Annotated in this window: 51 protein-coding genes (2 of these 51 running past the window's edge); 11 read left to right on the plus strand and 40 right to left on the minus strand. The window is 58.3% G+C overall.

Annotated elements, in window-relative coordinates; translation table 11 throughout:
• The 5 genes in view from HDE75_RS20075 to HDE75_RS20095 are tightly spaced (at most 57 nt apart) and all read right to left on the minus strand, a layout consistent with a single transcriptional unit that may run on beyond the window.
• On the minus strand, positions 1 to 352 hold the 5' end (the start) of the coding sequence (locus tag HDE75_RS20075; RefSeq protein WP_183679505.1) for a PPK2 family polyphosphate kinase. 491 nt of this gene lie to the left of the window's left edge; the window shows 352 of its 843 coding nt (coding positions 1–352); it begins with the start codon at positions 350 to 352; its stop codon lies beyond the left edge, outside the window.
• Positions 349 to 771 carry a CoA-binding protein gene (locus HDE75_RS20080; protein WP_183679503.1) on the minus strand — a complete coding sequence of 141 codons (423 nt, stop codon included), beginning with the start codon at positions 769 to 771 and terminating at the stop codon, positions 349 to 351. The genes HDE75_RS20075 and HDE75_RS20080 overlap by 4 nt, the downstream gene beginning before the upstream one ends.
• Before the next feature lie 45 nt (positions 772 to 816).
• On the minus strand, positions 817 to 1,464 hold the full coding sequence (locus HDE75_RS20085; protein WP_183679501.1) for a bifunctional 2-keto-4-hydroxyglutarate aldolase/2-keto-3-deoxy-6-phosphogluconate aldolase: 648 nt from the start codon (positions 1,462 to 1,464) through the stop codon (positions 817 to 819).
• A 57-nt stretch (positions 1,465 to 1,521) separates the two neighbouring features.
• Entirely contained in the window at positions 1,522 to 3,246 is a 1,725-nt protein-coding gene (araD, locus tag HDE75_RS20090) for an L-arabinonate dehydratase (RefSeq protein WP_183679499.1), read from the minus strand.
• On the minus strand, positions 3,243 to 4,265 hold the full coding sequence (locus HDE75_RS20095) for a 2-dehydro-3-deoxygalactonokinase (RefSeq protein ID WP_183679497.1): 1,023 nt from the start codon (positions 4,263 to 4,265) through the stop codon (positions 3,243 to 3,245). Before HDE75_RS20095 ends, araD begins: the two co-directional genes overlap by 4 nt.
• Before the next feature lie 178 nt (positions 4,266 to 4,443).
• Here HDE75_RS20095 and HDE75_RS20100 point away from each other — a divergent pair, with 178 nt between their 5' ends.
• Positions 4,444 to 5,385 (plus strand): LysR family transcriptional regulator, encoded by a 942-nt coding sequence (locus HDE75_RS20100; protein ID WP_183679495.1) that lies wholly within the window; start codon positions 4,444 to 4,446, stop codon positions 5,383 to 5,385.
• Between the two features lie 4 nt (positions 5,386 to 5,389).
• On the opposite strand, the gene HDE75_RS20105 is transcribed toward HDE75_RS20100, so the two are convergent.
• Genes HDE75_RS20105 through HDE75_RS20115 form a run of 3 tightly spaced genes read right to left on the minus strand, consistent with a single transcriptional unit; the run spans position 5,390 to position 8,960 of the window.
• Positions 5,390 to 6,157: an SDR family NAD(P)-dependent oxidoreductase gene (locus tag HDE75_RS20105; protein WP_183679493.1), complete on the minus strand. Its 768-nt coding sequence runs from the start codon at positions 6,155 to 6,157 to the stop codon at positions 5,390 to 5,392.
• A 59-nt stretch (positions 6,158 to 6,216) separates the two neighbouring features.
• Positions 6,217 to 7,209, minus strand: a complete 993-nt coding sequence (araD1, locus tag HDE75_RS20110) for an AraD1 family protein (protein ID WP_183679491.1) — start codon at positions 7,207 to 7,209, stop codon at positions 6,217 to 6,219.
• 11 nt (positions 7,210 to 7,220) lie between these two features.
• Positions 7,221 to 8,960, minus strand: coding sequence for an IlvD/Edd family dehydratase (locus tag HDE75_RS20115; RefSeq protein WP_183679489.1), 1,740 nt, complete (start codon positions 8,958 to 8,960; stop codon positions 7,221 to 7,223).
• 424 nt (positions 8,961 to 9,384) lie between these two features.
• On the opposite strand from HDE75_RS20115, the gene chvE reads away from it, so the two are divergent.
• The 3 genes from chvE (at position 9,385) to mmsB (ending at position 13,340) form a co-directional block, all read left to right on the plus strand.
• On the plus strand, positions 9,385 to 10,407 hold the full coding sequence (chvE, locus tag HDE75_RS20120) for a multiple monosaccharide ABC transporter substrate-binding protein (protein WP_409254928.1): 1,023 nt from the start codon (positions 9,385 to 9,387) through the stop codon (positions 10,405 to 10,407).
• A 184-nt stretch (positions 10,408 to 10,591) separates the two neighbouring features.
• A complete protein-coding gene (gene mmsA / locus HDE75_RS20125) occupies positions 10,592 to 12,136 on the plus strand; it encodes a multiple monosaccharide ABC transporter ATP-binding protein (RefSeq protein ID WP_183679485.1) in 1,545 nt (514 codons plus the stop codon).
• Complete coding sequence (gene mmsB / locus HDE75_RS20130; RefSeq protein WP_183679483.1) at positions 12,126 to 13,340, plus strand: multiple monosaccharide ABC transporter permease; 1,215 nt, start codon at positions 12,126 to 12,128, stop codon at positions 13,338 to 13,340. The genes mmsA and mmsB overlap by 11 nt, the downstream gene beginning before the upstream one ends.
• A 112-nt stretch (positions 13,341 to 13,452) precedes the next feature.
• Here mmsB and HDE75_RS20135 read toward each other — a convergent pair whose 3' ends face one another.
• From HDE75_RS20135 to HDE75_RS20180, 10 genes are all read right to left on the minus strand, one after another.
• Positions 13,453 to 14,355, minus strand: coding sequence for an SMP-30/gluconolactonase/LRE family protein (locus HDE75_RS20135; protein WP_221291950.1), 903 nt, complete (start codon positions 14,353 to 14,355; stop codon positions 13,453 to 13,455).
• Complete coding sequence (locus tag HDE75_RS20140; protein WP_183679481.1) at positions 14,355 to 15,119, minus strand: aldose epimerase family protein; 765 nt, start codon at positions 15,117 to 15,119, stop codon at positions 14,355 to 14,357. The genes HDE75_RS20135 and HDE75_RS20140 overlap by 1 nt, the downstream gene beginning before the upstream one ends.
• An 11-nt stretch (positions 15,120 to 15,130) precedes the next feature.
• Positions 15,131 to 16,330, minus strand: a complete 1,200-nt coding sequence (locus HDE75_RS20145) for a XylR family transcriptional regulator (protein ID WP_183679479.1) — start codon at positions 16,328 to 16,330, stop codon at positions 15,131 to 15,133.
• 30 nt (positions 16,331 to 16,360) lie between these two features.
• Positions 16,361 to 17,503, minus strand: a complete 1,143-nt coding sequence (locus tag HDE75_RS20150) for a sugar ABC transporter permease (RefSeq protein ID WP_183679477.1) — start codon at positions 17,501 to 17,503, stop codon at positions 16,361 to 16,363.
• Positions 17,500 to 19,071, minus strand: coding sequence for a D-xylose ABC transporter ATP-binding protein (xylG, locus tag HDE75_RS20155; RefSeq protein ID WP_183679475.1), 1,572 nt, complete (start codon positions 19,069 to 19,071; stop codon positions 17,500 to 17,502). The genes HDE75_RS20150 and xylG overlap by 4 nt, the downstream gene beginning before the upstream one ends.
• Before the next feature lie 62 nt (positions 19,072 to 19,133).
• The gene (gene xylF / locus HDE75_RS20160; RefSeq protein ID WP_221291951.1) at positions 19,134 to 20,135 is read right to left on the minus strand and encodes a D-xylose ABC transporter substrate-binding protein; all 1,002 of its coding nucleotides are present in this window, start codon (positions 20,133 to 20,135) and stop codon (positions 19,134 to 19,136) included.
• Positions 20,136 to 20,199: 64 nt separating this feature from the next.
• On the minus strand, positions 20,200 to 21,984 hold the full coding sequence (locus HDE75_RS20165; protein WP_183679473.1) for an IlvD/Edd family dehydratase: 1,785 nt from the start codon (positions 21,982 to 21,984) through the stop codon (positions 20,200 to 20,202).
• Positions 21,981 to 22,748, minus strand: a complete 768-nt coding sequence (locus HDE75_RS20170) for an SDR family NAD(P)-dependent oxidoreductase (RefSeq protein ID WP_183679471.1) — start codon at positions 22,746 to 22,748, stop codon at positions 21,981 to 21,983. The genes HDE75_RS20165 and HDE75_RS20170 overlap by 4 nt, the downstream gene beginning before the upstream one ends.
• A gap of 29 nt (positions 22,749 to 22,777) precedes the next feature.
• Entirely contained in the window at positions 22,778 to 23,938 is a 1,161-nt protein-coding gene (locus HDE75_RS20175) for a fumarylacetoacetate hydrolase family protein (protein WP_183679469.1), read from the minus strand.
• Positions 23,939 to 24,118: 180 nt separating this feature from the next.
• Positions 24,119 to 25,666, minus strand: coding sequence for an aldehyde dehydrogenase (NADP(+)) (locus HDE75_RS20180; RefSeq protein WP_409254925.1), 1,548 nt, complete (start codon positions 25,664 to 25,666; stop codon positions 24,119 to 24,121).
• 216 nt (positions 25,667 to 25,882) lie between these two features.
• Here HDE75_RS20180 and HDE75_RS20185 point away from each other — a divergent pair, with 216 nt between their 5' ends.
• A complete protein-coding gene (locus HDE75_RS20185; protein ID WP_183679467.1) occupies positions 25,883 to 26,437 on the plus strand; it encodes a hypothetical protein in 555 nt (184 codons plus the stop codon).
• Between the two features lie 70 nt (positions 26,438 to 26,507).
• On the opposite strand, the gene HDE75_RS20190 is transcribed toward HDE75_RS20185, so the two are convergent.
• The 13 genes from HDE75_RS20190 to mnmG form a co-directional block, all read right to left on the minus strand.
• A complete protein-coding gene (locus tag HDE75_RS20190) occupies positions 26,508 to 26,927 on the minus strand; it encodes a F0F1 ATP synthase subunit epsilon (protein WP_183679465.1) in 420 nt (139 codons plus the stop codon).
• A 63-nt stretch (positions 26,928 to 26,990) separates the two neighbouring features.
• Complete coding sequence (gene atpD / locus HDE75_RS20195; RefSeq protein WP_034752705.1) at positions 26,991 to 28,391, minus strand: F0F1 ATP synthase subunit beta; 1,401 nt, start codon at positions 28,389 to 28,391, stop codon at positions 26,991 to 26,993.
• Between the two features lie 29 nt (positions 28,392 to 28,420).
• Positions 28,421 to 29,296 (minus strand): F0F1 ATP synthase subunit gamma, encoded by an 876-nt coding sequence (gene atpG / locus HDE75_RS20200; protein WP_183679463.1) that lies wholly within the window; start codon positions 29,294 to 29,296, stop codon positions 28,421 to 28,423.
• A 62-nt stretch (positions 29,297 to 29,358) separates the two neighbouring features.
• Positions 29,359 to 30,900, minus strand: coding sequence for a F0F1 ATP synthase subunit alpha (gene atpA / locus HDE75_RS20205; RefSeq protein WP_034752701.1), 1,542 nt, complete (start codon positions 30,898 to 30,900; stop codon positions 29,359 to 29,361).
• Between the two features lie 102 nt (positions 30,901 to 31,002).
• Positions 31,003 to 31,548, minus strand: coding sequence for a F0F1 ATP synthase subunit delta (locus HDE75_RS20210; protein ID WP_183679461.1), 546 nt, complete (start codon positions 31,546 to 31,548; stop codon positions 31,003 to 31,005).
• Between the two features lie 2 nt (positions 31,549 to 31,550).
• The gene (locus tag HDE75_RS20215; RefSeq protein WP_034752697.1) at positions 31,551 to 32,021 is read right to left on the minus strand and encodes a F0F1 ATP synthase subunit B; all 471 of its coding nucleotides are present in this window, start codon (positions 32,019 to 32,021) and stop codon (positions 31,551 to 31,553) included.
• Between the two features lie 43 nt (positions 32,022 to 32,064).
• The gene (atpE, locus tag HDE75_RS20220; RefSeq protein WP_183679459.1) at positions 32,065 to 32,343 is read right to left on the minus strand and encodes a F0F1 ATP synthase subunit C; all 279 of its coding nucleotides are present in this window, start codon (positions 32,341 to 32,343) and stop codon (positions 32,065 to 32,067) included.
• A 59-nt stretch (positions 32,344 to 32,402) separates the two neighbouring features.
• Entirely contained in the window at positions 32,403 to 33,212 is an 810-nt protein-coding gene (gene atpB, locus HDE75_RS20225) for a F0F1 ATP synthase subunit A (RefSeq protein WP_183679457.1), read from the minus strand.
• A 48-nt stretch (positions 33,213 to 33,260) separates the two neighbouring features.
• Positions 33,261 to 33,629, minus strand: a complete 369-nt coding sequence (locus tag HDE75_RS20230) for an ATP synthase subunit I (RefSeq protein WP_183679455.1) — start codon at positions 33,627 to 33,629, stop codon at positions 33,261 to 33,263.
• A 315-nt stretch (positions 33,630 to 33,944) separates the two neighbouring features.
• Entirely contained in the window at positions 33,945 to 34,832 is an 888-nt protein-coding gene (locus HDE75_RS20235) for a ParB/RepB/Spo0J family partition protein (RefSeq protein WP_183679453.1), read from the minus strand.
• Positions 34,833 to 34,901: 69 nt separating this feature from the next.
• The gene (locus HDE75_RS20240; RefSeq protein WP_183679451.1) at positions 34,902 to 35,672 is read right to left on the minus strand and encodes a ParA family protein; all 771 of its coding nucleotides are present in this window, start codon (positions 35,670 to 35,672) and stop codon (positions 34,902 to 34,904) included.
• 184 nt (positions 35,673 to 35,856) lie between these two features.
• Positions 35,857 to 36,504, minus strand: coding sequence for a 16S rRNA (guanine(527)-N(7))-methyltransferase RsmG (rsmG, locus tag HDE75_RS20245; RefSeq protein WP_183679449.1), 648 nt, complete (start codon positions 36,502 to 36,504; stop codon positions 35,857 to 35,859).
• Complete coding sequence (gene mnmG, locus HDE75_RS20250) at positions 36,501 to 38,438, minus strand: tRNA uridine-5-carboxymethylaminomethyl(34) synthesis enzyme MnmG (protein ID WP_183679447.1); 1,938 nt, start codon at positions 38,436 to 38,438, stop codon at positions 36,501 to 36,503. Before mnmG ends, rsmG begins: the two co-directional genes overlap by 4 nt.
• Before the next feature lie 309 nt (positions 38,439 to 38,747).
• Here mnmG and HDE75_RS20255 point away from each other — a divergent pair, with 309 nt between their 5' ends.
• The 3 genes from HDE75_RS20255 (at position 38,748) to HDE75_RS20265 (ending at position 40,313) form a co-directional block, all read left to right on the plus strand.
• Positions 38,748 to 39,068 carry a DMT family transporter gene (locus HDE75_RS20255; protein WP_183679445.1) on the plus strand — a complete coding sequence of 107 codons (321 nt, stop codon included), beginning with the start codon at positions 38,748 to 38,750 and terminating at the stop codon, positions 39,066 to 39,068.
• 10 nt (positions 39,069 to 39,078) lie between these two features.
• Positions 39,079 to 39,438 (plus strand): NADH-quinone oxidoreductase subunit A, encoded by a 360-nt coding sequence (locus HDE75_RS20260; RefSeq protein ID WP_183679443.1) that lies wholly within the window; start codon positions 39,079 to 39,081, stop codon positions 39,436 to 39,438.
• Between the two features lie 83 nt (positions 39,439 to 39,521).
• On the plus strand, positions 39,522 to 40,313 hold the full coding sequence (locus HDE75_RS20265) for an EAL domain-containing protein (protein WP_183679441.1): 792 nt from the start codon (positions 39,522 to 39,524) through the stop codon (positions 40,311 to 40,313).
• Positions 40,314 to 40,358: 45 nt separating this feature from the next.
• Here HDE75_RS20265 and HDE75_RS20270 read toward each other — a convergent pair whose 3' ends face one another.
• The 7 genes from HDE75_RS20270 to HDE75_RS20300 all read right to left on the minus strand — a co-directional run bounded on the left by HDE75_RS20270 (position 40,359) and on the right by HDE75_RS20300 (position 49,030).
• On the minus strand, positions 40,359 to 42,407 hold the full coding sequence (locus tag HDE75_RS20270) for a 3-hydroxybutyrate oligomer hydrolase family protein (RefSeq protein WP_183679439.1): 2,049 nt from the start codon (positions 42,405 to 42,407) through the stop codon (positions 40,359 to 40,361).
• A gap of 88 nt (positions 42,408 to 42,495) precedes the next feature.
• Positions 42,496 to 43,476: a branched-chain amino acid ABC transporter permease gene (locus tag HDE75_RS20275; protein WP_183679437.1), complete on the minus strand. Its 981-nt coding sequence runs from the start codon at positions 43,474 to 43,476 to the stop codon at positions 42,496 to 42,498.
• A gap of 31 nt (positions 43,477 to 43,507) precedes the next feature.
• On the minus strand, positions 43,508 to 44,392 hold the full coding sequence (locus HDE75_RS20280) for a branched-chain amino acid ABC transporter permease (protein ID WP_183679435.1): 885 nt from the start codon (positions 44,390 to 44,392) through the stop codon (positions 43,508 to 43,510).
• Positions 44,393 to 44,496: 104 nt separating this feature from the next.
• The gene (locus HDE75_RS20285) at positions 44,497 to 45,705 is read right to left on the minus strand and encodes an ABC transporter substrate-binding protein (RefSeq protein WP_183679433.1); all 1,209 of its coding nucleotides are present in this window, start codon (positions 45,703 to 45,705) and stop codon (positions 44,497 to 44,499) included.
• 79 nt (positions 45,706 to 45,784) lie between these two features.
• Entirely contained in the window at positions 45,785 to 46,507 is a 723-nt protein-coding gene (locus HDE75_RS20290; RefSeq protein WP_183679431.1) for an ABC transporter ATP-binding protein, read from the minus strand.
• A complete protein-coding gene (locus HDE75_RS20295) occupies positions 46,507 to 47,277 on the minus strand; it encodes an ABC transporter ATP-binding protein (protein WP_183679429.1) in 771 nt (256 codons plus the stop codon). Before HDE75_RS20295 ends, HDE75_RS20290 begins: the two co-directional genes overlap by 1 nt.
• Before the next feature lie 127 nt (positions 47,278 to 47,404).
• Positions 47,405 to 49,030 (minus strand): GMC family oxidoreductase, encoded by a 1,626-nt coding sequence (locus tag HDE75_RS20300; protein ID WP_183679427.1) that lies wholly within the window; start codon positions 49,028 to 49,030, stop codon positions 47,405 to 47,407.
• 1,532 nt (positions 49,031 to 50,562) lie between these two features.
• On the opposite strand from HDE75_RS20300, the gene HDE75_RS20305 reads away from it, so the two are divergent.
• Positions 50,563 to 51,327: a 5'-methylthioadenosine/adenosylhomocysteine nucleosidase gene (locus HDE75_RS20305; protein WP_183679425.1), complete on the plus strand. Its 765-nt coding sequence runs from the start codon at positions 50,563 to 50,565 to the stop codon at positions 51,325 to 51,327.
• A gap of 62 nt (positions 51,328 to 51,389) precedes the next feature.
• Here the strand turns inward: HDE75_RS20305 and putA are convergent, their stop codons facing one another.
• Positions 51,390 to 55,043, minus strand: a complete 3,654-nt coding sequence (gene putA, locus HDE75_RS20310) for a trifunctional transcriptional regulator/proline dehydrogenase/L-glutamate gamma-semialdehyde dehydrogenase (RefSeq protein WP_183679423.1) — start codon at positions 55,041 to 55,043, stop codon at positions 51,390 to 51,392.
• Positions 55,044 to 55,251: 208 nt separating this feature from the next.
• Between putA and HDE75_RS20315 the strand changes: the two genes are divergently transcribed.
• The gene (locus HDE75_RS20315) at positions 55,252 to 55,707 is read left to right on the plus strand and encodes an Lrp/AsnC ligand binding domain-containing protein (protein WP_010393827.1); all 456 of its coding nucleotides are present in this window, start codon (positions 55,252 to 55,254) and stop codon (positions 55,705 to 55,707) included.
• Between the two features lie 210 nt (positions 55,708 to 55,917).
• The gene (locus HDE75_RS20320) at positions 55,918 to 57,483 is read left to right on the plus strand and encodes a methyl-accepting chemotaxis protein (protein WP_183679421.1); all 1,566 of its coding nucleotides are present in this window, start codon (positions 55,918 to 55,920) and stop codon (positions 57,481 to 57,483) included.
• Positions 57,484 to 57,629: 146 nt separating this feature from the next.
• Here HDE75_RS20320 and HDE75_RS20325 read toward each other — a convergent pair whose 3' ends face one another.
• Positions 57,630 to 57,671 carry the 3' portion of a LysR family transcriptional regulator gene (locus HDE75_RS20325; protein WP_183679419.1) on the minus strand. Its footprint extends 939 nt past the window's final position, so the window shows 42 of its 981 coding nt (coding positions 940–981); the start codon falls outside the window, past its right edge; it ends in the stop codon at positions 57,630 to 57,632.

The following is a 57,671-nucleotide window of genomic DNA, read 5'->3' on the forward strand; positions in this document are numbered from 1 at the left end:
ACAGGTAATCGTGCGCCAGTTCGATATCGGTTGGCCCCTTGAAGGCCACGGCGCGTATGCCCATCGGGTTGATGTTGGCGAAAATCGACTTGACCGTGCCATCCTTGCCCGAGGTATCCATGCCCTGCAAGACCAGCAGCACTTTCTTCTTGCGCTGCGCGTACAGCATGCTCTGATACTCGGCGATCTGCGCCGTCAGCGCCACCGTTTCCTCACGGTCCAGCGCCTTGCACTGGGCCGATGTCAGCTTCTTGTTGCCAGCCTTGGTGGCGGCGCCCAGCAAGCGCTTGCCCGCAAAATCTTCATCCAGCTGGTAGTCTTTATGGGCGCGGAACAGGGTGCGCGCCTTCATGCCGCCACCGCCAGCTTGCGGTGCTCGATTTTTGTGCAGTGGTCCATCACCACCTCCAGCCCCGCCGCGCGGACCAGCGCCGCTGCTGCTTCATTGATCACATCCAGCTGCAGCCACAGACAGCCCGCCTTGATCGCGATGGCTTCCTGCGCGATGGGCAGGATGTCGGCCGATTTGCGGAAGCAATCGACGATATCGATACGCGCCGGCGCGACAGCGGCGGCGGCCTCGCCCAGGCTGGCATAGGCGCGCTGCCGCAGCACCTCTTTGCCGGCCAGGGCAGGATTGACGGGCAGCACGCGGTAACCGTGTTCGATCAGGTAGGCGGCCACCTCGTGGCTGGCGCGTTCCGGTTTGTCAGACATGCCGACGATGGCGATGATGCGGCTGTCTTGAAGAATGCGGGCGATGTTGGACATGATGTACTCTGAAAGCGTGCGACATTGCCTGGCAAGCGTAGCAGATTATGGCTGCTTGCTGCGCACCTTCTCCATCGCTGCGACAAAGGCCTTGGCCCTTGCTTCGACGGCTGAAAAATCGCCGCTGGCGCCTGGGCCGCTCAAGCTGCTGCCGATGCCGACCGCCAGCGCGCCGTTGGCAAACCACTCGCCCAGGTTATCCACGGTCACGCCGCCAGTCGGCATCAGCGGTGCATGCGGCAGCGGGGCGCTGAGCGCCTTGATATAGGCTGGTCCAAACATCTCGGCCGGGAAGATCTTGATGATGTCGGCGCCCGCTTCAAGCGCGGTGACGATTTCCGTCGGCGTCATTACGCCCGGCATCGCCAGCACCTGATAGCGCTGGCACATACGGATGGTGTCGAGATTGACGCTCGGTGAGATGATGAACTGGGCGCCCGCCAAAATCGCCAGCCGCGCCGTTTCCGGGTCCAGCACGGTGCCAGCCCCCAGCATCACCGCATCGCCATGGCGCTGGCGCAGCGTCTTGATGACGTCCAGCGTACCCGGCGTGGTGAACGCCACTTCCAGCGCGGTGATGCCGCCAGCGATACAGGCTTCGGCAATGCCGAGCGCAATGTCAGCCGTGCCAGCACGCACGATGCCGACCATGCGCCGCTGCACGATACCCTGGAAGATGGCGTGTTTTAACATGGGATTTCTCTTTACGAAAGTTCTAGGGTTTTCATGTGCCGCATGTCAGTGCAGCTGTCAATGCGATTCGCGTGGCACGGCCGAACCACGACAACCGACCAGGAAATCGAGATCGACACCTTCGTCGGCCTGCGTCACGTGTTTGATATACATGGCCTGGTAACCACCGCGCATGGCCGGTTCCGGCGCCGTCCACTGTTCCTTGCGGCGTGCCAGCTCTTCATCGCTGACATCGAGATGCAAGCGCCGTCCATGTACATCGAGTTCTATCATGTCGCCATCGCGCACCAGCGCCAGCGGCCCCCCCATCGCCGCTTCCGGCGCCACGTGCAAGACTACGGTGCCATAGGCGGTCCCGCTCATGCGCGCATCCGAGATGCGCACCATGTCGCTTACGCCCAGCGCCAGCAGTTTTTTCGGCAAGCCCATATTGCCCACTTCAGCCATGCCGGGATAGCCTTTCGGGCCGCAGTTTTGCAGCACCATCACACAGCTGGCGTCGATATCGAGCTCAGGATCATCGATGCGCTCCTTGTAATGCTCGATGCTGCTGAATACCACCGCACGGCCACGATGCTGCATCAGTTCCGGCGAGGCGGCAGAGGGCTTGATGATGGCACCGCGCGGCGACAGATTGCCGCGCAAGACGGCGATACCACCCTCGTCCTTGAAAGGCTGGGCCAAAGGTGTGATCACATCGGGATTATGGTTTTCAGCGTCGGCCACATTCACCGCCACGCTGGCACCGGTGACGGTCAGCGCCTCGCCATGCAGCTTGCCCAGCAAGTCGCGCATGATCACCGGCAAACCACCGGCGTAATAAAAATCTTCCATCAGGTACTTTCCCGATGGCATCAGGTTCAGCAAACACGGTACATCGCGCCCCAGCCGGTCCCAGTCGGCCAGGGTCAGGTCGACGCCGATGCGCCCGGCAATCGCCAGCATATGCACCACTGCATTGGTCGAACCACCTATGGCGCCATTGACCATGATGGCGTTTTCAAACGCCTGTTTGGTCAGCACCTGCGACAGTTTTAAATCCTCATGTACCATGCCGACCACGCGCCGTCCCGTCAGTTGCGCCTGCAGCTTGCGCCGCGCATCGACTGCCGGAATCGCCGCATTGCCAGGCAAGGTCACGCCCAGCGCTTCAACCATGCTGGCCATAGTGGACGCCGTACCCATCGTCATGCAATGGCCGGTGGAACGTGACATGCACGATTCGGCTTGCTTGAACTGGTCCAGTGTCATGCGGCCAGCGCGCACATCTTCTGAAAACTTCCAGACATCGGTGCCGGAACCTATCGGCTTGCCACGGTAATTACCGTTCAACATAGGCCCGCCAGAAAGCACGATGGTGGGCAAATCGACGCTGGCCGCGCCCATCAGCAAGGCTGGCGTAGTCTTGTCACAGCCGGTCAAGAGCACCACGCCATCGATGGGATTGCCGCGTATCGATTCTTCGACATCCATGCTGGCCAGGTTGCGGAACAACATGGCGGTTGGCCGCAAATTCGATTCGCCGAGCGACATGGCGGGAAATTCGACAGGAAAGCCACCCGCCTCCAGTACGCCGCGCTTGACGAATTCGGCCAGTTCGCGGAAGTGGCCATTGCATGGCGTCAGCTCCGACCAGGTATTGCAGATACCGATCACGGGCCGGCCATCGAAGGAATCACTGGGATAACCCTGGTTCTTCATCCAGCTGCGGTGGATAAAACTGTCTTTATCATCGCCGCCGAACCAGGCGTGCGAACGGAGCGGGCGTTTGGCTGTGGTCATGATGTCTCTGTATTTTTGAGTGGAGGAAGCAGGCCGCGCTCACGGGCGATCAGCATCGCGCCGTGGCCAGCCATGCCGGCTTGCTGTTCGTCGCTGACGACGATGCGCTTGCCATAGAAAAAACCGTTTTCTTCGATCAGCAGGGCCAGTGCCTGGCGCAGCATGGGCTTGCCGGTGATGACGATGCTGGTGTCGGGCCGCATCTGGATCGCGCTGCTGTTTTTCAATGCCAGCAAGTCGCCGCTGAGCACTGCGCCGAGCAGGAAATTGGCGCGCTCATTGCGTTCGACATCGGTGAACTGGCCCAGGGTGCGCACGCTGAAACAGGCGCGCGCCAGCCCCGTCTTTTGCGCGGCAGCGGCGCCAGCGAGCACCATCTGCGGCACCAGCTCGTGCGCGAAGCCCGCTTCCAGGGTCTGGCTGATCAGGGTGTGCTGGGTGATCGCCTGCAGCAGTTCGCCCGCCACGGTGGTGGCGCAGCCGGCGATGCGGCCTTGCTCGTCCACGCTGACCAGTTTGGTATGCGAACCGGGCATGATCAGCATGGCGCGGCCCGTCAATTGCAAACGGTCCAGCAGGCCTATCACTTCGCTTTCCTCGCCGCGCATCATGTCCATCGCTTCGACATTGTGCAAGCCGACGCTGCCGGTCTGGTTGCGCACGCCGGGCACCAGCCACAGCGGCTGTAAAAACACTTCCGGCATCTGCAGTTGCACCATGCCATGCGCCAGTTGTTCGATGCCCGCCGGCGCCGGCGCATGCGGCACTTCCAGCAAACCCAGGGCAGAGGTGATCATGCCGGACGCCAGCGCCAGGCTCACCTCCGCTGGCTCGACACCGGCTTGCGCCAGCGCACCGGCGATGGTGTCGCGCACCGCCTGCTTCAATGCGTATTTATTGCCAGCGATGGCGTTGTCGCGCACGCCCACTTCAACCTGAACCTGGGCCACCTGCTTGCCATGGCTCCACAGAGCACTGCGGGTATTGGTGGTGCCGGCATCGATGGTGACGATATGCATGAGTGTAGGTGTTGAAAATCAGTATTAAAAATCAGTATTGAAAGTTGGCAGCAGGCCAGAAAACAGCTATCAAAGGAGCAAGAAGTCTCATGGTAAAGGGGCGACTAATATCTTACCAATCAATTATTCATGGATTTCGATATCGATTTTGATATGGGCTTCTGCTACTATTTGTGGCATGGATACGCCCAACCCGAACTGGTTTTTAAAGGCCCGCCTGAAAACGCGGCAACTCTTGCTGCTCATCGCGCTCGATGAGCAACGCAATATCCACCGCGCCGCCGAAGAGCTGAACATGACGCAGCCAGCCGCGTCCAAGCAGCTGAAAGACCTGGAAGACATGCTCGATGTCGAGCTGTTCGACCGTTTGCCACGCGGCATGCGGCCGACCATTTATGGCGAAACCATGATCCGCCATGCGCGCATGGCACTGACCAGTTTGTCACTGGCGCATGAAGATATCGTGGCGCTGAAAGCGGGCCTGTCCGGGCAGGTCGATGTTGGCATCATCATGGCGCCCAGCATGTCGCTGATGCCGCGTGCGATTTCCCGCGTCAAGGAAAACGCGCCCCTGCTGCGCATAGGCGTGCAGATGGAAACGAGCAACATCCTGCTGGAACGCTTGCGGCGCGGCAGCCTGGACTTCATGGTCGGCCGCATCCTCGAAGAACAGCCCGATACGGACCTGCAATACGAAGAACTGGCCGCAGAACCGGTGTGCGCAGTGGCGCGGGTCGGCCATCCGTTGGCCAGCGCGCACGGCCTGGACTTGCAGGCGATCGCCGGCGCCGCGTGGATCCTGCCGCCGCCAGGCAGCGTGCTGCGCCACCGCTGCGAAATGATGTTCCGTGGCGCCGGCTTGCCGCCGCCCGTCAACGTGGTCGACACCACCGCCCTGCTGCTGACCACCGCCCTCTTGCAGCACACCGACAGCCTGCACGTGATGCCGGTCGAAGTGGCGCGCTATTACGTGTCGCTCAATATCCTCAGCATCCTGCCGATCGAACTACCCTGCCGCATGGATGCCTTTGGCATCATCACGCGGCGCAGCCATTTGCTGTCGCCAGGTGCGACGGTGATGCTCGATGCAATCCGCGTGGCTGCCAAGGAAATCTATTGATCAATTAGCTCCAGCCTGCATCCACGATAAACTCCTGGGCAGTACACATAACGCTATCGTCCGCCGCCAGGAACAGCACCATGGCGGCGATATGGTCGGGCATCAGTTTGCCCGGCAGGCACTGGTTCCTGGCGATCTCGATTTCAGCCGCCTCGTCTACCCACAGGTCAAGCTGGCGTTGCGTCATGACCCAGCCCGGCGTGACCGTATTGACGCGGATATTGTGCTGGCCCAGGTCACGCGCCAGGCCGCGCGTCAAGCCGACCACCGCCGCCTTCGACGCCGCATACGCGGGATAACCTCCACCCTTGATATGCCATGAAATCGAACTGAGGTTGATGATGGCGCCGCCGCCCTTGCGCTTCATCCCGGCCAGCACCGACTGGCAAGTGAAAAACATGGGTCGCTGGTTGATCGCCACGCGCTCATTCCAGTAATCGACGGTGACGTCTTCCAGCTGGTGGCGCTGGTCATTGGCGGCATTGTTGACCAGCACATCGAAGTCGCCCAGTTCCTGCGCCAGTTCCGCCATCACGCGCTGCAGATCGGCGATGTCGGTGATATCGCAATGGCGAAATAGCGGCGCCGGCAAGCCAGCCGCCTGCAGGCGTTCACACAGGGCGATGCTGGCTTCCCTGGCGATATCGACAAACGCCACGCGCGCACCCTGCGCGGCAAAATTGGCGACCAGGGCTTCGCCTATGCCACTGCCGCCACCGGTGATGAATACATTTTTTCCTCGCAAGCTGGTGTAGCTGCTGATATTGGCCATGCTGTCTCCTGTTTTTTATTCAGTATGCCATCGTCGTGGCATCCGCCTGCTGCATGCACTTATAGGGTAATCACCGCAGTGCTGGTGTCCGCCTGCACTGCCAGCGTATTGCGCAAGGCCGGGCCAAACACGGGCGCCTCGATTTCATAGGTGTCACCGGCCGCCACTACGACGCCATCGGCAAAACTCAGGGTCGCGGTGCCGAAGAAATGGATGTGCACATCGCCGGGCCGGCGAAATAGCGGGTATTTGAAATGGTGGTATTCCAGGTTGGCGATGGTGTGCGACATATTCTGTTCGCCGCTGAGGAAAGGTTTTTCCCAGCGCAGCGTACCTTGCCTGTCATAGATGCGCGAAGTGCCAGCCACGTGATCGGGCAACTCACCGACCAGCAGCGCCGGCCCCAGGCCGCAGGCGCGCAGTTTGGAATGGGCCAGGTAAAGATAGTTCTGGCGCTCGGTAATATGGTCGGAAAACTCATTGCCGATGGCGTAGCCGGCCCGGTAAGGCTGGCCATCGTCGCCGATCACATACAGGCCGGCGATTTCCGGCTCTTCGCCGCCATCGAGCGAAAATGCAGGCATCACCAGAAGCTGGCCGCTGGCCTTGACGATGCTGCCATCGCCCTTGTAAAACCATTCCGGCTGCACGCCGCGCTGGCCAGCAGGTGGCTTGCCACCTTCCACACCCATGCGGAACATCTGCATGCTGTCGCTCAGCGCAGCGGCATCGCCGCCGATTTTCTGATGCATGGCATCGCGCGTATCGGCACTGCCCAGATGCGTCAGGCCGGTGCCGGTGACATGGCAATGGGCGTCATCAAAATGATCCAGCGGCGTCAATAAACTGCCAGCAGCAGCGATGTCTTCAAAACGGTAGCTTGTCTGGCCCAGCGAGGCGCTTGCCAGTTGTGCCAGGCCCGTCTTCGCCGCAATGGCGGCACGAGCCAGTGCATAAGTGCTGGCGTAACCATCGATAACGCGGATCTGTTCCTGTTCCAGCATGCCCACGCGGCGCTGGCCTTGCGGGTCTATGAATTGAACGAGCAGCATAGTCTTTATCCTTAATGCGAGTGCTTGGGTACGGCGGCGCCGCGCTGACCGACCAGGAAGTCGAAATCGCAGCCTTCATCGGCTTGCAGCACGCGCTCGATATACAGTTGCTGATAGCCGTTCTTGAATGGCATGGCCGGTGGTGCCGGCCGCAGCGCCATGCGGCTGGCCAGTTCTTCCTCCGTGATGTCGAGGTTCAAGCTGCCGCCATGGCAATCAAGGCTGATGTAGTCGCCGTCGTGCACGATGGCCAGCGGCCCGCCGGCCGCCGCTTCCGGCGCCACATGCAAGACGACCGTGCCGTAGGCAGTGCCGCTCATGCGCGCATCTGAAATACGCACCATATCCTTGATACCCTGCGCCAGCAGCTTGGGCGGCAGTCCCATATTGCCCACCTCCGCCATGCCGGGATAGCCCTTGGGGCCGCAATTTTTCAGCACCAGCACCGAGCTGGCGTCGACGTCGAGATCAGGATCGTTGATGCGCTGCTTGTAATGGTCAAAGTCTTCGAACACCACTGCCCGGCCCCGGTGCTGCATCAGTTCCGGCGATGCGGCCGACGGTTTCAGCACGGCGCCGCGCGGCGCCAGGTTGCCACGCAAGATGCAGATACCGCCGTCGGCAATCAAAGGCTGCTCCAGCTTGCGGATAACTTCATCGTTATACACAGGCGCATCGAGACAGTTGTCCCACAGCGTCTTGCCATTGACGGTCAGCGCATCCTTGTGCGGCACCAGGCCGCCTTCGCCAAGACGGCGTATCACGCCAGGCAAGCCGCCCGCATAATAAAATTCTTCCATCAGGAAGCGACCCGAGGGCAGCAGGTCGACGATGGTCGGCGTACCCTTGCCGATAGTGGTCCAGTCTTCGAGTTCCAGCGGCACGCCGATGCGCCCGGCTATTGCTTTCAGATGGATCACGGCATTGGTCGAACCGCCGATGGCGGCGTTGACGCGGATCGCGTTTTCAAACGCTGCGCGGGTCAGCACTTTCGACAGGCGCAAGTCTTCCCACACCATTTCCACGATGCGTATGCCCGACATATGGGCCAGGACGTAGCGCCGCGAATCGACTGCCGGAATCGCCGCATTGTGCGGCAGCGAGGTGCCCAGCGCTTCGGCCATGCAGGCCATGGTCGATGCCGTGCCCATGGTGTTGCAGGTGCCGGCCGAGCGCGACATGCCCGATTCGGCTGCCATGAACTGGTGCATGGTGATGGAACCTGCCTTCACGGCTTCGTGCAATTGCCACACGGCCGTGCCGGAGCCGATGTCCTTGCCATCGAGCTTGCCGTTCAACATAGGCCCGCCAGAAACCACGATGGTGGGGATGTCGCAGCTGGCAGCGCCCATCAGCAGCGCCGGCGTGGTCTTGTCGCAGCCCACCAGCAGCACCACCGCATCCATGGGGTTGCCGCGTATCGATTCCTCCACATCCATGGAAGCCAGGTTACGGGTCAGCATCGCAGTCGGCCGCAGATTCGATTCGCCGTTGGAAAACACTGGAAACTCGACCGGGAAACCTCCCGCTTCCAGTATGCCTCGCTTGACGTGTTCGGCCAGCTTGCGAAAGTGGGCATTACATGGCGTCAGTTCGGACCAGGTATTGCAAATGCCGATGATGGGTTTGCCCTGGAATTCATGGTCGGGGATGCCCTGGTTTTTCATCCAGCTGCGGTACATGAAACCGTTCTTGTCTTGCGTGCCAAACCACTGCGCCGAGCGCAGCTCGACTTTTTTCTTTTCAGACATGCTGATGCTTCCTCTGCTGTTTTTTGCTGTTCGATGCTGCTGCGCTGTCACAAGCCAGGCAATGGCCAGAATATAAAGTGTCTATTGATATCTTTCTAATCAATTTTTATTGGTATTCGATATTCAATACGATATCAATATGCCGTCTTTTTGACCTGAAAGTGCCCATGAGGGTTACGCTGGGGTAGTTATGGCCGTGATCGCCCGGCTGATACCTGTTTCGATATCTGATAACGTTTAAAAGTCATTAGAAAGATATCTGTGGACAATTTAGTATCAGCCATCGCGTGGCCCGACGACAGTGTGGAGCCGTCCCGCAGAGGACGCGACTGACAGCAGCATCCAAACCAACAATCAGAGAAGGTGGAGACCTGAAATGAAAACAACCATGAAAATGCTGATCGGCAGCCTGGTATTGGCCGGCATGGCAATCGCACCGCTGGCCAGCGCCGCCGACAAGGGCGCGATCGGTATTTCAATGCCGACCAAATCGTCGATGCGCTGGATCGCAGATGGCGACAATATGGTCAAGGTATTCAAGGAACGCGGCTACAAGACCGACCTGCAATTCGCCGACGACGATATTCCCAACCAGCTGGCGCAAGTGGAAAACATGATCACCAAGGGCGCCAAGGTGCTGGTGATCGCGGCGATCGATGGCACCACCCTCTCTGACGTACTGAAAAAAGCGGCCGACAAGGGCATCAAGGTGATTTCCTATGACCGCCTGATACGCGGCACGGCGAACATCGATTATTACGCCACCTTCGACAACTTCCAGGTTGGCGTGCTGCAGGCAGGCTACATCGAAAGCGCGCTGCATCTGAAGGAAGGCAAGGGTCCGTTCAATATTGAATTGTTTGGCGGTTCGGCCGACGATAACAATGCCCACTTCTTTTACAACGGCGCCATGTCGGTCTTGAAACCGTATATCGACAAGGGCAAGCTGGTGGTGCGCTCGAAGCAGATGGGCATGGACAAAGTCGCCACCCTGCGCTGGGATGGCGCAGTGGCGCAGGCGCGCATGGATAATCTGCTCAGCGCCTATTACGGCAACGCCCGCGTCGATGCCGTGCTGTCGCCGTACGACGGCTTGAGCATCGGTATTCTGTCGTCGCTGAAAGGCGTCGGCTACGGCACGCCGCAACAGCCCTTCCCTGTCGTCACCGGCCAGGATGCGGAAATCCCTTCGGTCAAATCGATCATCCGGGGCGAACAGGCTTCCACCGTGTTCAAGGACACGCGCGAGCTGGCGAAAGTCACAGCCAATATGGTCGACGCCATGTTGAGCGGTAAAACACCGACCGTCAACGACACCAAGACCTATAACAATGGCGTCAAGGTCGTGCCTTCCTATCTGCTGAAACCGGTCATCGTCGACAAGGCGAACTGGAAGCAGGTATTAGTTACGGGCAGCGGCTATTACACCGAAGCGCAAGTCAAATAAAAGACATCTCGCCAAACCTACTGCGCGACGCGATTTTCCGACCTCCGATGCTCACTGTGCATCCGCACAGCTGCGCTTCTCGGTCAGAAACTCGGGCCGCTCGCTACGGTTTTGCGAGACGTCATGAAAGGTGCAGCAAGGTGTGGCGTCATCCCTGATGCCCCACCTTGCCAGAGAGGTTTATATGACGAACACTATCCTGGAAATGCGCGGGATACGGAAGACGTTTCCGGGCGTGGTTGCGCTCGACAACGTCAATCTGCAGGTACGCAGCGGCGAAATCCACGCCATCGTTGGCGAAAATGGCGCCGGCAAATCCACCCTGATGAAAGTGCTGAGCGGCGTGTATGGCCACGGCAGCTATAGTGGCGACATCGATTACCAGGGCCAGACCCGGCAATTTCGCGGCATCAAGGATAGCGAAGAAATCGGCATCATCATCATTCATCAGGAGCTGGCCCTGGTGCCGCTGCTATCGATCGCGGAAAATATTTTTCTCGGTAACGAGCCAGCCAGAAATGGCGTCATCGACTGGGAATACGCGCAAGCGAAGACCCGTGAATTGCTGCATAAGGTAGGCTTGAAAGAGTCGCCCGATACCCTGGTCAACAAACTGGGCGTCGGCAAGCAGCAATTGATTGAAATCGCCAAAGCGCTGTGCAAGGACGTCAAGCTCCTGATCCTCGACGAACCTACCGCCAGCCTGAATGAAAGCGATAGCGATGCGCTACTGACCCTGTTACTGGGCTTGAAGCAGCAAGGCATCGCCTCCATCCTGATTTCACACAAACTGAATGAAATTTCGCGCGTCGCCGATGCGATTACGGTGCTGCGCGACGGCAATACGGTCGACAGTTTTGATTGCCGCGCGGGGCCGGTCAGCGAAGACCGCATCATCGAAAAAATGGTCGGGCGTGAAATGGCCGACCGTTATCCACCGCGCACCCCAGCCATCGGCGATACCATCTTCGAGGTGCGCGACTGGCGCGTATTCCACCCGGAGCATGCCGACCGCGCCATCATCAAGGGCATCAATCTGCATGCAAAAAAAGGCGAAGTGATCGGCATCGCCGGCTTGATGGGTTCCGGCCGCACCGAGCTGGCGATGAGCATTTTCGGCCGTTCTTACGGCCAGCGCATCAGCGGCACGGTATTGAAAAACGGCGTGGAAATCGATGTCAGTTCGATCGGCAAGGCGATTACTCACGGCCTGGCCTACGTCACGGAAGACCGCAAGGGACTGGGCTTGATCCTGGAAGAAGACATCAAGAAAAACACCAGCCTGGCTAACCTGGGCGCGGTGTCGCACCATCTGGTGATCGATGAGGCACGCGAATTTGGCGTGGCCGAGGAATTTCGCCGCAAGCTGAAAATCCGCTGCTCCAGCATCCTGCAAAAAGTCGTCAATCTGTCCGGCGGCAACCAGCAAAAAGTGGTGCTGGCCAAATGGCTGTTTTCGCGGCCCGACATCTTGATACTCGACGAGCCTAGCCGCGGCATCGATGTGGGTGCCAAGTATGAAATCTACAGCATCATTAATGAACTGGCCGCCGAAGGTAAATGCATCGTCATGATTTCATCGGAAATGCCGGAGTTGCTGGGCATGTGCGACCGGATTTATGTCATGAATGAAGGCAGGTTCGCCGCTGAACTGAGCGCGGCCGAAGCGACGCAGGAAAAAATCATGCGCGCCATCGTCACACACGGAGACAATAGTAATGGACACTAACATCACCAGCGCGCCGATCACGCCCGCTCCCGAAACAGCAACGCCCGCGCGCAGCTATACCGGCTTCTTGAAAAACAATATGCGCGACTACGGCATGCTGCTGTCGCTGATCGTCATCATGGGCTTTTTCGAGTACATGACCGAGGGCACCCTGATGCAGCCGCTGAACCTGACCAACCTGGTACTGCAAAACAGCTATATCGTCATCATGGCGCTGGGCATGCTGATGGTGATCGTGGCTGGCCATATCGATTTATCGGTAGGCTCGGTGGTCGGCTTTGTCGGCGCGCTGGCGGCCGTACTGATTGTCAATTACGAGATGAATTTTGTCGCCGCCAGCGTGATTTGCCTGCTTGCCGGCGCCATCATCGGCGGCGCGCAAGGGTATTTCGTGGCTTTCTTCCGCATCCCCTCCTTCATCGTCACCCTGGCTGGCATGCTGGTGTTCAAGGGCTTGACGCTGGCACTGCTGGCGGGTCAGTCGGTCGGCCCTTTCCCACCCGGCTTCCAGATGCTCAGTTCCGGCTTTTTGCCTGACCCTTTCGGCGGCCAAAACCTGCGCGGCCTGTCGCTGCTGCTGGGCGTGGCCGCTGCCGCAGCCCTGATCTTTACTTCGCTGCGCAGCCGCGCCAAGCAGCTCAGGCACGGCATGGAAAACGAACCGCGCGCTTTTTTCCTGCTCAAGAATGGCGTGTTCGCCGCCGTGATGGTGTACTTCAGTTATTTGCTGGCTTCCTACCGGGGTTTTCCGAATGTGCTGGCGGTGATGTCGGTGCTGATCGTCGCCTACACCTTTGTTACCAACCGCACCGTGCTGGGACGGCGCGTGTACGCCGTCGGCGGCAATGAAAAAGCGGCACGCCTGTCTGGCATCAAGACTGAACGGGTCAGCTTCTACACCTTCGTCAATATGGGCATGCTGGCCGCGCTGGCTGGCCTGATCTTCGCTGCCCGCCTGAACACCGCCACGCCCAAGGCCGGTACCGGTTTTGAACTGGACGTGATCGCCGCCTGCTTTATCGGCGGCGCATCGGCGTCGGGTGGCGTCGGCAAGGTGATGGGGGCCGTGATCGGCGCCTTCATCATGGGCGTGATGAATAACGGCATGTCCATCATGGGCATCGGCATCGATTACCAGCAAGTGATCAAGGGTCTGGTCTTGCTGGCAGCCGTGTTTATCGATGTGATCAACAAAAATAAATAAAAACCTACTGCGCGTCGGTATAGGCGGTCTGCGATGCTCACCGCCTCGGCGGCCCCGTACCTAGTACGGTTGCGCTTCTCGACCACCTCTACCTTCCGCTCGCTACGGTTTTTTAGGCATTGCAAGTGAATGCCGCGCCAAAGCGCACTTCAGGCAAACCGCGCACACCAGGCTGGCGTGCGCGGAACAGGCCACCAGCCAGTGGTTCGATTGCCAGTTGAGCCGGCTTGAGGTTTTCCTGCGCCGTGGTGATAAATAATTCATCGTACTGCGGCCCGCCCAGGCTCACGCAGCTGGGCTGCGATACGGGCAGGCTGACGCTACGCTCGATGCTGCCGTCAGGCGCGTAGCGCACCACGCGGCTGGCGCCCCACTGTGCACTCCACAACTGATCATGTGCATCGATGGTGGCGCCATCGGCCGCGCCAGGGCCGGCGTCGAGTACGGCAAACACACGCACCTGGCGGGCGTCACCACCCAGGTAATCGTCCCAGCGGTAAATCGCCTTTTTCAGCGAATCGCAAAAATACATGGCCGTGCCATCGACGCTGAAGCAGATGCTGTTTGAAATGGCAACGGGCGGCAGCGGCAGGCGCTCCAGGCTCAGGTCCAGATTCAAGCGGTAAAAGCTGCCGATGGCTTCGCGGCTGGAGCGTTCATCCAGGGTACCGAATACAAAGCGTCCCTGGCGGTCACAGCGACCATCGTTGACGCGGGTCATGGGTAGGCCAGCCTCCACCGCGTGTAAGGGTGTCACGAGCCCGTTATGCAGCTGGAACCATGCCAGTTGCGTGGCCAGTCCCAGCAACAGTACATCATCGTTGTCCGTCAAGCTAAAACAGGCCAGCCGTTCCGGCATATCCCAGTGCTGGCGCTCACCCGTGGCCAGCACCAGCGCATGCAGCTGGCGGCCTTCGATATTGGTCCAGAAAACGCGGCCACTGCGTTCGCACCAGCGCACGCCCTCGCCCAGGATATTGCGTGCATCGACCAGCAATTCGGCTTGTATTTCCATCATGTCTCCTGATTGATTTTTTCGCTGATGCCCAAGGCATCGATATCGGCCACGCCCAGGCGGTAGACCAGCGTTTGCCGTACGGTATGGCCAGGCAGCAAGTCCAGTGCCGCCGGCGCCAGGAAAAAGCGGCTGGCATCGGTCTGCACATGCAGTTGCCGTCCGCAGCTGAAAAAGCGTAGCACCCTGCCAGATGCCGGGTCGACTATTTTTACAACTTCGCGCAGTTCGCCAATCCTGGCCAGGCAAAATACATGATCAAGACCAGCGGCGCAGCGGGTGCCGGGCCATGCCAGCCGTGCGGCGATGGGAGCAGGCTGGCGAAAATCAAAAGCGGTGCCCGCCACATCGAGCGGCATAGTTCCAGCAGCTTTGCAGGGAAAATAACGGTCGGCGGACAGGCTCAGTATATGGTCACCCACACTGATCTCGTGGCCGCGCAGGTTGAACGCGGGTACAGGCAAGGTGATGCGCGCACGGTTCAGGGCTGTCGCCTCGTAATCGATATGCAGGCAGCCTTCGTCATCGAGACGGTAACGCAAGCGCTCGGCCACGCCATCGCGCTGCAGGCGCAGTAACAAACTGGTATCGGATACTACATCGCATAAGCAGTCCATCGGCAAGCTTGCCCGCATGGGAACGGCCAGCACATCGGCCATGCGGCCATAGCGGTCAGGCGCCCACCAGGACAGCAAGCTGGCATCGCGTGCGCTGATGGTCACGCGCATGCCGCGCCCATTGCGCAGCGTGTGGACGAGATCCACCTCTGCCTGCATCATGCAGCCGGCCCAGGGGTGGTCGCCAGCCGGCTGCGCTGCTGGAATTCGCGCGGCGTACAACCGAGTTCGCGCTTGAACACGGCATGCATATACTGCACCGTGGTAAAGCCGCAGCGCACGGCCACCTCCGCCACCTGGCCCGGTTCGCGCACTAGAAGGGTTTTGGCTGCATCGAGCTTGAAGTGCAGGATTTCATCATGCACGCTGCGCCCCAGCTCATGGCGGAAATGCGCTTCCAGCGAAGAGCGCGATACGCCCACGTAGTCGGCCACCTGTTCCGTCTTGATGCCCTGGCAGGCGTACTGGCGGATGAAATGGCGCGCCTGCATCACCTGCGGATGCTGGAACGGTTGATGGCGGGTAGAGGCCAGCACGTTCAAACCGGCCGGCGGCACCAGGATGCGGGTGGCGGGCAGGCGCATGCCATTGAGCATCTGGTGCAGCAAATGGGCAGCGGTGCGGCCCATTTCCTCTGTACCCTGGATCACGGAACTTAAGGGAATACGCGTCAGCATGCGCGCCAGCGGGTCATTGTCGATACCGATCAGTGCCACCTGTTCCGGCACGGCGATCCCCGCATGCATGCACGCCTGCAGCAACTGGCGCGCACGCGCATCGCTGACCGCGATGATACCAACCGGTTTTTCCAGGCTATTGAGCCAGGCGATTTGCTGTTCCACCGCTTCATCCCATGAGGGAGCGCTGGTGGCCAGGCCACGATAGACATCGGCGCGCATATGGTCGCGCTCCATCAGGGCGCAAAAAGCCGTTTCACGCTCTTGTGCCCAGCGGTTGATAGCAGCCTCAGGCAGGCTGAAACAGGCGAAGCGCGTCAACCCCGCTTCCACCAGGTGGTCGTAAGCCAGTTTGACGATCTTGAAGTTATCGGTGGCCACGTAGGGTATGCCGGCCGGATAATCTTCATCGCGCGCATACGAGCCGCCCACCGCCACCACGGGAACATGGCTGTGCGCCAGGGCAGCGCACACGGCTGGATCGTCGAAATCAGCGATGATGCCGTCGCCCTGCCAGCGTTCAATGCCGGGCAGGCGGCAGCGAAAATCCTCTTCCAGGAACAAGTCCCACGACACGCGCGTGGTGTTCAGATAAGCGGCAATGCCCGCGATGATATCGCGGTCATAAATCTTATTCCCGTTAAACAGCAGCGCAATCCGATGCGCAGTCGGCATCTTCATGGTGTCTCCTCCGTGCCAGTTTTTTCAGGGCTATCGGCGTGCAGAACGTGTACTTACGTCTACCCATACTGCCAGGGTGAGGATACTGCCTTTTACGATCATCTGCCAGTAAGTATCCACGTCCAGCATGGACATGCCATTATCGAGGCTGGCCATCACCAACGCGCCGATCAGCGCGCCGTACACGGTGCCCGAACCGCCCCGCATCGAGGTGCCGCCGATGAAGCAGGCAGCGATGGCGTCCAACTCGCTGAAGGTACCGGCCGACGGCGAACCGGCCGCCAGGCGGCCCGTGTTGATCAGGCCCGCCAGTGCGCACATCAGGCCCATGATGCCGAAGATCCATAGCTTGACGGCCTTGACGTTGATGCCCGACAGGCGCGTCGCCTCCATATTACTGCCCACGGCGTAGATGCGGCGGCCAAACACGGTCTGGCTGGTGATGTAGCTGAATAGGCCCAGCAGCGCCAACAAGAGCAGCACGGGCAGGGGGATGCCTTCATAATCATTCAAAGTCTGCACGAAGGCATACAGCACGGCGCCAATGACGATCACGCGCAAACCATCCACCCATGCTGCCGTCTGCTGCAAGCCATGCTGGGCGCGGCTGGCGCGCTGCCGCCACGTCAGGAACGCAGCCAGCAAGAACAGGACTATGCCGAGTGCTATGCCGGGCAAGGCGGGCAGATAACCCTGGCCCAGGTAGACCAGCGGATCAGAGACGGGCGCAATCGTGATGCCGCCCGTGATGCCCAGCAAAATGCCGCGATACGCCAGCATGCCGCCCAGCCCGACGATAAAGGACGGTATGCCACGATACGCTGTCAGGTAGCCATTCAACAGGCCGATCACCAGGCCACAGCCCAGCACCGCCGCCAGGTTCAGCGCCAGCGGCCAGTGCTGAGTCACATCCAGCACGGCGGCGATGCCGCCCAATAGTCCCAGCAAAGAGCCGATCGACAGGTCGATCTCGCCGGCGATAATCACCAGCACCATGCCGCAGGCGAGGATGCCCGTGACGGACATCTGGCGCAACAGATTGGACAGATTGCGCGGGGTGACAAAACTGCCTTGCGTCTTCCACGAAAAAAAGGCCCAGATCAGCGCCACGGCGATCAGCAGGGCCAGCATCTTGTATTGGGTGAACAGCTGTTTTACGCTGATAGCTTTCATGCGGCGGATTCCTTGTATGCAGTGTTGGCGCCGGGCGCCGGATGCTGGGCCAGCGCTGCCGCCAGCACGGTTTCCTGGCTCAGGCCATGGTTGATAAAGTCGCCGCGCAGCCGCCCTTCTCCCATCACCAGCACGCGGTCGGACACGCCCAGCACTTCTGCCAGTTCCGACGACACCATGATGATGGCCATGCCCTGGTCTGCCAGCGCCAGCATCAATTTATAGATTTCATATTTGGCGCCCACGTCCACGCCACGCGTCGGTTCGTCGAGTATCAGCACACGTGGACGTGTCAGCAGCATCTTGGCCAGCACGGCCTTTTGCTGGTTGCCGCCAGACAGACTGGTAATCGGCAAGGTCGGGCTGGCCGCCTTTAATTCCAGCTGTGCGATCTCACCGCGCACGGCCATCCGTTCGGCTTCGCCATCAATGCGCGTGGCGTGTGCAAATTGTCCCAGCACGGCCAGGGTGATGTTTTGCCCTACATCGAGGTCAGGCACGATGCCGTGGTGCTTGCGGTCTTCCGGCACCATGGCCAGGCCCCTGGCAATCGCCTTTTGCGGCGTCGAGGTATCGATGCGTTGGCCATCGAGCCACACTTCGGCCTGGCATGGCCCCTGATAAGCGCCAAACAGGGCAGAAACCAGTTCCGTGCGCCCCGCACCGACCAGGCCCGCGATACCGAGGATCTCGCCCTTGCGCAAGCTGAACGACACATCGTCGACCCGCTTGCGCTGCGGGTTGTCAGCATCGATACAGGTCACGTGGCGCGCCTCGAACAGCACCTCGCCGATGGCTGGATGCGGCCCGCGCTGTGGATACAGCTGGCTCATTTCACGGCCCACCATTTGCGCGATGATGCGCTCTACATTCATCTGTGCCATGGGTGTGGTAGCGATATGCTTGCCGTCGCGGATGACGACGATGGTGTCGCAGATGGCGGCCACTTCGTCGAGCTTGTGCGAGATATAAATGCAGGTGACGCCACGCGCCTTCAAGGCACGCAGGATATCGAGCAATACGGCGATTTCCGACGCCGTCAGCGACGACGACGGTTCATCGAGGATCAACAGGCGCGCGTTCTTGTTGAGCGCCTTGGCGATTTCCACCAGCTGCTGGTGGCCGCCGCCGTAATTCATCACGGGCAGCGCCACGTTCAGTTCCGGTATCTTCAATTCACGCAGCAGCTCGTCGGCGCGCTTGTACATGGCTGCGTAATGCATGCGCCCACCAGGCAGGGTAATTTCGCGGCCCATGAAGATATTTTCGGCCACGGACAGCTGCGGTACCAGCATCAGCTCCTGGTGGATGATGATGATGCCGGCATTTTCCGTGTCGCGGATCGACTGCGCCCGCAGCGGCTTGCCTTCCCACAGGATTTCGCCATCCCAGCTACCGTGCGGATAAACGCCGGACAGCACCTTCATCAAGGTCGACTTGCCGGCGCCATTCTCGCCGCACAAGCCGATACACTCGCCGGCCCGCACCTGCAGGTCGATGCCATCAAGCGCGCGGACACCGCCAAACTGTTTGGCGATGCCTTTCATTTCAAGCAGATAGTCAGACATGCTCACTCTCGTTGGAATTAACAGAAATCGGGGGTCAGACCCGACGGGTCTGACCCCAGCTTTTAGTTACCCAACTGAGCCTTGGTATAAAACCCATCATCCACCAGAATATTCACGTTCGCCTTGGTCAAAGGCGTCGGTTTCAACAGCACGGTGCTGACCTTTTTCAAGCCGTTGTCATAGCTGGAGTTATAGGCAGGTTTTTCATTGCGCGCCAGTTGCACGGCCAGGGTGGCCGCTTCCGAGGCGATGGTTTTCAATGGCTTGTAGACGGTCATCGCCTGCGTGCCGGCGATCACGCGCTTGACGGCCGCAAGGTCAGCGTCCTGGCCCGATACCGGTACCTTGCCCGCCAGCTTTTGCGCAGCCAAAGCCTGGATGGCGCCGCCAGCCGTGCCGTCATTCGAGGCGACGATGGCGTCGATCTTGTTTTTATTGGCCGTCAAGGCGTTTTCCACGATGGACAAGGCTTCGGTAGCGCTCCAGTCCTTCACCCATTGCTGGCCCACGATCTTGATATCGCCCTTGTCGATATACGGCTTCAAGACTTTCATCTGCCCTTCGCGCAGCATCTTGGCGTTGTTGTCGGTCGGTGCGCCGCCCAGCAGATAATAATTACCCTTCGGTTGCAGCTTGACCACGCCTTCGGCCTGCATCTCGCCTACCTTCTCATTATCGAAGGAGATATAGGCGTCGATATCGGCGTTCAATATCAAGCGGTCGTACGACAGCACCTTGATGCCGGCTTTTTTTGCTTCCTTGACGGTGTTGTTGAGCACAGTCGCATTGAACGGCACGATCACCAGCACGTCCACGCCGCGCGAAATCAGGTTTTCAATTTGCGAGATCTGGCGCTGCTCGCTGGCGTCGGCCGACTGCACGAAGACCTTGGCGCCCTGCTTTTCGGCGGCGGCGATAAAGAAGTCGCGGTCGCGCGTCCAGCGCTCCACGCGCAGGTCGTCGATGGAAAAACCGATCTTGGGATTTTTTGCGTCGGCCAGGGCGCTGCTGCTGGCCAGCGCCAGCATGGCGGTCATGAGGGCTGCACTGATGATCTTGTTCATTACGTGTCTCCTTGTTGGATTTTATTAACGACGTTTTTCACTACAGGTGTTGCGGCTTCCTACATCAATGGTTATGGCGTGGCAGCGTCTGCCCCACGGCGCGGTATTTCAGGGCCAGTTCCATGCAGGCACCCGTCTCCAGCTGACCCACGCTGGCGCGGTATATCTCTTGCCACGGCGTCGCGCTGTCATTGATCGGTGGTGGCAGTTCTCCTGCACGGCGGACCAGTTCCTGCGCGTCGACCAGCATGTCGCAGCGGCCCGCGTTCAGGTCAACGCGGATCATGTCACCCGTGCGCAGCAGCGCCAGGCCGCCGCCCACGGCGCTTTCTGGCGAGGCGTTCAAAATCGAGGGGCTGTCCGAGGTACCCGACTGGCGTCCATCGCCCAGGGTCGGCAGGTTCAGTATGCCAGCCTTGAGCAGTGCATCGGGCGGCTGCATATTGACCACCTCGGCCGAACCGGGCCAGCCCACGGGACCGGCGCCGCGCATCACCAGCATGCAGCTATCGTCGATGGCCAGGGCCGGGTCATTGATGCGCGCGTGATAATCGGCAGAACCGTCAAACACGATGGCGCGCGCTTCAAACACGCCCTCGCTGCCGGGGCGCGACAGGTAGCGTTCGCGGAACCGGGCAGAGATCACGCTGGTTTTCATGATGGCGAAATCGAACAGATTGCCCTGCAACGCGAGAAAACCCGCCTTTTCCTTCAGCGGAGCGTTAAACGGACGTATCATTTCGCGATCTGCACTTTCACGCCCCGCCAGATTGACCGCCATGCTGTGGCCCGTGACCGTGAGGCGTTCGGCATGCAGCAAGCCTGCCTGCTGCAATTCCCACATCACGGCCGGCACGCCGCCAGCGCGGTGGAAACGCTCGCCCAGGTATTTCCCGGCTGGCTGCATGTTCAGCAGCAGCGGCACATCGTAACCATGCGCCATCCAGTCGCTCGAATGCAGTTCCACGCCCGCGTGGCGAGCCATCGCCATCAGGTGCGGCTGGGCATTGGTCGAACCGCCAATGGCGGCATTGACGATGATCGCGTCGAGAAAAGCGGCGCGCGTCAAAATGTGTGAGGGCCGCACGTCTTCATGCGCCAGGGCGACGATGCGGCGCCCCGTTTCATAGGCGATCTGGCCCCGTTCGCGGTAGGGTGCGGGTATCGCCGAGCAGCCCGTCAGCGACATGCCCAGCGCTTCCGCCAGTGCATTCATGGTCGACGCCGTGCCCATGGTGTTGCAGTGACCGGCGGAGGGCGCCGAGGCGGCGGCAATCTGCAGGAATTTGTCATTGTCGATGGCGCCGGCGGCCAGCTGGCGGCGGCCCTTCCAGATGGCGGCACCCGACCCCACCAACTCGCCATCCATCCAGCCATCGAGCATGGGGCCACCCGACAGGACGATGGCGGGGATGTCGACCGTGGCAGCGGCCATCAGCTGCGCCGGCGTGGTCTTGTCGCAGCCGGTGGTCAGCACCACGGCGTCGATTGGATAGCCATGCAGGATTTCTACCAGGCCCAGGTAAGCCAGGTTGCGGTCCAGCGCCGCCGTCGGGCGGCGACAGTTTTCAAAGATCGGGTGCAGCGGGAATTCCATCGGGATGCCGCCCGCATCGCGGATGCCGTCGCGCACGCGCTTGGCCAATTCCAGGTGGATGCGGTTGCAGGGGCTGATGTCGCTGCCGCTTTGCGCAATGCCGATGATGGGCCGGCCCGAACGCAATTCCTCGGCCGTGATCCCGTAATTCATGAAGCGCTCCAGGTACAGCGCCGTCATGTCGATATGGTCAGGATTATCGAACCAGTCCTGCGAGCGGAAGCGCCGTACTGGCTTGCTTGCGGTGCTCATGCGCCGTACCAGCCTGCATCGACAAAGTACTCGCGCCCCGTGCACTTGGCGGCGTTATCCGAAGCGAGGAATAGCGCCAGCGCCGCCACGTCATGTGGTTCCACCCGTGTTTGCAGACACTGACCCTGCAGGATCACGGCTTCCGCTTCCGGCGTATGCCACAAGCGCTCCTGGCGCGGCGTGCGCACGGCGCCGGGAATGATGCAGTTGACGCGGATGCCATCGGCGCCCAGATCGCGCGCCAGTCCATGCGTCAAACCTTCGATGCCCGCCTTGGCTGTCATGTAGATCGACAGGTTCGCCTGTGCCAGGTGCCAGGAAATCGACCCCAGGTTGAGGATCACGCCACTGCGTTTGGCCCGCATCGCAGGTGCCACGGCCTGGGCGCAAAAATACTGATGGCGCAGGTTCACGGCGATGCGTTCATCCCAATAGGCTGGCGTCACGTTTTGCAGCTGGTGGCGGTCATCATTGGCGGCGTTGTTGACGAGGATATCGGCTGCGCCGCTGGTATTTTCAATGTCGGTAAACGTATCGACCAGAGCTGTGAGGTCAGTCAGGTCGCAATAGCGAAAACGCGGCGGCTGCGGCAGGTCTGCCAACTGTGCTTCCAGTGCCTGCGAAGCCTCGCTGGCGATATCGAGAAAGGTAACCTGGGCGCCCTGGCGCGCAAATGCTTCGACGATGGCGACGCCGATGCCGGTGCCACCGCCCGTGATAACGACGTGCTTGTTGGCCAGGCTTGGATAGGTTGCATGCTGCATAAGGTAGTCTCTCTTATTTTTAAATCAGATCAGAGCAAGCCGCGCTGGGCCAGGCTTTGGTACAAGGCGCGCACGCCAAACGTCCACGGGGCAATCGCATCGCAGCGCTGCACTTCGTTGACCAGTGCACCCAGCCTGGCGCTGGCGATGGTGACTCTGTCGCCCAGGTGGTGCGTAAAGCCACCACCTGGCACGTCGCGGTCTTTCACGGGCGAGAACATGGTGCCCAGGAAGAGCATGAAGCCATCGGGATACTGGTGATAATCACCTGCCGTCTGGCGTACCAGGTCCAGCGGGTCGCGGCTGATTTCGCGCATGAAGCTGGCGCCTTCCAGCACAAAACCGTCATCCGCGCCTTCGATCAGCAGCGATACTTCCGCCTGGCGCACGCTATCGAGCGTAAAGTCTTCATCGAACAGGCGGATGAACGGGCCGATGGCGCAGGAGCCATTGTTATCCTTGGCCTTACCCAGCAAGAGCGCGCTGCGCCCTTCGATGTCGCGCAAATTTACATCGTTGCCCAGGGTCGCTCCCAGCACCTCGCCACGGCTGTTGACGGCCAGGACGATCTCCGGCTCCGGGTTGTTCCACACGGAGTTCGGCAGCAAGCCCACTTGCGCGCCGCAGCCCACCGAGGACATGGCTTGCGCCTTGGTGAACACTTCCGCATCGGGACCGATGCCCACTTCCATATACTGCGACCATGCGCCCTGCTGCTGCAATTGCTGCTTCAGACGCTGCGCCGCCTCGGAGCCAGGGCGCAGGGCCGACAAATCGCTGCCCAGGGTGTCTTGCAGCGCGCTGCGCAGGCTGGCGGCGCGGGCTGCATCGCCGCCTGCCTGTTCTTCGATCACGCGCTCAAGCAGGCTGACGGCAAACGTCACGCCGCACGCCTTGATCGCTTGCAGGTCGCATGGCGCCAATAACAGGGGCTGATCATATGGCGCTTGCAAGGCTAGCTCCAGCAGCGCCTGTACCGGGCCCAGCGAAACACCTGGCGCATGGCGGGCGATACCGAGTGCATCGCTGCTTTCAAACAGCCCCGACACCGTGGCGACTGTTGGCGTGATGTCGATCACTTCACCGTTGCGCACAACGATGACGCAGGGACCATCGCGCCAGATACGGCCCACCAGTACGGCGGCGTGCAGATCGACAGGCAGGAGGGTGGACGGTGAAATCGGCTGCATGCTGGACTCTCGAAGACATTGTGGAAGAGGTGGAACCGATTCTGCGCGCAGCCCTTGAGCACTGCAATTACGAAAATCACCAAAAGGCTTGATGATTATTCTTATTGCAATGCAGCAAAGGGCTAGCCATGAAAAAAAGGCGCCGCAGCGCCTTTTCTTCTTCCTGCATCTGTATCAGGATTATCCAGGCACGTTATCGCGCAAGGCCTCTGGCAGCAAGGCTAGATCAAAATTCTGGTAGCACACAGGGCGCAGGAAGCGGTAAATGGCCGCCGTGCCTACCGAGGTACTGCGGCCGTCCGAGGTGGCGGGATACGGCCCGCCATGCACCATGGCGCTGGCCACTTCCACGCCCGTAGGATAACCATTGGCGAGGATGCGGCCTACCTTGCGCTCCAGCGCCGGTAGCAGGCGGCGGGCAGCCTCCAGATCGCCGCCATCCATCTGCAGGGTCGCCGTCAACTGCCCTTCCAGCTGTTCCGCAATAGTCAGCATCTCATCAACGTCCGCGCATTCGACCAGCAAGGTAACGGGGCCGAACACTTCGTCGGCCAGCGCGGCGCTGGCAAGAAAGGCTGCGCTCGTTGTGCGGAACACTGCCGGAAATGCCTTGCAAGTATCGGATGCCACCGGTTCCAGCATGGCCCGCACATCGTCCTGGCTAGCCAGATGCGCCACACCGCGCTGGTAGTTGGCGGCGATACCAGGCGTCAGCATGACGCCGGGCGGCGCCGCCCCCAATGCCTTGGCAAGACTAAAACTGAAATGTTCGAAATGGCTGCCGGCCAGCCCGAGTACCAGGCCAGGATTGGTACAGAACTGGCCCACGCCCATGGTCAACGAGGCAGCCAGGCCGGCGGCAATCGACTCACCGCGCGCGGCCAGCGCCTGCGGCAGCAGGAACACGGGATTAATGCTGCTCATTTCCGCATACACGGGAATAGGCTGCGGGCGGGCGGCGGCAATCGCCATCAAGGCCACGCCGCCCTGGCGCGAGCCGGTAAAACCGACGGCCTGGATGGCGGGATGGCGCACCAGCTCGCCCCCCAGCGCATTGCCCACGCCCGTCAGCAAGCTGAAGACACCAGCCGGCAAACCACAATCAGCCACCGCTTGCACGATGGCGCGGGCCACCAGTTCAGAGGTACCGGGATGGGCCGGATGGGCCTTGGCCACCACCGGGCAACCGGCCGCCAGTGCCGCCGCCGTGTCGCCACCCGCCACCGAAAACGCCAGCGGAAAATTACTTGCACCGAACACGGCCACCGGCCCCAGGCCTATCATGCGCAGCCGCAGTTCAGGGCGCGGCGGCGTGCGCTCAGGCAGTGCCTGGTCGACGCGGATATCCTGCCACTTACCTTCACGCAGCAAGTCGGCAAACAGTTTTAGCTGAGCCACCGTGCGGCCCCGCTCCCCTTCCAGGCGCGCGCGCGGCAAGCCGCTTTCCGCCATGGCCCGTACGATCAATGCATCGCCCAAGGCCAGTATCTGCGCACCGATGGCTTCCAGGAAGTCGGCCCGCTGTGCGTTGCTGGTAGCGCGGTACGGATCGAAAGCAGCTTGCGCCGCGCGGCAGGCCTGGTCGATCTGGCTGCTATCGACCGTATAAAAATCGGGCCCGATTTCCACGCCCTGCGCCGGGTCAAACGCCTGGAAAGACGCTTGCGTGCCGCGCACGGCCTTGCCGTCAATGTATGCATCGCCGCTGATACCCAATATTGAACTCATGCTGCTTCCTTTGCAAAGTGGGGAGGCGCATCGCTCAGACCTCAGACCACTGTCAGGCGACACGTATGAGCATGATGGTATGCCGGATAGCTGCCATAACGCCAGCGCCCGGCTACATCGGGCAACGTTATGCTGCATCGCAACACGACAAGCCGTGCTGGTAGCGTGCCGGTGGATCGCTTACACTGTCGGCTCCTGTCCCCACCTGTGATCGCCATGCGCCGCTCTGCTCTACTCGCCCTGCCACTGCTGCTGCTCGTTTCTGCCTGCGACGATTACACGGCGCCCAGCCTGTACCAGGCCACGACGCCCGAGTGCAAAACGTGGACGGAAGGCTCGCGTTTCGAGCTGCCGCGCGGTATCAGCATCTACGCCACGCCGCCCGTCAACCTGAAAGAAGGCGGCACGGAACTGGCATTGATCTTTACGCTCCCCGTCGGTACCCAGGCCAGCTTTACGCGTCTGTCCTTTTTGCTGCAAGAGCCGCACAAGGAACCGTTCGCAACGGCCAAGATCCTGACCATCTACCAGCGCGGCATGAACCAGAAGGCGGAAATCGTCGACGTCATCGAACAGCTGCCCATCATGTTTGCCGCCGTGGGCAACAGCAAGGAGACGCAGTGGCGCATCCGCTTGCAACTGCCGCGCCAGATGCCGCAGCGTTTTGACCTGTCCATGCCCGACATGCTGGTCGGCGGCAAGCGCTACCCGGTGCGCACCTTCACCTACCGCTATTTTGATGAGCGCAAGGCTTACGGCATGTGCAGCTGATGCGATAAGGCAGGCGCATAAAAAAAGGCAGCCCGTAGGCTGCCTTTTGGATTTGCTGCTGGTCTGCAAATTAATGCTGACGCAGCTTCTGGATCGCTGCCAGCTGTGCAATTGCACTGGCCAGCTCAGCTTGCGCTTGCGCGTAGTCGATGCCCGAATCCTTGTTGTGGATATTTTCTTCCGCCAACTTCTTCGCTTCCAGCGCTTTCGCTTCATCCAGGTCGTGACCGCGGATCGCGGTATCGGCCAGGACGGTCACGGTATCGGGCTGCACTTCCAGCAGGCCGCCAGCAACGAAGACGAATTCTTCTTCAGCCTGGCCGACTACCTTGATGCGGACCGCGCCCGGACGGATGCGGGTAATCAAAGGCGTGTGGCGTGGGTAGATACCCAGCTCGCCCTGCTCACCCGGCAACGCGACGAATTCTGCTTCGCCTGAAAAAATCAGTTCTTCAGCGGAAACCACGTCAACGTGAATTGTGTGTGCCATGTCTGTCCTATCGGGTTGAAGAACCCCGCCCTAATCAAGGACGGGGTTAGGCCCAAACCTAACTTAGTTAAGTTTCTTGGCTTTTTCGATTGCTTCTTCGATCGTGCCAACCATGTAGAACGCTTGTTCTGGCAGGTGATCGAGTTCGCCCGAAGCGATCATTTTGAAGCCCTTGATCGTGTCTTTGAGCGAAACGTATTTACCAGGCGCGCCGGTAAACACTTCAGCGACGTGGAATGGCTGCGACAGGAAACGTTGCATCTTACGTGCACGCGCTACCAGCAGTTTGTCTTCCGGTGCCAGCTCGTCCATACCCAGAATCGCGATAATGTCGCGCAATTCCTTGTAGCGTTGCAGGGTCGTTTGCACGGCACGCGCGGTGTCATAGTGCTCTTGACCAACGATCAGCGGATCGAGCTGACGCGAGGTCGAGTCCAGTGGATCCACGGCTGGGTAGATACCCAGGGAAGCGATGTCACGCGACAGCGCAACGGTCGAATCCAAGTGAGCAAACGTGGTAGCAGGCGACGGATCGGTGTAATCATCGGCTGGAACGTAGACGGCCTGGATCGAGGTAATCGAGCCGGTTTTGGTCGACGTGATACGCTCTTGCAGACGGCCCATTTCTTCAGCCAGGGTAGGTTGGTAACCCACAGCCGATGGCATACGGCCCAGCAGTGCCGATACTTCGGTACCAGCCAGGGTGAAGCGGTAGATGTTGTCCACGAAGAACAGAACGTCTTTGCCTTCGTCACGGAACGATTCAGCGATCGTCAGGCCGGTCAGCGCGACGCGCAGACGGTTACCTGGCGGTTCATTCATCTGACCGTACACCATCGCTACTTTGGAGTTCTCCGGGTTTTCCAGATCGACCACTTTCGCGTCAGCCATCTCGTGGTAGAAGTCGTTACCTTCACGGGTACGCTCACCCACACCAGCGAACACGGACACGCCGCTGTGCGCTTTAGCGATGTTATTAATCAATTCCATCATGTTCACGGTCTTGCCTACGCCAGCGCCGCCGAACAGACCAACTTTACCGCCTTTTGCAAACGGGCACACCAGGTCGATCACCTTGATGCCGGTTTCCAGCAGTTCTTGCGATGGCGACAGTTCGTCGTACGCAGGAGCGGTGCGGTGGATCGACGCGATCTGCTCGTGCGACACTGGGCCGCATTCGTCGATCGGGTTACCCAGCACGTCCATGATGCGACCCAGGGTTGCTTTACCGACTGGCACCATGATAGGTTTGCCGGTGTTTTGAATCATCATGCCACGACGCAGGCCATCGGACGAACCGAGTGCAATGGTACGGACAATGCCGTCGCCCAACTGCTGTTGTACTTCCAGGGTCAGTTCCGAGCCTGCCATTTTCAAGGCATCAAATACCTTGGGCATCGCGTTGCGTGGAAACTCAACGTCCACCACAGCGCCGATACACTGAACGATTTTGCCATCAGCCATGTTCGTTCCTTCAATATAGTTAAATTCGTTTAAACCGCAGCCGCACCGGCGACGATTTCGGAGAGTTCTTTGGTAATCGCAGCTTGGCGGGTCTTGTTGTAGATCAGCTTCAATTCGCCGATCACACTACCCGCGTTGTCGCTTGCAGCTTTCATCGCAACCATCCGTGCCGATTGCTCGGACGCCAGATTTTCTGCGACTGCCTGGTACACCAGCGCTTCTACATAGCGCTCCAGCAATTCATCGATGACAGCTTGTGCATCCGGCTCATAGATGTAATCCCACGCGTGGGCACCCTGGTCGGCTTGCATCTTGTCTTCTGGCAGTGGCAGCAATTGCTCCACAACCGGCTCTTGCTTCATCGTATTGATGAATTTGGTGTAGCACAGATAAACTGCATCGAGCTTGCCAGCCTGGAACTCTTCGAGCATGACCTTGACAGGTCCGATCAATTTATCCAGGTGCGGCGTGTCGCCGGTCTGGATCGCGTGAGCGATGACCTTGACGCCGATGCGATTCAAAAAACCCAAACCCTTGTTACCGATAGCGACTGCTTCAACCCGGTTGCCAGCTGTTTCCAGCTCGCGCGACTTGGACGTCACCTGACGCAAGATATTGGTGTTCATGCCGCCGCACAGACCCTTGTCGGTCGTCACAACGATGAAACCCACTGCCTTGGCTTCCGTACCCTGGGCTGCTGCCAGGAACGGGTGCGTGTATTCCGGATTGGCGGTCGCCAGATTGGCGGCGATATTCCGAATCTTGTCACTGTAGGGACGAGCGGCCCGCATCCGGTCTTGCGCCTTGCGCATTTTGGACGCGGCGACCATTTCCATCGCCTTGGTGATCTTCTTCGTATTCTCTACGCTCTTGATCTTGCCCCGTATCTCTTTGCTTGATGCCATGAGTCCTTACTCCTTCTGCGCGTAGGGCGGCGCCGCACTCAAGGTGGGCGCCGCCTGGCCGCTTAATATGCGCCGGATTTCTTGAAATCAGCAATGGCCGCCGACAGAGTTGCTTCGCTGTCTTTGTCGAGTTGCTTGGTTTCTTCGATCTTGGCCAGCAGAGCAGCTTGCTTGGTCTTCATGTAAGCGTGGACACCAGCTTCGAACGACAGCACTTGCTTGACTGGCACGTCGTCCATGAAGCCTTTGTTCACCGAGAACAGCGATACAGCCATCAGCGAGATCGACAGTGGCGAGTATTGGGCTTGCTTCAGCAATTCCGTTACGCGTGCACCACGGTCCAGCTGCTTGCGGGTCGATTCGTCCAGGTCGGATGCGAACTGCGCAAACGCGGCCAGTTCACGGTATTGCGCCAAGTCGGTACGGATACCACCGGACAGGTTTTTGATGACCTTGGTCTGGGCGGCGCCACCGACGCGCGATACGGAAATACCGGCGTTAATTGCAGGACGGATACCGGCGTTGAACAGCGAGGTTTCCAGGAAGATCTGACCGTCGGTAATCGAAATCACGTTGGTTGGAACGAAGGCCGATACGTCGCCAGCTTGCGTTTCAATGATCGGCAATGCCGTCAGGGAACCGGTTTTGCCTTTGACGGCGCCGTCGGTGAACTTCTCGACATAGTCGGCGTTCACGCGTGCTGCGCGTTCCAGCAGGCGGCTGTGCAGGTAGAACACGTCGCCTGGGTACGCTTCGCGACCTGGTGGACGGCGCAGCAGCAGCGAGATTTGACGATAAGCAACAGCTTGTTTCGACAGATCATCATAGACGATCAGTGCATCTTCACCGCGGTCACGGAAGTATTCGCCCATGGCGCAACCGGAGTACGGCGAGATGTATTGCATGGCGGCCGATTCCGAAGCGGAAGCAGCAACAACGATGGTGTATTCCATCGCGCCGTGTTGTTCCAGCGAGCGCACGATGTTCTTGATCGACGAGGCTTTTTGGCCAATCGCGACGTAGATACATTTCATGCCCTGGCCTTTTTGATTGATGATCGCATCAATCGCTACAGCCGACTTACCGGTTTGACGGTCGCCGATGATCAGTTCGCGCTGGCCGCGGCCAACTGGAACCATCGCATCGATCGACTTCAGGCCGGTTTGCATAGGTTGCGAAACGGACTCACGGGCGATCACGCCCGGAGCGATTTTTTCAATAGCAGCTGTCAGTTTGGTTTCGATGGCGCCTTTGCCGTCGATAGGCTGACCCAGCGCGTTGACCACGCGGCCCAGCAGTTCAGGACCAACTGGCACTTCCAGAATGCGGCCGGTGCATTTCACCGTGTCGCCTTCGGAGATGTGCTCGTAAGCACCCAGAATCACGGAACCAACGGAGTCGCGCTCCAGGTTCATGGCCAGGCCAAAGGTATTGCCTGGGAATTCCAGCATCTCGCCTTGCATCACGTCCGACAAACCGTGGATGCGGCAGATACCGTCGGCTACGGAAATAACCGTGCCTTGGTTACGCACTTCAGCGCCGCCGTCAAGACCTTGGATCCGGCTCTTGATCAACTCGCTGATTTCAGATGGGTTGAGTTGCATACTAACTCCTAAAAGTGTTTCTCTCAGCTTGCGCGAGGGGTAAGGGTCTGTCTAAGCTGGCCTGCCGAAGCGCGCGTCTTTCGACACGTTTCACGGCGCGTTTTACGACACCAGTGCAGCGTGCAGTTGCTGCAACTTGGCGCGCACCGAAGTGTCGAGCACCTGGTCACCAACAACCACGCGTACACCGCCGACCAGCGATGGATCTACTGTCACGGCAGGGTTGAGCTTACGACTGAATTTCTTTTCCAGCGTTGCGACCAGCTCGGCCGTTTGGCCTTCGCTCAGATCGAAAGCGCTCGTGATCTCGGCGTCAGCCGCACCTTCCAGGCTGTTTTTCAACACATGGAATTGCGCGCCGATTTCCGGCAGCAGGCTAATGCGGCCATTTTCGATCAACAACGTGAGGAAGTTTTTTACTTCCTCATTGAGCGGCGATTTCAACAACGACAGGATGGTGGCGACGACATCGCTTTCCGAAACTTTCGGATTGCGTGCGTACGCCTGTACCTCGGGGTGGCTGCCGATCTGTGTCAATTCAGACACCAGTTCGGACCACGCCGCGAGGTTGCTTGACTCCTTACCAGCTTGGGCTACGCGGAACAAAGCTTCCGCGTAGGGACGGGCGACGGTTGCGAGTTCTGCCATGATTACAGCTCAACAGCAAGACGCTGCAACATTTCGGCGTGAGCCGTAGCGTTCACTTCACGCTTCAAGATCTGCTCTGCACCTTTAACAGCCAGGTCAGCCACCTGAGCGCGCAATTGTTCGCGTGCTTTCGACAGTTGCTGCTCGGCGTCCGACTGGGCTTGCGCAATGATACGCGCAGCTTCAGCTTGTGCATTTTGCTTGATCTCTTCAGCAACCAGCTGCGCGCGCTTCTCAGCGTCCGCAACGCGTTGCGAAGCTTCTTCACGTGCACTGTTCAATGCCTCTTGCGCACGCTTTTCAGCGACTGCCATCGAAGCCTGACCTTGATCGGCCGCAGCCAATCCATCCGCGATTCGTTTGGCACGCTCATCCAGCGCATTGTTCAGCGCTGGAAATACGAACTTCATCGAGAACCAGACCAACACCGCGAAGGTGATCATCTGGCCGATGAGCGACATATTGATGTCCATACCTTTGCTCCTAACTAAAAGTTTCTCCTAGGGTTGGAGCGAATTACTGAGCAGCAGCGGTCAAAGCAGCCAGGAACGGGTTAGCGAACGTGTACAGCAGAGCAACACCAACGCCGATCATCGAGATCGCATCCAGCAGACCAGCGATAACGAACAGCTTGGTTTGCAGTTGTGGCATCAGTTCTGGTTGACGTGCCGATGCTTCCAGGAATTTGCCACCCAAGATAGCGAAGCCCAGAGCGGTGCCGATTGCGGCCAGGCCGATGATGATTGCTGCTGCCAGAACGGTCATGCTTTGTACTTGTGCGATCAGAGCTTGCATAAAATTCTCCTAAATTTAAAAACGAAAGATACTAAAAAAACAAAATATAAAGTTAATGGTTAGTGCTTCTCAACCGCAAGGCTCAGATACACAACCGTCAACGCCATAAACACAAAAGCTTGCAAAGTTACAATCAAGATATGGAAAATTGCCCATGGACCACCCAACGCCCACTGTGCCCACCAAGGCAACAACGCGATCAAGATGAAAATCAGTTCGCCGGCATACATATTGCCGAACAGACGCAGCGACAGGGAGATCAGTTTTGCAACCAACTCAACCATTTGCAGCAGGAAATTGACTGGCGCCAGGGCGATCATGCCGATCACGCCGTTTGCGTGGAATGGCGCGGTGAACAGTTCCTTGATCCAGCCGCCCAGGCCCTTGGCCTTGATCGAAAAAGCGATAATGCACAGCACCACCGAGAACGACATGGCGAAGGTGTGATTCACGTCGGCGGTCGGTACGGCACGCAGTTTATGCACGCCAAACCAGCTCAATACCTTGGGCAACAGGTCAACCGGCAGGAAGTCCATCGCGTTCAACAACCAGACCCACACAAAAATAGTGATGGCCAGTGGCGCGATGATCTTGCTTTTCGCGTGAAAGGCACCATTAATAGTGTCATTCACGATTTCCATGATCATTTCTACGAAGTTTTGCAGCTTGCCAGGCACGCCAGCGGTCGCGCGACGCGATGCCAGGTAGAAAACACCGAGGAATACAAAACCCAAAATGGCCGAAATCCAGAACGTATCCAGATTGATGGTGCCGTCGGCACTTCTCAGGTGGGACAAGTGATGGCTGATGTATTCTGTGGCGTTAGCCGGGGCAGCATGGCCCGCTTCAATAGCGTGTTCTGTGGTCATAATGAATTTAGATTTGTCGTTTCAAGGCATACACCCCGAAACCAATGATTAAACAGCGAGCAATGAAAACCAGTATGCTAAGGTTGCCACCGCGAAACCCAAGATCAGCCATAACCAGGCGGCCGACTGAAACAACACCAGTGCTGTAATAAACAGCACCGCTGTGATAAATATTTTCACCACTTCTGCGCGCAAATGCGCCCGGAATGCCTTGTTGGCGTCGCTGGAACCGCTGGCGACCAACATGGCATACACCAGGCTGCCGATGACTGCGATAGCGCCGCCGCATGCGGCGGACCAGCCTTTGATACTGCCACCGAAAAACAGGGTAACGGTTGAAAAGCTGATAACGATTGCTAGTTGCAGGGCAACTACTTTGTAGACTGGTTTGGCAATATTTTGTTGTGAATCACTCAATTACCAGGTCCCCAGAAAAATCTACACACGCAAAGACACGGGATTATAGTTGGCTTTGATATATAGAGTCAAACGTTGCCGCACCGCAGCAGGGCAATTGCTGCGTGAAACAGACGGTTTATCGACTATTCGCGGGCATTTGCACCAATATATGACAAAGCCGCTTGTACAGCGGCTTTGGGGCGTGTTAGCAAGAAACCACCACTTGCCTGCGGAAAGTCTTGCCTGGCAGTCCAGACCACCTTTCTGTATCAGGGCGCCTTCTTGCTTACCACTAATTACTAGTGACAACTATATAGATGCGTAATGGTCTGCCTAGCCGCGCAGGCGGGCTAACACTCCATCAAGGACATCAAGGTCGGCAAAATCGATCACCAATTGTCCGCGTCCTTTATTACCCATCTTGAACACCACGGGCGTGGCCAGGGTATCGGACAACTCTTCTTCCAGGCGGGCAATATCACCGGACTTTTCTTTTTGCCGTGGCTCGACCGGATTGGCCGCTTCCTCGATGGTGCGCGTCACCAGCTTTTCTGTTTCGCGCACGGACAGCCGCTTGGCCACCACCTGATTGGCCAGATTGATCTGGCTGGCTGCATCGACCGCCAACAAGGCACGCGCGTGGCCCATGTCGATATCGCCGGCCATCAGCATGGTTTGCACAGGCGCGGCCAGATTCATCAGACGCAACAGATTAGAGACCGCGCTGCGCGAGCGTCCGACCGCGGTGGCCGCTTGCTCATGGGTAAAACTGAAGTCCGTGATCAGGCGGTGGATACCCTGGGCTTCTTCCAGCGGGTTCAAGTCTTCGCGCTGGATGTTTTCAATCAGCGCCATGGCCGCTGCCGCCAGGTCATCGACGTCACGTACCAGTACTGGTACTTCCGTCAGGCCAGCCAGTTGCGACGCGCGGAAACGGCGTTCACCGGCGATGATTTCATATTTAACAAGTCCACTCAAAGTGTCTTGCCCGATCGGCCGCACCAGGATAGGTTGCATCAAACCCTGCGCCTTGATCGAGGCAGCCAGTTCATTCAGGGCGCCCTCGTCCATGCGTGTGCGCGGCTGATATTTGCCGGCTTGCATTTGTGACACCGGCAGGTTGCTCGGCGTATTGTGTTCGGGACTGGCGAAGTCGCCACCGCCGCCGCCCAATAGCGCGTCGAGTCCGCGACCCAGTCCTTTTAGTTTTTTCGTAGCCATGCTGTCCTAATTGTCTTTTTTTAAGTAAGCGCTTACATCGAATTACCTCACCGATGCACTCTCTACTGTTTACATATGTTTGATGCGTTCAACCATTTCAGCGCCGAAAGCGATATAGGCCTGCGCGCCTTTCGAGCTGGGGTCGAAGGTCACGCCGGGCAGGCCGTACGATGGCGCTTCGGCCAGGCGCACATTGCGCGGGATGATGGTCTTGAAGACCTTGTCGCCAAAGTGCTGTTCCAGCTGGGCCGACACTTGTTGCGATAATGTCATGCGTGGATCGAACATCACGCGCAGCAAGCCGATGATCTTCAAATCCGGGTTCAGGTTGGCGTGTACTTTTTTAATCGTGTTGACCAGGTCAGACAACCCTTCCAGCGCGTAGTACTCGCACTGCATCGGGATGATCACGCCATGCGCGGCGCACAGGCCGTTCAGGGTCAGCATCGACAATGCCGGTGGGCAATCAATCAAAATGAAATCATATTCGCCATCGACTTCGGCCAGCGCATCCTTCAGGCGGCGTTCGCGGTTGTCCAGGTCGACCATCTCGACTTCGGCGCCGGCCAGCTCGCGGTTCGACGGCAAGACATCGAAGCGCCCTGCTTCCGAACGCTGGCGTGCCGTTTTGACATCGGATTCGCCCAGCATCACTTCATAGGTCGATGACGGCAAGCCTGCCTTGTTGATGCCGGCGCCCATGGTCGCATTGCCTTGCGGGTCGAGGTCGACCAGCAGCACGCGCTGGTTCAATTTGGCCAGGCCGGCGGAGAGGTTGACACTTGTTGTGGTTTTACCAACACCACCCTTTTGATTTGCTACACAAAAAATTTTGGCCATGTATCTTCTAGTTGTAAAGGGATGCACGCTGCAAAGGATGCAAACTGCATGATTGCGCTCCGGCGTCCGACCGAAACAATTTATACTATTTATCTCGTTTATACGATATAAATTATTTATACGGTTTATATGATTTATACCTTATAAACTGTTTATATGATTTATACCGTTTAAATTTTCAATTTCAAACTCTTGTTATAAAGACCAGATGACGCTCTGCATTTAGCCCTGGCACCTGAATAGCCCGTAATTCCGTCACTTTCCACTCTGCTGGCAGTCGCTCGCGCTCGTCTGGCGGTGCCACCCCTTTCAAGGCGATGAATTGACCGCCCTCTTCCAAAACGTGGCCCGACCAGTTGACAAAGTCGGACAGGTCAGCAAACGCCCGCGAGGTGATCACGTCAAACTTTTGCTTCACTTCCAGCTGTTCCACCCGTTTCGTGTACACCGTCACGTTGGTCAAGCCCAATTCCGCTTTCACTTGCGTCAAAAACGCCGTTTTCTTGTGCACCGTATCGATCATCGCCACCTTCACATCGGGCCGCGCAATCGCCAACACCATGCCCGGCAAGCCGCCACCGGCACCCACGTCGAGCACGTTTTTCGCATCGGCGAAGGCGGGAATGGCCGCCAGCGAATCGAGCACGTGCAAGGTCAGCATCTGCATCGGATCGCGCACCGATGTCAGGTTGTAGACGCTATTCCACTTGGCCAGCAAGGCCAGGTAATCGAGCAGTTTTTCCGACTGTTCCGCGCTCAGATTCAAGTCCAGCGCGGCGATACCTTCATGCAAAATCGGGGCCAGTGCGGCCCGGTCAAACTGCTGCTTCATTCAACAACCTCATCCTTTAAAGTCTGCGTTTGCGCGCCGCCGAAGCCGCGCTTTTTCAAGTGGACCAGCAACAGCGAAATCGCTGCCGGCGTCACGCCGGAAATGCGCGATGCCTGGCCCAGGGTTTCAGGACGCTGCTTGTCGAGTTTTTGACGTACTTCGACCGACAGCGCACTGATGTCCAGATAGTTGAAACCCTCGGGCAAAGCAAGGTTTTCATAGTGTTCGTGGCGCTCGATTTCCTTGCTCTGACGCTCGATGTAACCGGCATATTTCAGCTGGATTTCCACCTGTTCGCGCACGGCAGCGTCTTCCACGCCGGGACCAGCCAGGGCCTGGCCTTCGACACCGGTCATGCTCATCAGGGTGTCATAAGCCACGTTCGGACGGCGCAGCAAGTCAGCCAAGGAATACTCGCGCTCGATTGCCTGGCCCACGATGCGCTCCGATTCGGCTGCGGCCAGGATGCGCGGATTGACCCAGGTCGAGCGCAAACGCTCCAGTTCCAGCGCCACCGCTTCGCGTTTTTTCTCGAATGCCTGCCATTGGACGTCGCCCACGCAGCCCAGCGCGCGGCCGATTTCCGTCAAGCGCATGTCGGCATTGTCTTCACGCAGGCTCAAACGGTACTCGGCGCGGCTGGTGAACATGCGGTAGGGCTCTTGCACGCCCTGGGTGATCAAATCATCGACCAGCACGCCCAGATAGGCCTCGGAGCGGCCCGGTACCCAGGCATCCTTGTCCTGCGTCAACAAAGCTGCATTCAAGCCCGCCAGCATGCCTTGTGCGGCCGCTTCTTCGTAGCCGGTGGTGCCATTGATCTGGCCGGCAAAGAACAAACCTGCCACGGCCTTGGTTTCCAGCGAGGCTTTCAAGCCGCGCGGGTCGAAATAATCGTATTCGATGGCATAGCCAGGGCGCAGGATATGCGCGTTTTCCATGCCTTTCATCGATTGCACTAGGGCAATCTGCACGTCGAACGGCAAGCTGGTGGAGATGCCGTTTGGATAGAATTCATGCGTCGTCAAGCCTTCCGGCTCGAGGAAAATCTGGTGCGATTCCTTGCCCGAGAAGCGGTGTATCTTGTCTTCGATCGACGGGCAATAACGGGGACCCACGCCTTCGATCACGCCCGTGTACATGGGGCTGCGGTCCAGGCCGGCGCGGATGATGTCGTGCGTCTGGCTATTCGTGTGCGTGACCCAGCACGGTACCTGGCGCGGGTGCATGGACGTGTTGCCCATCACCGAGAACACCGGCACGGGATCGAGGTCGCCCGGCTGCTCCTGCATCACGGAAAAGTCGATGCTGCGGCCATCGATACGCGGTGGCGTACCCGTTTTCAAACGGCCTTGCGGCAGTTTCAATTCCTTCAAACGGGCCGACAAGGACAGCGCAGGCGGGTCGCCGGCGCGGCCAGCCGAGTAATTATTCAAGCCCACGTGGATCTTGCCGTCGAGGAAGGTACCGGCCGTCAAGACGACGGCGCGTGCCAGGAACTTCAAGCCGATCTGCGTGACGGCGCCGACCACGCGGTCGCCTTCGACAATCAAATCATCGACTGCCTGCTGGAACAGCCACAGATTGGGCTGGTTTTCCAGGCGGGTACGGATGGCGGCCTTGTATAAAATGCGGTCGGCCTGGGCGCGCGTGGCGCGAACTGCCGGGCCTTTCGATGAGTTCAGGATGCGGAACTGGATGCCGGACTCGTCGGTGGCAATCGCCATCGCGCCGCCCATGGCATCGACCTCCTTGACCAGATGGCCCTTGCCGATGCCACCGATGGAGGGATTGCACGACATCTGGCCCAGGGTCTCGATATTATGCGTGAGCAACAGCGTTTTCTGCCCCATACGGGCAGAAGCGAGGGCCGCTTCGGTACCGGCGTGACCACCACCGACAACGATGACGTCGAATTCTGTAGGAAATAACATGAGTATAAATAGAGAAGCAAGTAAAGATGCAGGTAAAAATGCGAGGTGTGAGCTCCGATTATAGAGTCTTTTTGCGAGCGCAACCTTGCGAGGGTCAATTTTTTGCTTAATTTTTACTCAGCAGTAACAACGTCTTGCTCGCAATTCCTGTGTTCCACGTGGAACATGCTGGCAAACTCCCCTCTTTTCAGCTACTATCCTTGCATCGTTTACAAGCGTATTCTCACCACACGCTAACGATGACCAGGAGGACGGCCTCCCCCATCATGGGAACGCACCGGGACGGCCCGCTCTTGCAAGGAGCTTCCCGTGGTCTGGATCTGTTTAGTTATTGCCGGCATTCTTGAAGTCGTTTGGGCTTACTCGATGAAGCTCTCCGAAGGCTTCAGCAAACCCCTCCCCACCCTGATTACCCTCGTCATGATGATCGCCAGCTTCGGCTTGCTGTCATTCGCCATGCGCTCGATACCGCTTGGCACGGCTTACACCATCTGGACTGGCATCGGCGCCGTTGGCGCCTTTATCGTCGGCATCGTCGTGCTCGGCGAGCAACTCACCGCGCTGCGCGTGTGCGCCGCCATCCTTATCGTCTGCGGCATCGTACTGATGAAACTGTCTTCCACCCACTAAGGACTAAAGCATGTTCCTCGAAGCCTATTTTCCTGTTCTGCTGTTTATCGTGATTGGTACATTGGTGGGTATCGTGCCCATGCTGCTGGGACGCTTGCTGGGACCACATAAACCGGATGCGCAGAAACTGTCGCAATATGAATGTGGTTTCGAAGCATTCGGCGACGCCAGGATGAAGTTCGATATCCGCTTTTACCTGGTCGCCATCCTGTTCATCCTGTTCGATATTGAAGTGATCTTCCTGATGCCCTGGGCTGCCAATGTGAAGGAGTTGGGGCTGATGGGTTTCTGGGCCGTCATGCTGTTCTTGAATGTGCTGGTCATCGGCCTCGCCTATGAATGGAAAAAAGGCGCCCTCGAATGGGAGTAGATGTTTCACGTGGAACCATGCGCCTTGCGGCGTATGGTGAGACAGCAGACAGAAGAAGCTATCCTTGCTGCTAAACTTTAGCCATGAATTCCTCCAAGCCGCCCATCTTGCTCGACGCTACCGCGTTTCCGTATGGCGCTTGCGCCGGATGCCATGACAACGCACCGTTACCGTTTGACTTTGAATATGCCTACCAACCCATCGTCAACCTGGCAACGCGCAGCATTTATGGACACGAAGCACTGGTGCGAGGGCCAAACGGCGAAAGCGCGGCCAGCGTGCTATCCCAGGTCAATGATGACAATCGCTACCGCTTTGACCAGGCATGCCGCGTCAAAGCCGTAGCGGGTGCGGCCAAGCTCGGCATGCAAGGATATCTGTCGATTAATTTCCTGCCCAATGCCGTGTACCGGCCTGAAGTATGCATCCGCAGCACTCTGGAAGCCGCGCGCAAACACAACTTCCCCACCGACAAAATCATCTTTGAAGTAACCGAAGGGGAAAAAGTACACGACCGGCCGCACCTGGTCGATATCTTTCGGGCCTACCGCCGCTTTGGCTTCCAGACGGCGATTGATGATTTTGGCGCCGGTTATGCAGGCTTGAACCTGCTGGCCGAGTATCAGCCCGACATCATCAAGATAGATATGGACCTGGTACGTGATATCGACACGCATCCAGCGCGCCAGGCTATCGTGCGCGCAATTGCCAGCCTGGGCCGTGAACTCGGTATTCGTATCTTGGCAGAAGGCATAGAAACCCGTGCCGAACGTGATTTCCTGGCCGCCTGCGATATCTCCCTGATGCAGGGCTATTGGTTTTCCAAACCCATTTTTCAAGCACTGGGAACAATTCCAAGCGAGGCATGGGAATAAGTGACCACGTGAAACGGCCACCTATAACTTCTTCATGCCTTAGGTTCAGTTCGGTATATCCACCACTGTAGCCGTCACCCGTATCACATTGCCCAGCGTTGGCGCCGCGGAAATCGGCGGCACGTTGGTCGTCGTAATGAGCGTATTGGCATATGGCCGCGTTACCGTGCGCACCACTTGCGACGGCGGCAAGCTTAGACCCGAGCGCAAGTGTCCGTACATGGCGTCGAGCGCACGATTGAAATACACGTGCAGCGGCACAATCAGGGTGGGCAAGGTGTTGCTGAAAGAATCGAAGTGGTTGGCGTTCGTCACCTCGATATAGCGCAGCTGGCTGTTGGCGCCTTCGGCCACCGCGTTCCAACCCACATAAGCGCGTGAAGCGTGATTGACGGGTATCAGCGTATCACTGCGGCCATGCACGATGATGGCTGGCTTGCCGCCCAGCTTGCCGCTGGCCTGCACTTCCGCCATACCGGCACGGACGCGCGCGCTTTGCCCGGCCAGGCTACCTTCCAGCCTGGCGCCATTGACGGCATCGACACCCGTTGCCAGGCTGCGCAGGCACAGGAAACCATCGAGTGACTGGTCGGCCAGATTGCTTGATGGCGATACACCGGCCGTGTACACCCTGGCGCCACCGATGGATTTCTCATACAGCACATTGCCGAGGATGCCGTTTTGCGCGGCAAAGCTGGCCGCCTTCTGGGGGCTGCTAAAAGCGGCAGGATTACCCGTGCCATCCGTCTGTGCAAAATTGAAACCGCAAATTTGATCCGTGACGGAAAATTTCCCGTAGGCATAGACATACGTGACTGCCACCAATATATTCGTGCCCGCGTGCGCCGCCTGCAAGGGATCGGAGTCGATCAGCCAGCCATACGCTTGCAGGCGCCGCTTCGCATCATTTTGCTGCGCCACCAGGTCGGCCCCCGTCAACAAGCCTTTCGCCACCAGCGCCGTGCAACGTCCTGAGGCGCCTGCCACGGAAGCGATGCAAGGCTGGTACAGCGCCGCGTACGTGGCATAGTCGAACAGGGCACGGCCCGGCGTCGCAACTGGCACCCCGCCCTGCCGCACGCTGTACGCCGTTGAAGGCCCGGGCTGAACTTGCGGTTCGCTGACGGCCACGCCGCTGATCAAGCCTTTGCTATCCTGCTCCGCCGCCAGCAAGGCCGAGCCTCCACCATTGGAAATACTGGAAGCGATGGTGATCGTGTTCCTCGGATGCAGGCGCACGGTGTGTCCGCCGCCATCGTGCGCCAGCGCACCGTAGCGTTCATTCAGCACGTAATACGCCATCTCGACCGCTTGCAAGGTCACCTTGCCCCAATCCTGTTCCGGGTTCTGTTGTGAATGCGCATGCTTGAAGGCGACACGGTTCGGGTAGGCGCTGGCAAAGGCGCTGCGGTCCGCATCGCTGAGGTCTGGCGCAAAGTTGGCCTGCTTGCCCGCCGCAACACGGCCAGCACGCAAACCATTTTGCAGGTTGACGCTATCGTCCTCGAAGACGTACAGGCCGGTGCCGGAACCCTTGTCGGCATACGCCACGGCGCAGCCATTTTTCAAGCCCCATTCTCCAGAGCTGCCGATGGCGCCATAAATGCCGCGCGATCCACTCGAGGTGCCGGTGACGATGCAGGCGCGCTGGGGATCGAAGCTGTTCGGTATCTGCACCATCAAGGTGACATTCTTGCGGCCAGTGCCATCGTCGGCGTACGCGAGGTATTCGCTGCCGGCAATCAAGCCTTCGCCGCTGCCAGCCTTACCTTGCGCATCGACGTTCGGCCCGTACAGGCTGCCATAACCGCTATTAATGGAGATATCGAGTACGGCGCGATAATTGGAATAAATGGCATTGCGGCGCAGTTCCGGCGCCGTCGGCTGTTCTGGGTCGACATACGCGGGCGTGCCCGCCGCCAGCCCAGTCTTGCCCAGGCCTGCCGTCAGCAGATCATTGCTCTTGCCATCGTAATCGGTACGCGTGATCGTCCCAAGGTAACTGGGCATCTGGTTCAATTGTTCCGGCGCATGGTTGCTGCCGCAGGCTGCCAGCAAGGTACACAGGCCTGCGAGGGTCAACGTCTTTTGCATAGCTGTTCTCCATCAGAAATGAAACAACGCTAAAAATCGCACGTCCCATGCCAATAAAAAACGCCGGACGAATCCGGCGCTGTTTAAGTCATGGGACGGAGTTGGCTCCCCTGCCGCCAAAGCGCGCAATCGCTTCGCCGACTATGCCCCGCCGGAACATCAGCACGCAGATCACGAAGATGATACCGGTAACAATGCCCACCGATTCACCCAGGGTGCCGAACCACTCGATACCCGTATGGGTGGCCAGATAGGTGCCGAAATCGCCGAGCTTGTTTTCCAGCGCGATGATCAACACGGCGCCGATGATGGGACCGGCCAGGGTACCCATGCCCCCAACCAAGGTCATCAGCACCACCAGGCCAGACATGGCCCAGTACACATCGGTCAGGGTTTCAAAGCCCAGCACCAAGGTCTTGGTGGCGCCAGCCAGCGCCGCCAGTGAAGCGGACAGGACAATCGCCATCAGCTTGTACTTGTTGACGTCATAGCCCAGCGAGATGGCGCGCGGTTCGTTTTCCTTGATCGCTTTCAAGACTTGGCCGAATGGCGAGTGGATGGTACGCACGATCAAGGCAAAACCGGCGACAAAGATGGCCAGGACAACATAATACAAAGTGATGTCCTTGCCCAAGTCCAGCGTACCGAACAAGGTTCCACGTGGAACACCCTGCAAGCCATCTTCGCCGCCCGTGAACGGCAAGCGCAAGGCAAGGAAGTACACCATCTGCGCCAGCGCCAGGGTGATCATGGTGAAATAGATGCCCTGGCGGCGGATCGCCAGCGCGCCCATGACCAGCCCCAGCAAGGCGCCGGTAGCGACGCCGGCCAGCAAGCCCAGTTCCGTCGGCCAGCCCCAGGTACGCAGCGCGTACCCCGTTACATAACCAGCGCCGCCAAAGAAGGCGGCGTGGCCAAACGACAGCAAGCCCGTGTAGCCGATCAGCAAATTGAAGGCGCAGGCAAACAGGGCAAAGCACAGCAACTTCATCAGGAAAACGGGATAACCGTAAAACGGTGCGGCCAGCGCCAGCGCCAGGGCGATTGCGTAGCCTATCTTTTTGTTCATCGTCGGTGCTCCAATCTATGTCTGATGAGGATTACTTTTCTTTGCCGAACAGGCCGGCGGGACGCAGCAGCAGCACGATGACCATCACCACGAACACCACGGTGGCCGAGCCTTCCGGATAAAACACGCGGGTCAAGCCTTCGATCACACCCAGCGCCAGCCCCGTCAGGATGGATCCCATGATGGAACCCATGCCGCCGATCACCACCACGGCGAAGACGACGATGATCAGGTTCGAGCCCATCAGCGGCGAGACCTGGATGATGGGCGCGGCCAGCACGCCGGCAAAACCGGCCAGCGCCACGCCGAAGCCAAACGTCAGGGTGACCATCAACGGCACGTTGATACCGAACGCTTCCACCAGTTTCGGGTTTTCCGTGCCGGCCCGCAGGTAGGCGCCCAGCTTGGTTTTTTCGATCACGAACCAGGTCACCAGGCAAACAGACAAGGAGGCGATCACCACCCAGGCGCGGTAGTTCGGCAAGATCATGAAGCCCAGGTCGGTCGCGCCCGACAGCAATTCCGGCACCGCATACGGCTGGCCGGAGACGCCATAAAACGAGCGGAACACGCCTTCCATGATCAGAGTGATGCCGAAGGTCAAGAGCAAGCCATACAGGTGGTCGAGTTTATACAACCAGCGCAACATGGTTTTTTCGATCACGATGCCGAACAGGCCGACGATCAGCGGGGCGATCACCAGCATGGCCCAGTAACTGATATCGAAATAGCTGAGGCCCATCCAGGCTAAAAAGGCGCCCATCATATACATGGCGCCGTGCGAGAAATTAATGACGTTGAGCAAGCCGAAGATCACGGCCAGACCGAGAGACAACATGGCATAGAACGAGCCGTTGACGAGACCGAGCAGCAGCTGGCTCATCATCGCTTGTAATGGAACGCCGAAAATTTCCATGGCAGCACAGTATAAAAAGCACCGCGGGGTACGCGGTGCGGACTGAAGGGTAACGCGCCACCGCAGACAGTTGCGACGGCGCGAGGCAGGCAGTTGCTACAGCCTTACTTCCACAGCGAACACTTCGATTCCGCCTTGGTCAGATAAGCTTGCGAACCAGGCACGGTGGCCACCACCTTGTAGTAATCCCAGGGCGCTTTCGATTCAGACGGTTTTTTCACTTCCATCAGATACATATCGTGCACCATGCGGCCATCGGGACGGATCTCGCCATCCTTGGTAAACATGTCGTTGATTTTGGTTTTTTTCAGGTAGGCCATGACCTTCTCGGTATCGTCGGTACCCGTCGCCTTGACGGCTTTCAGGTAATTGGCGGCGGCCGAGTAGTCGGCGGCCTGCAGCATCGACGGCTCTTTTTTCATCTTGTCGAAATAGCGTTTCGACCAGGCGCGCGTTTCCGGATTCAAATCCCAGTACCAGCCATCGGTCAGGTACATGCCTTGCGTCAGGTTCAAGCCCAGGGAATGGATGTCATTAATAAAAATCAGCAAGCCCGCCAGTTTCACGTTTTTCGTCACGCCAAATTCATTGGCGGCCTTGATGCTGTTGATGGCGTCACCGCCCGCATTGGCCAAGCCCAGGATTTGTGGCTTGGCTGCCTGCGCCTGCAACAGGAAGGACGAAAAGTCGGAAGCGCCCAGCGGATGCTTGACACTGCCCAGCACCTTGCCGCCTGCCTTTTGCACCACTTCGGCCGTGTCTTTTTCCAGCGAGTGGCCAAATGCGTAGTCGGCCGTCATGAAATACCAGTTCTTGCCACCCTGCTTGACGATGGTGCCGCCCGTGCCGCGCGCCAGCGCTACCGTGTCGTAGGCGTAGTGGATGGTGTAGGGCGTACATTCTTCATTGGTCAGGCGCGAGGAGCCGGCGCCGATGGCGATAAAAATCTTTTTCTTTTCCGCCGCCACCTTGGCCATGGCCAGGCTGGCGCCGGAATTGGTGCCGCCGATCAGCATATCGACGCCTTGCTGGTCAAACCATTCGCGCGCCTTGGAGGCGGCGATATCGGCCTTGTTCTGATGGTCGGCGGAAATGAATTCCACCTTCTTGCCGGCGATGACGACGCCGGCATCGGCGATCGCCATCTTGATGGCTTCGGCGCCACCGAGGCCGTCGACGTCGGAATACACGCCCGACATATCCGAGATAAAACCGATCTTGATGGTGTCGCCCGAAATCTGGGCGTGGGCGAAGGTGGAAAAACCCAGTGCGCAAAGGGCAGAGGTGGCAATGGCGATAGCGTTACGTTTCATAGTGTCTCCGTAGGGATTATTGTTGGCTATTTAAACGACGGCTGGCCGACGCTTGAGCGTCGACCAATGACAATCAGCACTACACGCCGAGCAGCTCGGTCAATACCGGCATCTTGGCCTCCAGTTCGGATGCAGCAAAAGTCTCGACGATCTGACCGTGCTCCATCACATAAAACCGGTCTGCCAGCGGCGCGGCAAACCGGAAATTCTGCTCCACCATGACGATGGTGTAGCCCTTGGCTTTCAGGGTGGTGATCATGCGCGCCAGGCCCTGCACGATGACGGGCGCCAGGCCTTCGGAAATTTCATCGAGCAACAGCAAGCGCGCGCCCGTGCGCAAGATGCGCGCCACGGCCAGCATCTGCTGTTCGCCGCCAGACAAACGCGTGCCCTGGCTATGCCGGCGCTCTTGCAGGTTGGGGAACATGGCATAGATTTCCGCCACCGACATGCCCTTTTCGCTGCCGGCCAGCACCGGTGGCAGCAACAGGTTTTCCTCGGTCGACAGCGAGGAAAAAATGCCGCGCTCTTCCGGACAATAACCGATGCCCAGGTGGGCGATTTTGTGCGTCGGCAAACCGATCGCTTCTTCGCCCTGCACTTTGATCGAGCCCGTGCGGGCGCCCGTCAATCCCATGATGGCGCGCAGGGTGGTGGTGCGGCCGGCGCCATTGCGGCCCAGCAAAGTCACTACCTCGCCCTGCTCCACCTTCAGATTCACGTCATGCAAGATATGCGATTCGCCATACCAGGTGTGCAGCTGCGAAATTTCCAAAGCGGGCGTTTGTTTGGCGGTCGTCATCAATGCGCCCCTTCCAGCTCGGTCTGGGTGGTGCCCATATACGCTTCCATCACCAGCGGATTGCGCGACACGTCGGCATAACTGCCCTCGGCCAGCATGGCGCCCCGCTGCAATACAGAAATCTTGTCGCAGATGCCGGACACCACGCTCATATTGTGTTCCACCATCAGAATCGTGCGGCCAGCCGAGACCTTCTTGATCAGCTCCGTGACGCGGTGCACATCTTCATGGCCCATGCCTTGCGTAGGTTCATCGAGCAGCATCATTTCCGGTTCCATCGCCAGAGTGGTGGCAATTTCCAGCGCCCGCTTGCGCCCGTAAGGCATGTCGACCGTGATGGTGTCGGCAAATTCCGTCAAATCCACTTCAGCCAGCAAGGCCATGGCCCGCTCATTGAGGCGGTCCAGCACCCGTTCACTCTGCCAGAAATGAAAGGAAGTGCCCAGCTGGCGCTGCAAGCCGATGCGCACATTCTGCAAGACCGATAAATGGGGAAACACGGCGGAAATCTGAAACGAACGGATCACGCCCATGCGGGCGATCTGGGCAGGTTTGGCGGCCGTGATGTCTTTGCCGTTGAACAAAATCTGTCCGGAAGTGGGCACCAGGAATTTGGTGAGCAAGTTGAAACAGGTCGTCTTGCCAGCACCATTGGGACCGATCAAGGCGTGGATATGGCCACGCTCGACTTTCAAATTGACATCGCTGACAGCGGTGAATCCCTTGAATTCCTTGGTCAAACTTCTTGTTTCCAAGATTACGTCTGGCATCGTGTCTCCTAGTTATTGTACTAGCTAGTCATTTTTATAATACACAACTTAAAATTGGCGCACAATACAGTATAACTACGGGCTTTTTTGACAACCCCGATTGGCGCAAACAGCGCCACTTGAGCGTTTATTTCCAGGCCGTCTGTATCATTACCGCCGCTTTTTCCGCGATCATCACGGTGGGTGAATTGGTATTGCCCGAGGTAATGTAAGGCATGATGGACGCATCGACCACGCGCAAACCGGCCACGCCAATCACGCGCAACTGGCTGTCGACCACGGAAGATGGCTCACTGGCCAGGCCCATCCTGCAAGTGCCGACCGGATGAAAAATAGTCGTGCCGATCTGGCTGGCGGCTCGCGCCAATTCTTCCTCAGTCTGATATTGCACACCCGGCAGATATTCTTGCGGCGCAAATTTGTGCAAGGCGGGCGCGGCCACGATGCTGCGCGTCAGGCGCAGCGCGTCGGCCGCCACTTTCAAGTCTTGCGGCGTACTCAGGTAATTAGGGATAATTTTTGGCGCGGCGTAACTATCCGCACTATGGATGCGTACTTGCCCGCGTGAAGTGGGCCGCAGATTGCACACGCTGGCCGTGAACGCAGGAAAGACATGCAGGGGATCGCCGAACTTATCGAGCGACAAGGGCTGCACATGATATTGCAAATTCGGCGTGGCCTGCGCCGGGTCGGACTTGGCAAACGCGCCCAGCTGCGACGGCGCCATCGACATGGGCCCGCTCTGGAACAGCGCATATTGCAAGCCGATCTGCATCTTGCCCAGCCAGCGGCTGGCCACCTGGTTCAGGGTTTTCACGCCCTGCACCTTGAACACCATCCTTAGCTGCAAATGGTCTTGCAGATTGGCGCCCACGCCGGCGGACTCGCGCACGGGCACGATGCCATGCTGCCGCAGCAAGTCAGCCGGGCCGATGCCGGACAATTGCAGCAATTGCGGCGAGCCGATCGCGCCAGCGGTCAGCAAGGTTTCACGCCTGGCCATGGCTTGCCACAAGGTGCCGCCGCCCGTAAACACGATACCCGTGCAACGAGGGCCGTTTTCCAGGGTGGTAAACAGCAACCGTTCCACGTGACAGCCGGTCATGATGGTCAGATTGGGCCGGCGCGACGCGGGTTTCAAAAACGCTTTCGAGGTATTCCAGCGGATGCCGCGGCGCTGATTGACGTCAAAATACGCGCAGCCGCTATTGTCGCCACCATTGAAATCGCTGGTTTTCGGGATGCCGGTTTGCTGCGCTGCGTCGCGAAACGCGTTCAGGATATCCCACGACAAGCGCTGTTTTTCCACTCGCCACTCACCGCCAACACCATGGTTTTCCGAAGGACCACCGTAATAATCCTCGCTTTGCTTAAATAGCGGCAAGACATGCTCCCAGCGCCAGGACGTATCGTCCGTCAAGTCGGCCCAGTGATCATAATCACCGGCCTGGCCGCGCATATAAATCATGCCATTGATCGAAGAACTGCCGCCCAGCACCTTGCCGCGCGGATAAATCAGGCTGCGTCCGCCCAGGCCGGCATCGGCTTCGGTGGAATACAGCCAGTCGGTGCGGGGATTGCCGATGCAATGCAGATAGCCAACGGGAATGTGGATCCAGACGTAATCGTCCTTGCCTCCCGCTTCCACCAGCAAAACGCTGACGTTTTGATCGCGCGTCAGCCGGTTGGCCAACACGCAACCAGCCGTGCCGCCGCCAACGATGATGTAGTCGTATTCGCCTGCTGATTCCAATGAAGCTCCTATACCTTGAAGGGATCGCGCGGTCTGTCTCCCCACCGCTATCGATCAGAGTCTGTATTCATTCATCTATGCATTACTACTAAACAACAAGTGAGCGTCTCGAGAGTAGCACCAGTCGCAAGCTACGGCGAGCTTAATTTTCCTCGATAGCAACTAAAAACTGACGTTTACAGCAGTAAAAAATGCCAAAAAACGCCCTCTTCTTCTGTGGATAAGCCTATGGATATCCACAAGTACACAATGTGCGTAAACAAAAAAATTTTTTGGATGACTTTTTTTGTTCAGAATCCATCCTTTTCCCATACAACGCTTACTCAGCGTTTATCCGCGAGCCAAGCGATTGTTTACAAGGATAAATCCGTACTTATCCACAGAAGCTTGCAGCGTTAACTACTATTACTATTCTTGTATACGATCTTGTTAGGGTAAACCCGACATCGCCTGCTTTGCCTGGCTCCAACGCTCAGCGTATGCACCGTACTGCCATCAAGAAAAAAACAGTCTCCTGCTTTGAAAAAAAAGCACGCCAACCACGACTCAAAAAATCGTCGAGCCAACACACCAGGCCCTCCGTTACATAACCGTTTTTAAAAGATCAGCACGAAATTGTGCGCGAAGCCGTCCCGCCTGGAGACAGTCAAGCCAGCAGCGTGAGGAAAAAGTAGGGGAAACAGGGGAATTTCAGACGGTTTGTGGATAAGTCGCTTGATATCCACAGGATGACTTGTGCGTAAACACGAAGTTATGCGCAGGCCAGTATTTTATACAATTTTGATCCTGATCTGATACAGCGATTATGCACGCTTTTTTTTGCGCGTAAACAGTTGATCTTGTTGAAAAAAGAGGACTTATCCACAGAAAAAACCGCGTTTACTATCACTACTATTTTTATATATAGATCTATTGTAAACCGATACGAAAACTGCGAACTGCGGGGATACTTTCAGCAGGCATGCAAAAAACGTAAAAAAAAAGCGTCTACGACGGCATCACGTTTCACTGCAAAACTGTTTAGCAGGAATCCCAGGCAGGCGACAACCAACCATGCAAGTTAGCCGCAAGGTAGTCAGCGCTGACCGTCAACGTTGCTCAGCACGCAAGCTTCCCCACACTGAACACCTCAATCACGTCAAAATTTGCTGGCAAAGCATGAAAAAAGCGATTTTTTGATAGCTGATGTGGATAACTGCCTGCATATCCACAGGATGAGATGTGGGGAAACTCGTCTTTTGTCCACACGCGTACTTTTATCCCAAACATGGCCGCCATCGATACAGTCTTTATGCAGCGACTTTTTTATGGCCTAAGTCGATGATTTTTTGATGGTATACCTAGTTATCCACAGAAAAATGGTCGTTTACTATCACTACTATTTTTATGTATACATCTTTATTTAAAACATCTATACAGGCACGGACGGTGGAAAACCACGCTGCACGGCTGTTTCACCCAGTTTTCTGTCTTCAAAACGATCGTTCTCACTTCCATACGAGTAAAAAACAGCAATGAATTCAAGCAAAAAAATGCGTTTAGGCATCATTAGTGCTCTGCACGAAGAACAGCAGGGGCTGATAGAAGCCATGCAAGGGCCTGTAAGGCATTCGCACGGCATGCGTGAGTACACCCTGGGAACCCTGTGGGAAATCGACGCTGTGTGCGTTCTATCGCGTATAGGCAAGGTTGCCGCTGCCATGACAGCTTCTATCCTTGTGGAAAAGTACGGAGTTACCCACATTGTCTTCACAGGCGTTGCCGGCAGTGGAGATCTGACAGTAAACGTGGGCGATATCGTGGTGGCAGAATCGTTGTTGCAGCACGATATGGATGCCAGCCCTTTGTTTCCCCGCTTTGAAGTGCCTTTGACCGGTTTACAGCGCTTTGGCAGCGATCTGGCGTTGAGTAGCGCACTGGCAGCTGCCAGCGAGCATTTTTTGCGCCAGCAGGCTGAAAAACCCGCTGACAGCGTCCTGGAAATCGAGGAGTTTGGTTTGCAGCAAGCCAGAGTGCACCGCGGCATGATCGCCAGCGGCGACCAGTTCATCAGTAGCGCGGCCCATTTGCGCCAACTCAAGCAGGATCTGCCCGATTTGCTGGCCGTTGAAATGGAAGGCGCCGCCGTGGCGCAAGTTTGTTTTGAACTGGGTGTGCCGTTTACCGTCATGCGCACGATCTCGGACAACGCCAATGAAGAGGCGGCGGTCGACTTCATGCGCTTTGTGCAGACGGTGGCGTCGCGTTATGCGTTTGGCGTCATTAACAACCTGTGCCAGCGTTTGAGGGACTTTTAAAACTTGCATAAAAAAAGGGCAGAACCATCGGTTCTGCCCTTTTGCCTTACGAAACTACAAGCTTACACACTCAACATCATCAAGCTGGCATTCCCACCCGCCGCCGTCGTATTCACGCACAGCGCGCGCTCAGCGACCAAACGCCACAGGGGGATGACACCCTCCTCGGTCGTCTCGATCGTGCCCACCAGCGCCCCATCACGGGCCGCCAGCAGCGGTTTGAGCTGGCTATCGAGTACCGGTTCGATCATGGCGATCTGGAAATCATGTTTTCCGGACTCAATATTGTTGATGACCTGGATACGGTCTTTCAACGCTGGCGGCAGATCGGCAGGAATCAGGCTGGTTGATTGCGCCAGCACCAGGGCCTGGTTGCCCGTCGCCAGCACGGCAGCCAATTGATTCATCAGCACGCCCGTGTTGACGGCGGCGCACAGAATCGTGCCGCGCGCAGCAAAGCTCAGGGTATTGCGCTCGCCCGTCGGGCCAGGCAAGACGATGCTGCTGTCCAACAATGTGGTGCGCGCGTATTCCTGCGCCAGATGCATGACCTTGTCCTGGCCGTGCTGCTTGGCCCATACCGTCAGTGCATCAAGTGCCGGGGACGCCTGGCGCTGGTGCTGCGCGCCTGGTGCTGCATTGCGTTGCAGACGTTTCAGGTACAAGGGACCACCGGCTTTCGGGCCGGTGCCCGATTTGCCTTCGCCGCCAAACGGTTGCACGCCGACCACGGCGCCCACGATGTTGCGGTTCACATAGATATTGCCCACATGGGCGCGGCTGGTAATGAAGTCGATGGTTTCATCGATGCGCGTATGGATGCCCAGGGTCAAGCCGTAACCGCTGTCATTGATCGATTGCAGCAGTTGCGGCAACTCCGCGCGCTTGTAGCGGATCACGTGCAGCACGGGGCCAAAGACTTCCTGCGTCAATTGCCCCAGCGATTTGATTTCCAGCACGGTCGGCGCGACAAAAGTGCCCGTGACAGGTGGCAGATCGAGCGAATAATGATCGAGGGCCACGGTTTTCATCTTGTTGATGTGCGCCAGCAGATTGCCTTGCGCTTCAGCATCGATGACGGGACCAATATCGGTCGCCAGACGATCAGGATTGCCGACGCGCAATTCCTGCATCGCGCCTTTCAGCATCTTGATGGTCTTGTCGGCGATTTCTTCTTGCAGGAACAACACGCGCAAGGCTGAGCAGCGCTGGCCGGCGCTGTCAAAAGCGGACGACATCACGTCTTGCACCACTTGTTCCGGCAAGGCGGACGAATCGACGATCAAGGCATTCTGGCCACCGGTTTCAGCGATCAGGGGAATATCCACCGACTCAGCCACGGCGCGCGCAGCCAGGGTGCGGTTGATCAATTGCGCCACTTCTGTCGACCCCGTGAAAATCACGCCTTTGACTCTTGCATCGTTGCACAGGCCGGCGCCGACCACTTCACCGCTGCCTGGCAGGAATTGCAGCGCGCCTTGCGGTACGCCTGCTGCGTGCAGCAATTGCACGGCGCGGTAAGCGATCAGCGGTGTTTGCTCGGCCGGCTTGGCCAGCACCACGTTGCCGGCGGCCAGGGCTGCAGCCACCTGGCCGGTGAAAATGGCCAGCGGGAAGTTCCATGGGCTGATGCAGGTGACCGGGCCCAGCGCCAGGGTGTTGGGTGCGTGCTCGACCTGGGCCGCATAGTAGCGCAGGAAGTCGACCGCTTCGCGGATTTCAGCGATGGCGTTCGGCAAGGATTTACCGGCTTCGCGGATCGCCAGGGCCATCAGCTCGACATGGTGTTCTTCGAACAGGTCGGCGGCACGCTGCAGCGCTTGTGCGCGTAATAAAGGTTCCGTGGTTTGCCAATCCATGGCGTAGGCGGCGGCGCTGGCCAGCGCCGTTTCCACGTCGGCTGGGCCCGCTTCGGCGACCGTGCCCACGTGGTCTTCGTGGCGGGCAGGATTGCTGATGCGTTGCGTCGCTGCATTGACGCTGACGGCGCCATCGATCAGCGGCGCTGCATTCCACGTGTAGTCCTGGGCGATGCTGCTGGACAAGGCGCGCAGGGTGTCGTCGTTCGACAGGTCCAGGCCTGCCGAATTTTTACGCTCGCTGCCAAACATGGCCAGCGGCAAGGGAATCGATGGGTGCGGCAAGCCGCCCTGCTCGCGCGCCAGGTCCAGCGGATTGCGGATCAGACTATCGATGGCCACGCTTTCATCGACGATCTGGTTGACGAAGGACGAGTTGGCGCCGTTTTCCAGCAGGCGGCGCACCAGGTAGGCCAGCAAGGTTTCATGCGAGCCGACCGGCGCGTAGATACGGCAAGGCTTGTCCAGGTTGGCCGGGCCGACCACCTGGTCGTACAGGGTTTCGCCCATGCCGTGCAGGCACTGGAATTCATAATCGGTAATGCCGTCGCGCTTGGCCCAGGTGTAGATGGTCGACAAGGTTTGCGCGTTGTGCGTGGCAAATTGCGGGTAGATCAGGCTATTGGCGGCCAGCAGTTTTTGCGCGCACACCAGGTAAGAGACGTCCGTGTAGACCTTGCGCGTGTAGACCGGGTAGCCGCTCTGGCCATCGACCTGGGCGCGTTTGATTTCCGCATCCCAATACGCGCCCTTGACCAGGCGCACCATGAATTTACGGTTGCTGCGCTTTGCCAGGTCGATCAGGAAATCGATGGCGAACGGGCAGCGTTTTTGATACGCCTGCACCACATAACCGATGCCTTCGAAGCCGGCCAGGTCAGGATCAAAGGCCAGCACTTCCATCATGTCCAATGACAATTCCAGGCGGTCGGTTTCTTCCGCATCGATATTGAAACCGATGTTGTATTGCTTGGCCAGCAAGAGCAGCGCCTTGACTTTCGGCAGCAATTCTTCCAGCACGCGGGCCCGCTGGGCGCGGCTGTAGCGCGGATGCAGGGCCGACAGCTTGACGGAAATGCCGGGGCCATTCTTGATGCCGCGGCCATTCGAGGCCTTGCCGATGGCGTGGATCGCCGTTTCATACGATTGATAGTAAAACGCGGCGTCGTTTTCCGTCAGCGCCGCTTCGCCCAGCATGTCGTAGGAATAGCGGTAGCCGCGCGTTTCATTCTCGCGGCTGTTTTTCAAGGCTTCTTCGATGGTTTGGCCCGTTACAAACTGGTTGCCCAGCATGCGCATGGCCAGGTCGACGCCTTTGCGTATCAGCGGTTCGCCGCCCTTGGCGATCAGTTTTGTCAGCGCCGCGCCCAGGCCGGTTTCGCTGCTGGTACTGACCAGTTTGCCAGTAATCAGCAAGCCCCAGGTGGCCGCGTTGACGAACATCGATGGCGATTCGCCCAGATGCTTGCGCCAGTCGCCTTTGCTGATTTTGTCGGCGATCAGGCGATCGGCCGTTTGAGTGTCGGGTATACGCAACAGCGCTTCCGCCAAACACATCAGTGCAACACCCTCTTCGGATGATAGTGAGAACTCATGCATCAGTGCATCGACGCCCGATGCGCGTGTGCGTTTTTGGCGCACGTTGGAGACCAGATTGTGGGCCAGCGCTTGCGCTTCGGCGGTGGTTTCAGCGCTGCTGGCGCGCACTTGTTCCAGCAGCCATTGCACGGCGGATACCTCATCGCGCCTATAGGCAGCAGTGATGGCAGCGCGTTGGGGCGTGGCTGCAGGCAGGATTTCCGCCTGGAGCACAGCAAAAGGAATCGGGGTAATAGCCGAAGGACCTGCAGGGTGCATAGAAGCTCTTTACAAGGAAAAATAAGACGAAACTTGCGCTATTTTTTGCCCCTTTTTGGTGCAAAAATAGACAGAAAGTCGGACGATAAGATGATTCGATTGTAAAGGGGATTCTTATGGATTAATTCTGGTAATACAGGGGGCTAGCAATAGATAGTTTTTGATGCGACAATTTAACCAAATAATATTTATTTGGGGGGTGATGGTAATGCTGGACAAGATCAGTAAGAAAATCTTGATGGAATTGCAGAGCGATGGTCGCATCAGCAATGTGGAACTGGCGGCACGGGTTAACCTGTCGCCTGCCGCCTGCCTGGAGCGCGTGCGCAAGCTGCACGAATCGGGCTATATCATGGGCTACACGGCCCAGTTGAACCCGCAATTGCTCGACGTATCGCTGCTGGTTTTCATCGAAGTAGTGCTGGACCGCACGACGCCGGAAGTGTTCGACGCCTTCAAGCATAGCGTACAAATCATTCCAGAGGTACTGGAATGTCATATGGTCGCTGGCGGCTTCGATTATCTGGTCAAGGCGCGGGTCAAGGATATGGCCGCTTACCGTGAATTCCTGGGCAAAACCCTGCTGCAAAAAGGCGTGCGCGAGACCCACACCTATGCCGTGATGGAAGAAGTCAAGAACACTACCAAGCTGCCCATCAAATAAGTCCAATCTGACCTCAATGTAGCCTGTCTGCTTTTCCGATTGAGCTGACAGGCTAATTGTTGTAGGGTAGGAACTATTATTCTGCTACCCGGTAGCCGCTGATACGCCACGCAGAGGGCGATTCAAGGTGTGAGGTGATGCATCGTGCCCACCCACACTGGCTGCAGCGCATCCTTCGGGGTGCGCGCGGGATTCCGCAGCGGGGGACACATGAAGCAGTTGCAGCATCCATGGGTGCGCTTTCTGGTATGCACACTCGCAGCCATCGTCCTGGCCTGTTGCCTGGTATATCTGTTGCAACTGGCAACATCCAGCCTACTTTCCCCTTATCTGATCGCCGCGCTGGCCGCCGTGCCTGGCGCCGCACTGCTGGCGCTGGCTGGCCGTCCGCGTGGCGGCAGCGACGATTTACGCCACTTCGCCGATACGGTCGGGCACGCGATCGACGACATCATGATCGGCGCGGCCGAAACCTCGTACTTTGTCGATTCCGTCAAAAAGAAGGTGGAGCTCGATGTGCAGACGGCCAGCGATATTGCCGACAGTTCCGAACAGAATGCCCGCACCACCGAAAAGATTGCAGCCAATGCTGAACGCGCCGCTACCGTGGCCGCTGGCGTGCGGGTGGAAAGCGTGGCGGCCCGGGCCGAGGTTGATCAAGGATTGAAGCGCATCAATAGCGCGCGCCAGCATGCGCAAGATGCGTCCAGCGCGATGCTGAGCCTGCAGGAAAAATCCAGGCGCATCAGCGGTTTCACGGAAGCCATTTCCGATATTTCCGCGCGCACCAATCTGCTGGCGCTGAATGCCGCCATCGAGGCGGCGCGGGCCGGCGAACATGGCCGTGGCTTTGCCGTGGTGGCCGGGGAAGTGCGGCAACTGGCGCAGCGCACCAAGGAAGCCAGCGATGAAATCAGCGTGATGGTGCGTGAAATTACCGAGCAATCCGAAAAGGCCGCGCGCGGCATGCAATCGCTGGCCGCTGGCGTGACGGAAGCGGCGCGCAATGTGGAAAGCGTGCACGGTTCACTGAGCCATATCGAGCAATCGTCGGGGGTGTCGGAAGACGAGATCGGCCAGATTGCCCGCGCTTCGCGTGAACACGTCGATACCACGCAAGTGATCGCCGACGCCATCGTGCAGATACGCGACAGCATGCTGTCGACCAATGAGCAATTGCCGCGCGCCACGCAATCGGCGATGGCGCTGGCGGAACGGGCTGAAGTGATCGCCAGCGCCATGGGTGATTCGTCGATCGCCACGCCGCACGACGCTATCCGTATCGCCGCCCAGCGCGCCGCGCACGAGGTGGGCCGCTTGTTCGAGCAAGCGATAGCTTCCGGCAAGATTACAAGTGCAGCCTTGTTCGACCGCCATTACCGCGCCATCCCGAACACCAATCCGCCCAAGCACAACACCCAATTTGATGCATTTACAGACCGGGTGCTGCCTGAGCTACAGGAAAGCTTGCTTGCTGCACTGCCGCAACTGGCGTATGCGGGCGCTGTCGACAACAATGGCTATTTCCCTACGCATAACAAGAAATTTTCACAGCCGCTGACGGGCGATTACGAGCACGACATCGTGCATAACCGCACCAAGCGCATCTTCAGCGACCGTACGGGCAGCCGTTGCGGCAGCAATACCAAGGCATTTTTATTGCAGACGTATAAGCGTGACACGGGCGAAGTCATGCATGACCTGTCGGCGCCGATTTATGTCGATGGCAAGCACTGGGGCGGCTTCCGTGTAGGCTACCGCTCCAGCGAGGGCTGAGGAACATCTGATTAAATCTGCTGCGCGTTGTAATTTGCGGCCTGCGATGCTCACTGTACTAAATGTACGGTTCCGCTTCTCGGCCACAACTTACTTCCGCTCGTTACGATTTTCTCAGATGTTCGTTGAGGTAGCTGTTTCTCAGATTACTCGACGTGCGGCTTGGCGGCCACGCCGCCGCCTGCGGC

Source organism: Janthinobacterium silvisoli (assembly GCF_014200725.1).
Classification (GTDB): domain Bacteria; phylum Pseudomonadota; class Gammaproteobacteria; order Burkholderiales; family Burkholderiaceae_D; genus Janthinobacterium.

Bases quoted from the DNA above. Each gene is read 5' to 3' on its own strand.
- HDE75_RS20185 (WP_183679467.1), top strand. From the start codon at position 25,883: ATGCGCCGCTCTGCTCTACTCGCCCTGCCACTGCTGCTGCTCGTTTCT.
- putA (WP_183679423.1), bottom strand. From the start codon at position 55,043: ATGCACCCTGCAGGTCCTTCGGCTATTACCCCGATTCCTTTTGCTGTG.
- HDE75_RS20080 (WP_183679503.1), bottom strand. From the start codon at position 771: ATGTCCAACATCGCCCGCATTCTTCAAGACAGCCGCATCATCGCCATC.
- rsmG (WP_183679449.1), bottom strand. From the start codon at position 36,504: ATGAAGCAGCAGTTTGACCGGGCCGCACTGGCCCCGATTTTGCATGAA.
- HDE75_RS20100 (WP_183679495.1), top strand. From the start codon at position 4,444: ATGGATACGCCCAACCCGAACTGGTTTTTAAAGGCCCGCCTGAAAACG.
- HDE75_RS20280 (WP_183679435.1), bottom strand. From the start codon at position 44,392: ATGGAAATTTTCGGCGTTCCATTACAAGCGATGATGAGCCAGCTGCTG.
- araD1 (WP_183679491.1), bottom strand. From the start codon at position 7,209: ATGCTGCTCGTTCAATTCATAGACCCGCAAGGCCAGCGCCGCGTGGGC.
- HDE75_RS20175 (WP_183679469.1), bottom strand. From the start codon at position 23,938: ATGCAGCCGATTTCACCGTCCACCCTCCTGCCTGTCGATCTGCACGCC.
- HDE75_RS20305 (WP_183679425.1), top strand. From the start codon at position 50,563: ATGCGTTTAGGCATCATTAGTGCTCTGCACGAAGAACAGCAGGGGCTG.
- araD (WP_183679499.1), bottom strand. From the start codon at position 3,246: ATGACCACAGCCAAACGCCCGCTCCGTTCGCACGCCTGGTTCGGCGGC.
- HDE75_RS20260 (WP_183679443.1), top strand. From the start codon at position 39,079: ATGTTCCTCGAAGCCTATTTTCCTGTTCTGCTGTTTATCGTGATTGGT.
- atpG (WP_183679463.1), bottom strand. From the start codon at position 29,296: ATGGCATCAAGCAAAGAGATACGGGGCAAGATCAAGAGCGTAGAGAAT.
- HDE75_RS20290 (WP_183679431.1), bottom strand. From the start codon at position 46,507: ATGACGACCGCCAAACAAACGCCCGCTTTGGAAATTTCGCAGCTGCAC.
- HDE75_RS20145 (WP_183679479.1), bottom strand. From the start codon at position 16,330: ATGAAGATGCCGACTGCGCATCGGATTGCGCTGCTGTTTAACGGGAAT.
- HDE75_RS20095 (WP_183679497.1), bottom strand. From the start codon at position 4,265: ATGCATATCGTCACCATCGATGCCGGCACCACCAATACCCGCAGTGCT.
- HDE75_RS20165 (WP_183679473.1), bottom strand. From the start codon at position 21,984: ATGAGCACCGCAAGCAAGCCAGTACGGCGCTTCCGCTCGCAGGACTGG.
- HDE75_RS20150 (WP_183679477.1), bottom strand. From the start codon at position 17,503: ATGAAAGCTATCAGCGTAAAACAGCTGTTCACCCAATACAAGATGCTG.
- atpB (WP_183679457.1), bottom strand. From the start codon at position 33,212: ATGACCACAGAACACGCTATTGAAGCGGGCCATGCTGCCCCGGCTAAC.
- atpE (WP_183679459.1), bottom strand. From the start codon at position 32,343: ATGCAAGCTCTGATCGCACAAGTACAAAGCATGACCGTTCTGGCAGCA.
- atpD (WP_034752705.1), bottom strand. From the start codon at position 28,391: ATGGCTGATGGCAAAATCGTTCAGTGTATCGGCGCTGTGGTGGACGTT.
- HDE75_RS20190 (WP_183679465.1), bottom strand. From the start codon at position 26,927: ATGGCACACACAATTCACGTTGACGTGGTTTCCGCTGAAGAACTGATT.
- HDE75_RS20180 (WP_409254925.1), bottom strand. From the start codon at position 25,666: ATGAGTTCAATATTGGGTATCAGCGGCGATGCATACATTGACGGCAAG.
- HDE75_RS20295 (WP_183679429.1), bottom strand. From the start codon at position 47,277: ATGCCAGACGTAATCTTGGAAACAAGAAGTTTGACCAAGGAATTCAAG.
- HDE75_RS20275 (WP_183679437.1), bottom strand. From the start codon at position 43,476: ATGAACAAAAAGATAGGCTACGCAATCGCCCTGGCGCTGGCGCTGGCC.
- HDE75_RS20105 (WP_183679493.1), bottom strand. From the start codon at position 6,157: ATGGCCAATATCAGCAGCTACACCAGCTTGCGAGGAAAAAATGTATTC.
- HDE75_RS20240 (WP_183679451.1), bottom strand. From the start codon at position 35,672: ATGGCCAAAATTTTTTGTGTAGCAAATCAAAAGGGTGGTGTTGGTAAA.
- xylG (WP_183679475.1), bottom strand. From the start codon at position 19,071: ATGTCTGACTATCTGCTTGAAATGAAAGGCATCGCCAAACAGTTTGGC.
- mnmG (WP_183679447.1), bottom strand. From the start codon at position 38,438: ATGTTATTTCCTACAGAATTCGACGTCATCGTTGTCGGTGGTGGTCAC.
- HDE75_RS20315 (WP_010393827.1), top strand. From the start codon at position 55,252: ATGCTGGACAAGATCAGTAAGAAAATCTTGATGGAATTGCAGAGCGAT.
- HDE75_RS20265 (WP_183679441.1), top strand. From the start codon at position 39,522: ATGAATTCCTCCAAGCCGCCCATCTTGCTCGACGCTACCGCGTTTCCG.
- HDE75_RS20270 (WP_183679439.1), bottom strand. From the start codon at position 42,407: ATGCAAAAGACGTTGACCCTCGCAGGCCTGTGTACCTTGCTGGCAGCC.
- HDE75_RS20115 (WP_183679489.1), bottom strand. From the start codon at position 8,960: ATGTCTGAAAAGAAAAAAGTCGAGCTGCGCTCGGCGCAGTGGTTTGGC.
- chvE (WP_409254928.1), top strand. From the start codon at position 9,385: ATGGCAATCGCACCGCTGGCCAGCGCCGCCGACAAGGGCGCGATCGGT.
- HDE75_RS20170 (WP_183679471.1), bottom strand. From the start codon at position 22,748: ATGCAGCATGCAACCTATCCAAGCCTGGCCAACAAGCACGTCGTTATC.
- HDE75_RS20235 (WP_183679453.1), bottom strand. From the start codon at position 34,832: ATGGCTACGAAAAAACTAAAAGGACTGGGTCGCGGACTCGACGCGCTA.
- HDE75_RS20210 (WP_183679461.1), bottom strand. From the start codon at position 31,548: ATGGCAGAACTCGCAACCGTCGCCCGTCCCTACGCGGAAGCTTTGTTC.
- atpA (WP_034752701.1), bottom strand. From the start codon at position 30,900: ATGCAACTCAACCCATCTGAAATCAGCGAGTTGATCAAGAGCCGGATC.
- mmsB (WP_183679483.1), top strand. From the start codon at position 12,126: ATGGACACTAACATCACCAGCGCGCCGATCACGCCCGCTCCCGAAACA.
- mmsA (WP_183679485.1), top strand. From the start codon at position 10,592: ATGACGAACACTATCCTGGAAATGCGCGGGATACGGAAGACGTTTCCG.
- xylF (WP_221291951.1), bottom strand. From the start codon at position 20,135: ATGAACAAGATCATCAGTGCAGCCCTCATGACCGCCATGCTGGCGCTG.
- HDE75_RS20085 (WP_183679501.1), bottom strand. From the start codon at position 1,464: ATGTTAAAACACGCCATCTTCCAGGGTATCGTGCAGCGGCGCATGGTC.
- HDE75_RS20135 (WP_221291950.1), bottom strand. From the start codon at position 14,355: ATGGAAATACAAGCCGAATTGCTGGTCGATGCACGCAATATCCTGGGC.
- HDE75_RS20320 (WP_183679421.1), top strand. From the start codon at position 55,918: ATGAAGCAGTTGCAGCATCCATGGGTGCGCTTTCTGGTATGCACACTC.
- HDE75_RS20285 (WP_183679433.1), bottom strand. From the start codon at position 45,705: ATGAAACGTAACGCTATCGCCATTGCCACCTCTGCCCTTTGCGCACTG.
- HDE75_RS20215 (WP_034752697.1), bottom strand. From the start codon at position 32,021: ATGGACATCAATATGTCGCTCATCGGCCAGATGATCACCTTCGCGGTG.